A 48,957-nucleotide genomic window follows, 5' to 3' on the forward strand; every position below is an offset into this window, starting at 1 on the left:
AAAATTAAAAAATATGAGCTACACTGTTATCTAGTTTTCAAAGAACATACATTTATATATGAGAGATAGTTCTCTCAAAACTGAACAAAACGAAACACGGAAACTTATATTGATGAACAGCGTTCATCAATTCTCCATAGAAAGGAGGTGATCCAGCCGCACCTTCCGATACGGCTACCTTGTTACGACTTCACCCCAATCATCTGTCCCACCTTAGGCGGCTGGCTCCAAAAAGGTTACCCCACCGACTTCGGGTGTTACAAACTCTCGTGGTGTGACGGGCGGTGTGTACAAGGCCCGGGAACGTATTCACCGCGGCATGCTGATCCGCGATTACTAGCGATTCCAGCTTCATGTAGGCGAGTTGCAGCCTACAATCCGAACTGAGAACGGTTTTATGAGATTAGCTCCACCTCGCGGTCTTGCAGCTCTTTGTACCGTCCATTGTAGCACGTGTGTAGCCCAGGTCATAAGGGGCATGATGATTTGACGTCATCCCCACCTTCCTCCGGTTTGTCACCGGCAGTCACCTTAGAGTGCCCAACTTAATGATGGCAACTAAGATCAAGGGTTGCGCTCGTTGCGGGACTTAACCCAACATCTCACGACACGAGCTGACGACAACCATGCACCACCTGTCACTCTGCTCCCGAAGGAGAAGCCCTATCTCTAGGGTTTTCAGAGGATGTCAAGACCTGGTAAGGTTCTTCGCGTTGCTTCGAATTAAACCACATGCTCCACCGCTTGTGCGGGCCCCCGTCAATTCCTTTGAGTTTCAGCCTTGCGGCCGTACTCCCCAGGCGGAGTGCTTAATGCGTTAACTTCAGCACTAAAGGGCGGAAACCCTCTAACACTTAGCACTCATCGTTTACGGCGTGGACTACCAGGGTATCTAATCCTGTTTGCTCCCCACGCTTTCGCGCCTCAGTGTCAGTTACAGACCAGAAAGTCGCCTTCGCCACTGGTGTTCCTCCATATCTCTACGCATTTCACCGCTACACATGGAATTCCACTTTCCTCTTCTGCACTCAAGTCTCCCAGTTTCCAATGACCCTCCACGGTTGAGCCGTGGGCTTTCACATCAGACTTAAGAAACCACCTGCGCGCGCTTTACGCCCAATAATTCCGGATAACGCTTGCCACCTACGTATTACCGCGGCTGCTGGCACGTAGTTAGCCGTGGCTTTCTGGTTAGGTACCGTCAAGGTGCCAGCTTATTCAACTAGCACTTGTTCTTCCCTAACAACAGAGTTTTACGACCCGAAAGCCTTCATCACTCACGCGGCGTTGCTCCGTCAGACTTTCGTCCATTGCGGAAGATTCCCTACTGCTGCCTCCCGTAGGAGTCTGGGCCGTGTCTCAGTCCCAGTGTGGCCGATCACCCTCTCAGGTCGGCTACGCATCGTTGCCTTGGTGAGCCGTTACCTCACCAACTAGCTAATGCGACGCGGGTCCATCCATAAGTGACAGCCGAAGCCGCCTTTCAATTTCGAACCATGCGGTTCAAAATGTTATCCGGTATTAGCCCCGGTTTCCCGGAGTTATCCCAGTCTTATGGGCAGGTTACCCACGTGTTACTCACCCGTCCGCCGCTAACTTCATAAGAGCAAGCTCTTAATCCATTCGCTCGACTTGCATGTATTAGGCACGCCGCCAGCGTTCATCCTGAGCCAGGATCAAACTCTCCAATAAAGTTAGTTTTTCTAGCATCTAAAATAAAAATTGACGTTTCACGTTGTTTGTTTCGTTCAGTTTTCAAAGAACTACTTGGTCGCTCATTTGCGACTTCCTTATGTTAACATCTTCGTTTTTCGATGTCAACTAAGTTTTCCAATTTCTTTTTTGTCGTTTTCTGCGTTTCCGCATCAGCGACGGTTATTAATATATCATGGTAAAAAATGAAATGCAACACCTTTTATAAACTTTTTTTAAAACTGCCCACATTTCTTTTTTTATATCATATACTTAAACGAAATATCTCTTTCATGTATGAGCAATTCCTACATATATTTTATATAAAGTTACTCTATCAAAAGACGTTTCTTTCTATAATAAGCGTTTTATTCATATAGCATATCATACAGGGAGGAATATATATGGACTATACCGATTTATTAATCAAACTAGGTCTCTCGGCTATTTTAGGATTTGCCATTGGTTTAGAACGTGAATTAAAACGGAAACCACTTGGTTTAAAAACGTGTTTAGTTATTTCTATTATTAGTTGCCTCCTAACGATTGTTTCTATTAAAGCAGCTTATAACTTACCACATACCGATCATATGAATATGGATCCACTTCGACTTGCCGCTCAAATTGTATCAGGAATTGGTTTTTTAGGTGCTGGCGTAATTTTAAGAAGAGGCAACGATAGCATTGCAGGGCTCACGACTGCCGCTATGATCTGGGGTGCTTCTGGTATTGGTATTGCTGTTGGGGCCGGATTCTATATTGAAGCGATATTCGGAATGTGTTTCCTTATGATTAGTGTCGAACTTATACCACTCGCGATGAAATATGTAGGCCCTAGATCATTTCGTCAACGTGATATCGCTGTGAAACTTGTTGTACGAAATATGGACAATATCCCAATCGTAATTGAAGAAATAAAAGAAATGGATATAAAAGTTAAGAATATGAAGCTTAAAACATTAGAAAACGGTTCTCACTATTTACATCTTAAACTGTCCATTGATCAAAAAAGACATACTGCTGATGTTTACTATGCTCTCCAGCATCTTGAAAGTGTCCAACAAACTGAAGTGGAAAGTATGTAACGTAAAACAAACTCTCTTTAATTAGAGAGTTTTTCTTTTTTCTATAATGGCAACAATGAATGTAGTCCTACAAAGTAAGGAGGAATAGGCAATTGAAATCCCGTCCGAATTTAGTAGATACATTTCGTGATTCCATTATTTTTCGTTTAATTTGTTTTATTATTGTACTGACTGCTTTTTCCGGTTTTCTTATACATAGATTAGAACCTTTTCATTTCACTACATGGTTTGACGGAATTTGGTGGTCAATCGTTACCATTTTTACAGTTGGATATGGCGACTTTGCTCCCCATACAACGATAGGAAAACTAATAGGTATAAGTATTATTTTATTAGGAACTGGCTTTTGTTCTTATTATATGGTGCTGTTTGCTACTGAAATGATTAATAAACAATATATGAAAATTAAAGGTGAAGAAGCCGCTACTTCTAACGGTCATATGATTATCGTTGGCTGGAATGAGCGCGCAAAACATGTTGTAAAGCAAATGCACGTATTACAACCAAACCTTGATATCGTTTTAATTGATGAAACACTTTCTTTACTCCCAAAACCATTTCATCATTTAGAATTTATAAAAGGTTGTCCGCATCACGATCAAACTTTATTAAAGGCCAATATTGCAACGGCACACACCATATTAATAACAGCTGATAAAGAAAAAAACGAAAGCTTAGCGGATACACAGTCCATTTTAAATATTTTAACTGCAAAAGGGCTCAACCCAAACATTCACTGCATCGCTGAACTTCTTACTTCTGAACAAATACAAAATGCAACGAGAGCTGGCGTGTCAGAAATTATAGAAGGAAATAAATTAACGAGCTATGTATTTACCGCTTCTCTTTTATTCCCTTCCATTTCAGGTGTACTATTTTCACTTTACGACGAAATCTCTGATAATAAATTACAACTGATGGAGCTTCCATCGTCCTGCACCGGACAAACTTTTGCCAATTGTAGCTATACTCTTTTAAAGCAAAACATTCTCTTACTAGGTATAAAGCGCGACGAACAATATATGATTAATCCAGTTCATTCCTTTGTTCTCATTGAAAGCGACATACTCATTGTTATTCACCATTAGTAAAATGACGCTCTAATTCTTGCATGAGCACTTTCCCAATATTGATATATTTTCTTTTCACATCTCCATCTGGATCTTTCGGCTCAGCAAATTGATCCATTCCACTTGTTCCAGCTGTTAAAGTATTCACATTATCATCTAGTTCGTCTTGATATACGTGCGAAAGAATATACGGCGTTCCAAGACGAACTATTACGCCTGGTACATCTAGTTCTCCATCAATGGCTGTAAATGGAACTCGTAAAAATTGATACCCATCTTCTTCATCAATTTTGTAATCGAAGCATCCTTTATCATAATCCCAATTACCACCAATGCTATATCCAAGTGGTTTCATAATCTCTTCTAACTTATATAACGCATATGTACGTCCTTCTAAATTTGATTGAATCGGAATCAAGCCCATCCCTCCTAGACTTTTCCTTTAGCATACCCACTTTAGTTTGAATATACTGATGAACTTTTCGATAAAATAATAAAAAGCGACCGGAATCCGGTCGCTTTTTATTATTTTAAACGCTCTTCTAATTCTGCTTTTAATTCTTCAAATCCTGGTTTACCAAGTAAAGCAAACATGTTTTTCTTGTATGCTTCTACTCCAGGTTGGTCAAATGGATTCACGCCTAATAAGTAGCCGCTCATCGCACATGCTTTTTCGAAGAAGTATACAAGGTAACCGAATGTGTACTCATTTAATTCAGGAATATTTACGATTAAGTTTGGTACTCCCCCGTCGCTATGTGCAAGTAATGTACCTTCGTATGCTTTTGTGTTTACGAAGTCTACAGTTTCACCAGCAAGGTAGTTTAATCCGTCTAAATCGTTTTCTTCTGATTCGATTGTTAGTTCATGTGTAGATTTACCTACTTTAAGAACTGTTTCAAATAAGTCACGACGCCCTTCTTGAACGTATTGACCTAATGAGTGTAAATCAGTTGAGAAGTTTGCTGAAGATGGGAAAATACCTTTTTGATCTTTTCCTTCACTTTCACCAAATAACTGTTTCCACCACTCAGCGAAGTATTGAAGTGCTGGCTCATAGTTAACAAGCATTTCAATTGTTTTTCCTTTATTGTATAAAGCGTTACGAACTACTGCGTATTGGTAAGCTGGATTTTCTTCTAGTTCTGATGTTCCGAAGTCATCATGACCAGCAGCTGCACCTTTCATCATCTCTTCAATATTTAAGCCACTTACTGCGATTGGTAATAAACCAACTGGCGTTAATACAGAGAAACGACCTCCAACATCATCTGGAATAACAAATGTTTCGTAACCTTCGTTATCAGCTAATGTTTTTAATGCACCACGCGCTTTATCTGTAGTTGCATAAATACGTTTGCGAGCTTCTTCTTTTCCATACTTTTCTTCTAATAACTTACGGAAGATACGGAATGCTAGTGCTGGTTCTGTTGTTGTACCTGATTTGGAAATAACGTTAATAGAGAAGTCTTTACCTTCTAATACGTCCATTAAATCTTTCATGTAAGTGGAGCTAATGTTTTGTCCAACAAATAGCACTTGTGGAGTTTTACGTTGTTCTTTAGAAAGCGTATTGTAGAAAGAATGGTTTAACATTTCGATTGCTGCGCGTGCTCCTAGGTAAGAACCACCAATACCTACAACAAGTAAAATGTCAGAGTCATTTTTAATTTTTTCTGCGCATTTTTGAATGCGAGCGAATTCTTCTTTGTCATATTGAAGCGGAAGGTCTACCCACCCAAGGAAATCGTTCCCAGCTCCAGTTTTTTCGTGGATTGCGTGATGTGTTACTTTCACTGCATCACGTAAATAAGTGATTTCATGTTCACCGATGAAGGATAACGCTTTAGAATAGTCGAACGTTACATGTGTACTCATCTTTTTCCCTCCAATTATGGATATGTATTTCTGTATTCACTTTAGCGAAACTGAAGTTGTAAATCAAGCGATTCAAACATTGTAAACGTAACCAATATATATTTTTTAGAAAAAGTTCATTTTTTGCATAAAAATTCGCATTTTTCGGTATAGATGTATATACATCTTCTTTCAAACATTTTTTATGTATAAAAACAACATAACTACCCCATTCTATAAAAGAGTTAATTAACTCATCGCTTGCTCATGCTTCACAATTAAGGGGGGCTTTTTCATGAGTACTTTACAACGTATCGCATTAGTCTTTACTGTAATTGGCGCTGTGAACTGGGGACTAATCGGGTTTTTCCAGTTTGACTTAGTAGCAGCCATTTTCGGTGGACAAAATTCAGCTCTTGCACGTATTATTTACGGCATCGTTGGTATATCTGGGCTTATCAACCTTGGTTTACTGTTTAAACCATCTGAAAATCTTGGTACGCACCCAGAAACAAACGAAATTCGATAATCAGTATGTCCTTTCACCTCCGACATACGAATATGATTGCATGCAATCATATTTGCAAATATATATCATAAGATAAAGTAAAAGAGGAACGCTCATATGCGTTCCTCTTTTACTTTGTTAACTCGGACTCTTCAATCCATTCTGCCAACTTTTCTCGCAGCGTATTAAATCCGTTTTCAGATGGGTTCGGTATAAGAATCCTTCCTTGTTTTCTTTTCGCCGCTTTTAACGATAAACTCATTTTTCTGTGCTCTTCATCAATTGAAAGTACCTTTACTTCTACTGTATCGCCGACCTTTAAAAAGTCATGAATATCCTTTACATATCCATTTGTAATTTCAGATATATGCACAAGTCCTTGTGTTTCTGCATCTAACGCTACAAACGCACCGTAATCTTGAATTCCAGTCACTTTCCCTGTTACAACCACTCCTGTTGTATATTGTTCTGACATATGAAACACTCCCATACGTTTACCATTCTCTCTACAATTATAGAGAGCAAAGCAGATATATTTATTTTAAATATCCGATTGGTTAGTACACATTCTAGATAACAATATCTAGAATGCGCATACCTTATATTAGTAAATTATACCACTATGACAGAACTCATTCAAAATTCATGAAAAATTTCCCTTAAAGAAGTATAATTCTCCAATATTGGGATAGACTACTAACACATGGCTTTCTAGTATTCCCCCCTTTTATGGACAAAACGTATTACGTTTTGTCCTTTTTTTATTTTCAACAAACCGTTCCATTCTCTTCATTGCTTCCATAAGTTGTTCAAGCGACGTCGCATAAGAACAACGAATAAACCCTTCACCACTTTCGCCAAATACGCTACCAGGGACAACAGCTACTTTTTCTTCCAGCAATAACTGTTCTGCAAATTCCGCTGAAGATAATCCTGTTGAAGATATAGAAGGGAAAACATAAAATGCTCCGCCCGGCACATGACACGTTAAGCCCATTTCATTGAAAGATGTCGTCATAAAATTACGACGCTTCTTATAACTATCTCTCATCCGAATTACTTCATCATTCCCCGCACGTAACGCTTCAAGTGCTGCGAACTGAGACATCGTCGGTGCACACATCATGGAATATTGGTGAATTTTGAGCATCAATTCTGAAAACTGAACAGGAGCTGCAATCATACCGAGACGCCATCCTGTCATCGCAAATCCTTTTGAAAATCCTGAAATTAAAATCGTATGCTCGCGCATATTTTTAATACTCGCGAAACTTGTATATGCTTCGTCGTATACAAGCTCTGCATAAATTTCATCAGATAATACAATTAGATTGTACTTCTCAACAATCACTGCTATTTCTTCAAGCTCGAATTTATTTAGCATTGCACCTGTCGGGTTATTTGGTGAACAAAGTAAAATCGCCTTTGTTTTCGCTGTAATAGCTGCTTCAATTTGTTCTGGTTGTACTTTAAACTCGTTTTCTAGCTTAGTCGCCACAGGAACCGGAACTCCTCCAGCTAATGTCACAAGTGGTGCATAAGAAACGAAGCTTGGTTCAACAATGAGCACTTCATCATCAGGATTTATAATGGCACGCATCGCTACATCTAACGCCTGGCTCGCTCCAACTGTAACAATGATTTCATCACTTGGATCATAAGATACTGCAAATTGTTTTTTTAGATACTTTGCTATTTCTTGACGGAGCTCCAATAATCCTGCATTTGCTGTATATGACGTATACCCTTGTTCCAAAGAACGAATACATGCTTGCCTTACATTCCAAGGGGTAACAAAATCCGGCTCTCCTACCCCGAGGGAAATAACACCTTTCATATTTGCTGCTAAATCAAAAAATTTTCGAATACCAGATGGTTTTAAAGATTCTGCTGATCTAGATAGTTCAAATTGCTTCATGGTGTCACCACAATTCGCTTATCATCATCGTCTTTTTCATAAATAACGCCCTCATGTTTATACTTCTTCAAAATGAAATGAGTAGTTGTAGAAACGACAGATTCAATTGTTGCTAATTTCTCAGAAACAAACATCGCTACTTCCCCCATCGTTTTCCCTTCTAATGTAATAGAAAGATCATATGTCCCTGACATTAAATAAACGGATTTCACTTCTGAATAACGATAAATTTGCTCAGCAACCGCATCAAACCCAACGCCGTGCTTTGGCGTAACTTTCACATCGATCATTGCCGTTAAACCTGTATGTTCTTTCACTTTCGTCCAATCGATATGTGTTACATAATCCACAATAATCTTTTCATTTTCTAATCTCGCAACCATCTTCTTTACTTCTTCTACTTCTATATTTAACAGCTTCGCTAATGTATCTACAGATAATCGACTACTCTTTTCAAGACAAGCTAATAATTCTAATTCTTTTTCTGTCACCATATAAATCATCCTTCCTTTTCGTTTGTTTCTAAATTATACAAATACCCTTTCCAGTTTGAAAAGAAGATTTTTCTATTGAATTATGTCAAAATAAGGTGAAACTTTAATCAGCAGAATGCTTCACCCCGCTGATTATCAGCCCACACCAATCGGGCTTTTACGAGCAGTTGATCTCCCACCTCACTTCTTTGTCTCAACCGTCTTTTTAGGTTGGAGTCTTACTGCTCGTTAAAGCGGGGTAAAGTGAAACTTTAATCAGCGGAAAAATGCGTGATAAAGCGAAAGGGGATGGAACCGTGAAACCAAAAATTTATATTGCTGAACCAGTTCCGACATTTGTAGAAAACTATTTATCAGAACACTGTGATTATGAAAAATGGGATCAAAATGAGAAAGTACCTCGTGATGTTCTATTAGAGAAAATACAAGATAAAGATGGGTTATTAAATTTCGGATCTGCTATTAATGAAGAATTACTGACAGTGGCTCCTAACTTAAAAGTAGTGAGCAACATTTCTGTTGGTTACGATAATTTTGATTTACAAGCGATGAAAAATCGAAAGGTTATCGGAACGAATACACCATACGTATTAGATGATACAGTAGCTGATCTCGTTTTCGCCCTTATGCTATCAGCTGGGCGCCGCGTTTGCGAACTCGATTCTTACGTAAAAAATGGTGAATGGAACGCTGAAATCGGAAAAGAACACTTCGGACTAGATGTACACCATAGCACAATTGGTATTATCGGTATGGGCCGAATTGGAGAAGCCGTTGCAAAACGAGCAAAATTCGGATTTGATATGAATGTTCTTTACTATAACCGCCGTCGTAAAGAAGAAGCTGAACAAAAATTCGATGCTACATATTGTGATTTACAGACGCTACTGAAGCAGTCTGACTTTATTGTTCTTCTTACTCCATTAACAGATGAAACATATCACCTTATCGGAGAAAAGGAATTTTCATTAATGAAAGAAACAGCAATCTTCATTAATGCTTCTCGGGGGAAAACAGTAGATGAAGAAGCGTTAATCCATGCTTTAACAGAAAAGAAAATCTTTGCAGCAGGCATCGATACTTTTACACAAGAGCCAATCCAAAAAGATAATCCACTCTTATCATTACAAAATGTTGTGACTTTACCGCACATCGGATCTGCAACATTAAAAACTCGTCAGCAAATGGCCATGACCGCCGCTGAAAATTTAGTTGCAGGATTACAAGGAAAAACACCACCTAATATTGTGCGCGGGTAATACTGAATAAACGAAAGGCAAGATGACATCGTCATCTTGCCTTTTTTTGTTAACATATTTTCTTCTTCCTTGGAGATGATATGAACAAAAATCAATGGAGTGACAAAAAATGAATCATAAATATACTTGTCCTTATTTCACTTTTTCCACTCGCGGCACTACTGTTCATTACGAATTGTATGAACATGATAATAAAACAGAACGCCCTACTTTCGTACTCGTTCACGGCTTTTTATCTTCCTCATTCAGTTACCGCCGTCTCATTCCTTTACTAGCGAAGGAAGGAACAGTCATTGCTCTTGATTTACCACCGTTCGGAAAAAGTGATAAGTCTCATCTGTTTAAGTATTCTTATCACAATTTAGCAACGATTATTATTGATTTAATTGAACATTTATCTCTCTCAAACATTGTATTAGTTGGGCATTCTATGGGTGGGCAAATTTCTCTCTATGTAAACCGTATACGTCCTGAACTCATTTCAAAGACGATTTTACTATGTAGCTCGAGCTATTTAGCGCGCGCAACCTTACCTTTACTATACTCTTCTTATTTACCGTTCTTTCATTTATACGTAAAGAACTGGATTATACGGCGCGGCATTGTTCATAACTTAATGAATGTCGTTCATGATCACTCATTAATTGACGATGAAATGAAAAAAGGTTACTCCGCTCCTTTTTATGACAACCGTATATTTCCCGCTTTAACTCGCATGATACGAGACCGTGAAGGTGACTTATCTTCAACTGAATTACAAAAAATCGAAACACCTATCCTACTCATTTGGGGTGAAAAAGACCGCGTCGTCCCTGTACATGTAGGTCATCGTCTACACAAAGATTTACCGAATTCAAAATTTATTTCTTATGAAAATACAGGACATTTACTACCTGAAGAAAAGCCTGAACATGTTTATGAAGAAATTATCGCTTTTTCCGCGCAATAAAATGAAACTTTAATCAGCCCCCACCTAACTTCTTTGCTTCCGCTGAATTTTGAGGTCGGGGTCTTACTGCCCGGAAAATAGCGGGATAATATAAAAAAGGCTGTCGGAAATTCCGACAGCCTATAATGAACAGCTTCCACCTTCTTTTATTACAAGTAATTCCATAGCTAATTTCTCACATTTTTCAAGCGCAGGTACTTCCTCAAAAGACATAAAGTATATATGTTGAATCTTCTTTGCGATGTATTTTGGATCGTCAAACACACTTATGACGTTCACAACATCGCTCGCTTCTGTTTCATAAAACTCCGGTCCCATTTGAAACGGATCCCAATTCTTCACAACCTCTATCATCTTTTCATATGTACCCATTCGCTTCCCGCCTTTTCACTTTTTAATACTTTTCTTTATCCTATCACATCAGCTATTCTATAAGAAGAGAGAGAACTTTCATAACTTATTGGTTTTACAGAAGAAGGGAGCAAACTTATGCAACTATTTCATAAAGCAATCAATCGACGTGGAACGCATAGTATAAAATGGGATACATATAAAAACGAAGAACTTATCCATGCTTGGATTGCTGATATGGATTTTGAAGTACCAAAACCAATTCAAACTGCCTTAAAACAACGAATCGAACATCCGATTTTTGGCTATACACTTCCTCCCGAAAATATTGGGAATATTATTTGTAACTGGACAAAACAACAATACGACTGGGATATTCAAAAAGAATGGATTGTCTTTAGCGCCGGAATCGTTCCAGCTCTTAGTACGAGCATACAGGCTTTCACAAAAGAAAACGAATCCGTTCTCGTACAACCACCTATTTATCCTCCATTTTTCGAAATGGTTACAACAAACAACAGACAGTTATACGTGAGTCCATTACAGAAACAAAATGATACATATGTGATAGACTTCAAGCATTTAGAAAAGCAGTTTCAGCAAGGCATCAAACTCATGCTTCTTTGTAGCCCTCATAACCCAATCGGGCGCGTTTGGACGAAAGAGGAACTTTTGCAGCTCGGATCGTTATGTACTAAATATAACGTAATCGTTGTGGCGGATGAAATTCATTCCGATATTATTTACGCAGATCATACACATACACCGTTCGCTTCTTTATCTGAAGAATTAGCAGCTCGCACGATTACTTGTATGGCTCCAAGTAAAACATTTAATATCGCTGGATTACAAGCATCGATTATTATCATTCCAAATGAAAAACTCCGTCAAGCCTTTACATCTATCCAATATAGACAAGGCTTCCACGGATTAAATATCTTCGCTTATACAGCGATGCAAAGTGCCTATACAGAATGTAATGATTGGCTAAACGAAATTCGATTATATATAGAAGATAATGCTCAATTTGCTTGTGAATATATTAAAACTCACATACCTGCTCTTTCCGTAACGAAGCCAGAAGGTAGCTTTTTATTATGGATTGATTGTTCTCGTCTAAAGCTTTCTCAAAACGAGCGTACTGCATTACTTGAGGAAAAAGGAAAAATCATTGTTGAACCTGGTGAGAAATACGGGTTAGGTGGCGAAGAACATATTCGAATTAATATCGGCTGTCCACGATCTGTTTTAGAAGAAATTTTAAACAGACTGCGTCATACGGTTTCATAATAAGAAAGGAGTCTGTCCCCCTAATCATTCTTGGACAGACTCCTTTGTCATATTTTGTCAGCAAGTCGATATATTCCAATAATCGCCGATATAATTTGAGTTACAGTCGATATATTCCAATAATCGCTAATATATTTTCAATTACATTTCACAAAGAAAGCTACCATTCACGGTAGCTTTTACTTTTTCTTCATATCCGATGCTTTTTTTACAATTACGCCACAAGCAATTCGATCCCCTGATTTACCTGTCGGTTGAGTCATACCATCATCAGGGTTTTCTGTAATAATAATAGACGCTCCATCTTTTCTATGAATCGTCGTTTTTCCTTCTTCAAGTGTGATGTGTGGGGCATTAATTTCCGCCTTAATCTTTCCAGAACCATCTGCAACTACGTTCGGTAAATCACCGTTTTCTGCACCCTTCGGATTAAGAAGACCATGTTTTTTATCATCTGGATTAAAATGATTTCCAGCTGATTCAAAACGAGGTGCTTTACACTCTCCAATTTCGTGTACATGTAGTCCGTGCGGGCCTGGCGTGAAACCTTCCCCTTTAATCGTAATTTTCACTCCACTTGTTTGCTGAACTACTTTCGCAGTCCCTACTTCATCTCCTGAAGCATTATGTAATTTCACTTCAATTTCTTTCGGCTTTCCTTGGTCACAACCTGCCATCAGAAATAATAAACAACAACTGAAAAAAAGCCGTTTCTTCATTCTATTCCCTCCAAAATATATTCTGCCCTTAGATTGTCCGAGCATAGAGGGAAACATACAAAAATGCATTACTGTTTCTTTTCAGCTAATAGTTTTTCTTCAACTTTCTGCAATCGCTCTGCTTCTCTTTTTGATACACGAATAAACATGCGCCACGTGGCAATAGCACCGATAATAAATAGAACGCAAACAATCCCTGGAATAATATATTCTGTTTTATCTTCCGGAAAATATAAAGGCATCATATAGAACACTCCTTATTATAGGATTTATAAAACATCAGAATTTTCTGTTATATCATTTTAAATTATAGTGGAACCTATCCATATTCTCAAGGGGCGTTCTGAAAGCAAATGATTTCTTTGACTCCTTCTCCTACTTTCCTTACTATAAACTTGAGGTGAAAAATATGAGAGAAACATTTGAAATTGGCGAAATCGTTACTGGTATTTATAAAACAGGAAAATACATTGGCGAAGTTACAAATAGCCGCCCTGGCAGTTACGTCGTAAAAGTATTAGCTGTTTTAAAACATCCGGTGCAAGGTGACTTACATAACGTAAAACAGGCTGACGTACCATTTTTCCATGAAAGACGCGCTTTAGCTTTCCGTGAACAGACGAACATTCCAGAGCAAATGGTGAAAAAATATGAAGGAGAAATTCCGGATTATACCGAGTCACTAAAATTAGCATTAGAAACTCAAATGAATTCATTTTTTGAAGATGATTCACCTTTTGCAGAGCGTAGTCTAGAAACATTACAACAGTTAAAGAAAGACTACAAACTCTAAAAAACAAAACGACCAAATTACATAATGTGCAATTTGGTCGTTACTGTGTGCTCACTTTCTTTAACACTTTTGAAAAATCAACGAGTTCTCCTAATGTTGGAGGTGCTGGCTTTACTAAATACTCTTTATCTTTTTCTACTAGTTTAAAAATATTGTACGTCGTCATCGCATCATCAAGCGCACAATGATGCTTCCCTGTCCCTACTTTTCCATACGCCTCAATTGCTTTCCATAATCCTGTTTGATTTCTTTCTCCAAAAAACTTCTTATACTCAAGCGATAAATCACGACACTGTCCGAAGAATGGAAAAGCTATCCCTGCTATCTCACAATTATGCTTCAGCACTTTCATATCCATATTTCCCCACGTTACAATTGTCGGTTTACATTTCGTTTCGTATTCTGCAAGCTTCTTAACGAGTTCAGGAAATGAAATCCCTTTATCTACGACTTCTTGTTTTATTCCCAAAAACTTCTTACATCGATCCGTTAAAGAGGGAAATGTTTTCGGCCTGACATGTGATGAATACGTATCTTCTACCTTACAGCCAGCAACTGAAACGAGCCCTACCTCAATAATCTCTGGAAAAAATCCTTTCGGTTTCTTTCTATGCTGGGGCATCGTAAACTCAAAGTCTAAAAATAAAAATCGTTGTTCATCCATACGATCCCTTCCTTATCATTTTTGTCATTCCTTTCTATTTGACACTCCTACACGAACAAGCTCGAATGCTAATTCCATTTTAAATATTCAGATTGGATGTATCTTATATATATGTCAAATGCCCACAAATATTTTAAAAAATAAGAAAAAATGACCTATGCAGAAAATATGACAAAATCTCTCCTTTCATTTACATCCGCAGTTTTTCTACTTTATAATGACGTTATGTGTGTTTCATCTAGTTAATATTTGACACACTAAGAAAAATGAATGAAAGGAGATGAGATTTTTGCACGAAACAACGCAAGAACTCGCTAACTGGCAGTATTATTTTGCTATCGCAGTCTTTTTAATTACATATGCCATTATTATTTCTGAAAAAATTAATCGCGCTGTCATCGCACTTCTCGGTGCAGCATTCATGGTAATTGTGGGGGTCGTCGATTTACATAACGCCTTTACGAAACATATTGAATGGGGAACGATTACGCTACTCATCGGTATGATGATTTTGGTGAACATTACGAGTAAATCAGGTGTTTTCCAATACGTTGCTATTAAAGCAGCAAAAGGGGCACAAGGAAATCCAATTAAAATTTTAATTTCCCTTTCCCTACTTACCGCGCTTGGCTCCGCATTTTTAGATAACGTTACAACTGTACTTCTTGTTGTTCCAGTTACTTTATCTATTACGCGCATACTGCAAGTAAATCCTGTTCCTTATTTACTTTCTGAAATTATTTTTTCAAATATTGGAGGAACAGCAACATTAATTGGTGATCCACCTAACATTATGATTGGTTCTGCAAATAAGCATTTAGACTTCAATGCTTTCCTATTGAATCTAGCACCAATCGTAATTATTATTATTGCAGTTACAGCAACAATACTTTACTTTATGTACCGTAAACAATTAATTGCCGATCCTGTACAAGTTAAAAAATTAATGAGCTTAGATGAAAAACAATACATTAAAGATCCAGTATTAATGAAAAAATCTTTAACGGTACTTGGACTTACAATTGTAGGTTTCATGACTCATTCTATTTTCCATATTGATGCCGCTATTATCGCCTTAACTGGTGCTACTGTACTTATGTTAATTGGTGTGAAAGAACATGAAATTGAAGAGGTATTCGCAAGTGTAGAATGGGTAACAATCTTCTTCTTCGCAGGGCTATTCGTACTTGTTGGAGGACTTATCGATATCGGTCTTATCAAAATGTTAGCTCAAAAAGTAATTGGTATAACAGGCGGAGATATTTCTTACGCATCCATCCTTATTTTATGGGTATCTGGTATCGCCTCTGCAACAATTGATAACATCCCATTCGTTGCAACAATGATTCCACTTATTAACGATATGGCAGTTGGGCTAGGCTTATCACCATCTGACGCACAAATCGATGTATTATGGTGGGCATTAGCACTAGGTGCTTGTCTGGGCGGAAACGGAACATTAATCGGAGCTTCTGCTAACGTAATCGTTGCAGGTATCGCGAGCCGCGAAGGACATAAATTTAGTTACATGGACTTCCTAAAAGTCGGTTTCCCAATTATGATCGTTTCATTAATCATTTCTCACATTTATATTTATTTACGCTACCTTATGTAGTAAAAAAAGCGCTCTGATAATCAGGGCGCTTTTTTACTTATATCTAAAATATATCGACTTATCAACAAAAAAGAAAAATCTACTCTTTATATCTCACCGGTTCATTTCGAATGATAAATAAATGAATCGGTAAGAACACTGAAAATGTGATTACATGAATAATCGTAAATAATATAGAGTTCGTTCCGTATCTGTCTAAAATAGCGTAGATAAGATAAATGGACAATACAATCGATACAGCTGTTGCTAGTAAACTTATAATTGGTACGAAATTAAAAATAAAACATGCAACGTATATACCGAATACTTTCCACCCTGCTTCTTCTTTCAAAAAATCTGGTAATTTATCTTTCGCTAAGTCACCCCATGTCTTACTATTCAAAAACGGAATAAACGCAAGCACCCCGTCCGTTGCACCATCATTTTTCGCCATCGAATAAAGTGCAAAAGCCGTTAACAAATATGAAATAATTGCCCAAATCAATATAACAAGAATAAACGCAAAACTAAGAGCAAAGAAACCTGCTAATACGCCTTGATCCTCCATCTTATCCTCTCCTCTCTACTTTCAACATATTTCATTACATTGCAAGTTATGTTTTAAAATTTATCCAAACTCTTTGTATAATAAGAGAAGAAAGAGAATAAGAGAGGAGCAACACTTATGCATCCATTTGTAAAAGCATTACAAGAGCATTTCACAGCTCATCAAAATCCTGAAAAAGCAGAACCTATGGCTCGTTATATGAAAAATCACTTCCCATTTCTAGGTATTCAAACACCGGAAAGACGCCAATTATTAAAAGACATCATTCAAATACATACTCTCCCAGATCAAAAAGACTTCCAAATTATCATACGTGAGCTTTGGAACTTACCAGAACGTGAATTCCAAGCGGCCGCACTTGATATTATGCAAAAATATAAAAAGCATATAAACGAAACTCATATCCCCTTCTTAGAAGAACTGATTGTCACAAAATCTTGGTGGGACTCTGTCGATAGCATCGTCCCTACATTTTTAGGCGATATCTTTTTAAAACATCCAGAATTAATTTCTGCCTATATTCCAAAATGGATTGCATCAGATAACATATGGTTACAACGTGCCGCTATTTTATTCCAACTAAAATATAAACAAAAGATGGATGAAGAACTTCTTTTCTGGATTATTGGACAACTACATTCTTCAAAAGAATTTTTCATTCAAAAAGCGATTGGCTGGGTCCTTCGTGAATATGCAAAAACAAATCCGGATGTAGTTTGGGAATACGTTCAAAACAATGAGCTCGCTCCATTAAGTAAGCGTGAAGCAATTAAGCATATTAAAGAAAATTACGGAATAAATAATGAAAAAATAGGCGAGACTCTATCATAGATAGACGCGTTCCTCTATTGAGATTTAAAAAAGAACGTGTTAGAATATGTTCATTATTATTAATATAAGTAGCGATGACGGACTTATAAGTACTTGCATAAAAAGCGATTCAGGGATAGTGAAAGCCTGAAGCCGCAAGGAAACGGCAGTCCCGAGCAATACATGATAAAGTGGATGCACCTTTTGTGTATCAACTAGGGTGGAACCGCGGGCAAACGCTCGTCCCTAGGCAAATAAGCCTTGGGATGAGCGTTTTTTTATGTTCTTTTTAGCATATACTGCTCATTTCCAAAGTATCAGAGTATGTCATCGCCAATACGTTAACTTTCAAAAGGAGGATTTTCTTATGTATTCAATGGAACAAGTTGTAAACTTAGCGAAACATCGCGGTTTTGTTTTCCCTGGTTCTGAAATTTACGGTGGTCTTGCAAACACTTGGGATTACGGTCCACTTGGAATCGAATTAAAAAATAACGTTAAAAAAGCTTGGTGGAAAAAATTCATTCAAGAATCTCCACACAACGTTGGTTTAGACGCAGCTATTTTAATGAACCCTAAAACTTGGATCGCTTCTGGTCACGTTGGTAACTTCAACGATCCAATGATTGACTGTAAAAAATGTAAAGCTCGTCACCGTGCTGACAAATTAATTGAGGATGCTTTAGATGCAAAAGGCATCGAAATGGTTGTTGACGGTCTTACTTTCGACCAAATGGCTGACTTAATGAAAGAACATGAAGTAAAATGTCCTGATTGCGGTAGTGAAGAATTCACTGAAATCCGTCAGTTCAACTTAATGTTCAAAACATTCCAAGGTGTTACAGAGTCTAGCACAAACGAAATCTTCCTTCGTCCTGAAACAGCACAAGGTATTTTCGTAAACTTCAAAAACGTTCAACGCTCTATGCGTAAAAAGCTTCCATTTGGTATCGGCCAAATCGGTAAGAGTTTCCGTAACGAAATCACGCCTGGTAACTTCACATTCCGTACACGTGAATTCGAACAAATGGAACTTGAATTCTTCTGTAAGCCTGGTGAAGATTTAGAGTGGTTTGCATTCTGGCGTGAAACTTGTAAAAACTGGTTACTTTCACTTGGTATGTCTGAAGAGAGCATGCGTCTTCGTGACCACGGTGAAGAAGAGTTATCTCACTACAGTAATGCAACAACTGACATTGAATTCAAATTCCCATTCGGTTGGGGCGAACTTTGGGGCGTTGCATCTCGTACAGACTTCGACTTAAAACGTCACATGGAACATTCAAACGAAGACTTTAACTATATTGATCCACAAACGAATGAGCGTTACGTGCCATACTGCATCGAGCCATCTTTAGGCGCAGACCGCGTAACATTAGCATTCTTATGTGATGCATATGAAGAAGAGCAATTAGAAAACGATTCTCGTACAGTTCTTCGTTTCCACCCTGCTTTAGCACCATACAAAGCAGCTATCTTACCATTATCTAAGAAGCTATCTGAAGGTGCTACTGAAGTATTCGCAGAATTAGCTAAAGACTTCATGGTAGACTTTGATGAAACTGGTTCTATCGGTAAACGTTACCGTCGTCAAGACGAAATCGGTACACCATTCTGTATCACATACGACTTCGACTCAGTTGAAGACAAAGCTGTTACAGTACGTGACCGTGACACAATGGAACAAGTTCGTATGCCAATTAGCGAACTAAAAGGTTTCTTAGAGAAGAAAATCCAGTTCTAATTATAAGAAAAAGAGGCTGCTCATAAGAGCGCCTCTTTTTTACTTTTCACGTTTTTCTTTAATTGCTACTGTACATCTTGATATACATAGTAAATCATCATTTTCATCAATAATACGAACATCCCAAACCATTGTCGATTGTCCTCTATGTATCGGTGTTCCGATCGCTGTTACAATTCCATCTTTCTTTGAGCGAATGTGGTTTGCATTAATTTCTAATCCGAAACAAATACATTTTTCTTGATCAATTAAATTATATGAACCAACACTTGCCACTGTTTCCGCTAATGCAACCGATGCACCTCCATGTAAAAATCCAAACGGTTGATGCGTACGCTCATCAACAGGCATCGTAGCAACTACCTTATCTTCTGTCATCTCTAACAACTCAATTCCAAGTGAATCCATTAAAGTTTTTGCCATATCGCTTCCCCCTTCTCTTACTTTAATTAAATGTATAATTTTACCTATTTATTTTCAAACTACTTATAACACTTATATAAGGAGGCTTCACCTAAATGAAACAGAAATTTTGTATATTACTGCTTATGTTCTCCTTGCTGACTATTGTACCAAATTGTGCAATAACAGCCAAAGCATCTAACCTGACAATCGATGTTAAGACTGTAACGCAAAAAGGTAAGAAACCTTATATAGAATATCAAATAAATAGGCCTTCTTTTCACAACTTTTCTGATTCTAAATTTCAAAATAAACTCAATTTATACTACAAAAAATCCACTGACAAATTTAAAAACAAATTAGAAAAAGAAGCAAAAAAATATTATAAAGAGACCGAAGGATCTAGTATACCCTTTCATCCGTACGTAGCAAATGTTGATTATAAAGTCTCTTTAAACAAACCACCTTTTCTTAGCCTATATGTGAATTACTATCAATATACTGGCGGAGCACACGGTCTTTATACGTGGAAGGCAAATACATTCGATTTAAACGAAAAAAAGGTACTGCACTTAGACGATTTATTTCAACAAAAGGATAAATATAAAGATGTAATCCGTGCGGAGATTGTACGACAAATTAAACAAAATGAAAGCATTTATTTTCCTGATGCAACTGAAAAAGTAATGAGTATGAAAAAATTCCACTTCTTTTTAGAGCCAGACAATCTCGTCATTTATTTCCCTTTATATGAGATTGCTCCCTATTCAAGTGGAATTCCGCAATTTCGTATTCCATATACGTTGCTAAGAGACTATTTAAAGCCTTCTTATCAAAATATTTTGATTGACAACAAGTAAATATTTTCGCTACGATAATGTTAACCTAAAAACAACAGGAGGTTAACATTATGAGAAGATTTCATGTTTTAGATTTAGCATTAGCTGCCATGTTCGTTGCTCTTATGGCCATCGGTGCAAATATTGTATCTTGGGCACCTTTCTTACAAGTAGCAGGCATCCCATTATCTATGCAACCATTTTTCGCAATTTTAGCAGGTCTTCTTCTTGGAAGTAGACTTGGTGCCTTATCCATGACTGTATATATGCTCGTTGGCTTAGCCGGCGCACCAATCTTCGCTAACTTCGAAGCTGGATTTGGAGCACTTTTAGATCCTACTGGTGGTTTTATTATCGCCTTTATTATCGTTGCTTACGTATCAGGAAAACTAGTAGAACAAAAAGAAAGACCAACTTTCATTACATTTGCAATTGCCTCTTTCACTGGAATTATTTTAACTTATATAATCGGTACTACTTACATGTACGGAGCAGTCAATCTCTTTATGGGCGGTAATATGAGCTATAAAGCTGCTTGGATGATTATGATGTGGTTTGCAGTAAAAGATATTGCATTTACAATTATCGGTGCTATTATCGCACCTCGCATATACTATGCTGTGCGTCGTTCTGCTTATCAGCATTCTCATTCGACGATTTCATAATAAAAAAGAGTTATTGCAGATTGCTGCAATAACTCTTTTTTTATATTAAGACTCTTGATTCGCTTGTTCTTCTAAAATTTTCTTCATCATTGCAACCATGTCATCACGTAATTCTGGGTGTTGCAGGGCCATTTCAATTGTCGTTTGAACGAATCCTAGCTTTTCACCTACGTCGTAGCGCTTTCCTTCGAAATCGTAAGCAAATACACGTTGGATTTCATTTAAGCTTTGGATTGCATCTGTTAATTGAATTTCACCACCAGCACCGACATGTTGCTGTTCTAAGAACATAAAGATTTCAGGCGTTAAAATGTAACGGCCCATAATTGCTAAGTTTGAAGGAGCTGTACCTTGTGCTGGTTTCTCAACGAAATTGCGAACTTGGTAACGACGACCTTCTTGTTCTAATGGATCGATAATTCCATAGCGATGTGTTTCCGACTCTGGAACAGTTTGTACACCAATAACAGAAGAAAGTGTTTTTTCATACTCATCCATTAATTGACGTAAACACGGTTTCTCAGCTTGGACAATATCATCACCTAGTAACACTGCAAACGGCTCATCACCAATGAATTTACGCGCACACCAAACAGCATGTCCTAGTCCCTTCGGCTCTTTTTGACGGATATAATGAATATCTACCATTTTTGAAGAGGCTTGTACTTTTTCAAGCAACTCATATTTTTTCTTCTCTAATAAGTTTTGTTCTAGTTCAAATGCATTATCAAAATGATCTTCAATAGAACGCTTTGTTTTACCAGTAACGATAATAATATCTTCGATACCCGATTTCACTGCTTCTTCTACAATGTATTGGATCGTTGGTTTATCTACTATCGGTAACATTTCTTTCGGCATTGCTTTCGTTGCTGGTAAAAAACGTGTTCCTAATCCAGCTGCTGGGATTATCGCTTTTCTTACTTTTTTCATCACAAAATACCCTCTCTCCTGTCGGAATCAATAGCAATTATTTCCTACATAAAACAAAAGGGAGATTTCGCTCCCTTTTGTTCCTTACTACTTAAAATTACTTTGTATTATAAACGATTCATAATGTCTTCTTTAATAGTAAGTAACTTTTGTTCACTATTTTGTAAAGAACTATCTTTTACACCAAAGTAAAACTTAATCTTCGGCTCAGTTCCAGATGGACGTAGGCAGAACCATGAACCATCCTCTAATTGATATTTTAACACATTTGATTTCGGTAAGTGAATCTCTTCTTTATGTCCATCTTGTAAAGATGTAACGATGCTTGCTTTATAGTCTTCCACTGCTACGACTGTTAAGCCCGCTACTTCTTTCGGAGGATTCTCACGGAACGTTGCCATCATCTCTTGGATTTTTTCCGCTCCATCTTTTCCTTTTAACGTTAACGATACAAGGTCTTCACGGAAGAAGCCGTATTTCTCAAATACTTCTAATAGACCGTCATATAACGTTTTCCCTTGTGATTTGTAGTATGCAGCTACTTCACATGCAAATAGGACAGATTGTACTGCATCTTTATCACGGCAGAATGGGCGGATTAAATAACCATAGCTTTCCTCATAACCGAATTGGAATTCATATTGTCCGCTTTCTTCATACTGCCTAATTTTCTCACCGATAAATTTAAATCCAGTTAACGTATCAACTGTATCTAAACCGTATGCTTTCGCAATTGTACGACCAATCTCAGACGTTACGATTGTTTTTAATACGACACCGTTCTCCGGAAGCGTTCCGTTTTCTTTCTTTTGAGATAGTAAGTAATCAAGCATTAATGCACCTGTTTGGTTTCCTGTTAATACTTGGAACTCACCATTATGATTGCGCACTGCTACACCAAGGCGGTCTGCGTCAGGATCAGTTGCGATTAATACATCTGCGCCTACCTTTTCACCGTCACGAATGGCATACTCAAACGCTGCGTGCTCTTCTGGGTTCGGTGATTTTACTGTAGAGAAGTTTGGATCTGGTAACTCTTGCTCTTTTACAACTGTTACATCTGTAAATCCAACTTCTTTTAAACCACGGCGTACAGAAATATTTGATGTTCCGTGTAATGGTGTAAAGACGATTTTTAAGTCTTTACCAACCTTTTGCACCATTTCTTTATTAATGATGACATTGTTCAATTCTGCAGCATATGCATCATCTACTTCTTGTCCAATAATATGTAATAAACCGTCAGCTTTTAATTGCTCTACATTAGCGACTTCAACTGTTAATTCATCTTCTACTGCATTTACGTAGCTAATTAACTCATCTGCTTCTTTTGGAGGTAACTGTCCACCATCTTCACCGTATACTTTGTATCCGTTATATTCAGGTGGATTATGGCTTGCCGTAAGAACGATTCCACTTACTGTATGTAAATGACGAACTGCGAAAGAAAGTACTGGCGTTGGACGTAAGCTTTCAAACACATATGTTGTGATACCGCGTGCCCCAAGTGTAGCAGCAACTTCCATTGCGAACTCAGGTGATTTATGACGAGAATCATAGGCTACAACAACACCGCGTTTTTTCGCTTCCTCACCTAATTTTTCAATAAAGCTTGCTAATCCTTTTGTTGCTTTACGAACTGTATATACGTTTAAACGGTTCGTACCAGCACCAAGTTCACCACGCATACCACCTGTACCAAACTCTAGATTTTTATAAAAGCTATCCTCGATTTTCTTCTCATCTTGCTTCATATTTTCTAGCTGTTCTTTTAATTCTGCATCTAATTGTGCGTAAGAAAGCCAGCGACTAAATTCTTGTTTCCAATTCATTCTTCTCTCTCCTCTCGCTCGTCATACCTTTATTATATGAAAAAAACATGCTGTATCTCAATATTTTATAAAATCTAGTAGGATTTTACTAGGAATATTTGTATACACTATTGTTAAATACTCCACTAAAGGGAATGAGGATTATGCACGAATGGGGCTTGTCAGAAGAGCTCAAAATACAAACAAAGCAAATGATTGAAATTGCTGAAAAAGAACTATCGATTATGAGGAACGCAATCGATAAAGAAGACGAATGTATTTTATGCAAAATGGAAGATATTCATCATATGTTAGCAAATGTACAAACATTGGCAGCTACATACTATATTCAGGCATATTTATCACCTTATACGGAAAATTCATCTTTTATTACAACAGCTATCCAACATTTAAGCGCCAGAAAACATGGTGCTCTTATCGTTGTGGAAAGAAACGAGACGCTTGAAGCTCTCATTCAAACTGGAACGACATTAAACGCTCATTTAACTGCGCCATTACTCGAATCAATATTTTATCCAGGTAACCCTCTTCATGACGGTGCCGTTCTCGTAAAAAATAATCATATTGTCTCAGCTGCTAATATTCTTCCTTTAACGAAAAGTACAGAAGTTGATCCTGAGCTAGGAACACGTCACAGAGCTGCAATTGGCTTATCAGAAAAGAGTGATGCACTTATATTAGTTGTCTCTGAAGAAACGGGCCGTACTTCTTTTGCTTTAAACGGGATTTTGTATACGATTTCTTTATAAAGTGAAACTTTAATCAGCCCTCACCAATCGGGCTTTTACGACAACCCCACCTAACTGCTTTGCTTTCGCTGAATTTTTGGGTGCGAGTCTTACTACCCGGCAAATAGCGGGGTAAACAAACCTATAAAAAGAAGACTGTTCTAAAATATTGGAACAGTCTTCACTTATACTCTTATTCTTCTCCAAAACGCTCCACAAGTGTTGCAAGTGTACGTACCATTGCACCAGTTGCTCCAGCTGGACCTAAGTCGTGCGCGCCTTTTGTTTCTGATGTTCCAGCGATATCTAAGTGTACCCACGGTGTATCTTCAGCGAATTCGCCTAAGAATGTACCTGCCATAACCGCATGTCCTTCACGGCCTGGTGAGTTATTTAAATCAGCAAACTTACTGTTTCGAACGCGTTCTTTATCACGATCAAAAATCGGTAGTTGCCAAATTGGCTCATCTGTTTCCATAGAAGCCTCTAGCACTTGCTCAAATAACTCTTCATTATTTGTCATTGCGCCTGTCGTATAGTTTCCAAGTGCAACAATTACACCGCCTGTTAATGTTGCAACATCAACAAGGTAGTTTGCACCAAGTTTTTTCGCATACGTAATACCGTCAGCTAAAGCTAGACGACCTTCTGCATCCGTATTTAATACTTCAATTGTTTTTCCGCTCATAGATGTAATTACATCGTCTGGCTTAAATGCCGTACCACTTACAACGTTATCAGTTGAAGGAATAACAGCGATCACATTTTGTTCTGGGCGAAGTTCACCGATAATTTCCATCGCACCTAATACAGCAGCTGCACCACCCATATCACCTTTCATACCGACCATGCCTTCACGTGGTTTTAAAGAATAACCACCTGTATCGTATGTAATACCTTTTCCAACGAATCCAATGACATCTGTCCACTCTTCTTTTCCTTTATAAATAAGAGCAATCATTTTTGGTGGCTCTACACTACCTTGGTTTACTGCAAGCAACGCACCCATACCAAGATCTTCCATCTCTTCTTTCTCAAGAACTTTATAGTCCATATCATACTTCTCCGCTAATTCAACAGCATACTCAGCAAGCTTTGTCGCTGTTAATACGTTTGGCGGCATATTTACAAGTGTACGAGCTGAATTTGTTGCACGTCCATGTACGTAGCCAACTGTTAATGCGGCTTCAATTTCTTGTGCATCTTCCGCTGTAATAGCCGTGAACTTCTCTAACTCTACACGATCCTTTTTATCTGATTTATACGTTTGTAATTCATATGTACCAAGGCCTTGTACCTCTGCTGCAATATGAGCGACATCAATCGCCTCTAATTTCTCTGTTACGAAAGAATCAAGTAAGATTGCTGCATCTTGTACTTTTGCTACTTGCAGTGTTTTAAATGCCTTACCAAGAGCCGCACGTAACGTTTCTGTCGTGTAAGACTCTTTCTTGCCTAAACCAACAAAGTAATAACGTTTCACATTTGTTTTTCCTAAGCTATGTACTTTCGAAATGGCCTTTTTCTTCGTAGATAATTCTTTCTCTTCTAGTAAAACTTGTAATGGTCCTTCAAACGCTTTGTCCAGTTCTTGTACAAAACTACTCATTTTCTCTTCTTCAAATAAAGCGACAATTACTGCTTCGTGACCTGCTAATTCTTTTTGTACTTGAAACATGTTCAGACCCCCTAAATTTCTCTACCACCATTATAACTTTATTTTCGATAAAATGCGACAATTCTAACTACAGTTATATGACGTGTAAAATCCCCTCTATTATGAAATAAGCCAAGAAAAAAAGTCTAGCGTAATTACGACTAGACTATCTTTGTTTTAAATATTGACCACGAAACACTTGCATCGTTTCGTCTTGATTTAACATCGTTAACTCTTCTTCTGTAAACTTACCATTTCCTACTTTTACTACGTACACATTTACTTTTTTCTTACCCCATTGGCTATAAACATCTTTCACCGTATCATAATATAGATCAAGACGGTTTCCTTTTATTGCACCGCCCTTATCAGCTACTACACCATACCCATAACCTGGTACGAATAAAATTGTTCCAATTGGGAATACGCGTAAGTCCGCTGCGATTGTGGAATATAAATCCCTTTTCGCCTTAACACCTGAATGTGTAATACCATACTCCGGATGTCCCGGCCTCTTACCAGTTGACTCAATTCCCGACGTATAACCTGTTGCAGTCATTTCAATTGAACGATATTTAGACCAGTCGTTTGCCTGCTCTAAAGCATTTATCACTTCTTTACTCGGAGCAACATTTCTCTTAACTTCTGCTGCATGTACTTCTTTTGCACTCGTTCCCTCATACTTCTTTACAATCTCTAATAAAGAAACTCCTGTGAAAGCATTCCATGTTACGCATAATGCAATTGCAAGTAAACAAGTCATCATAATGCGAATACAATATCGTTTTAACATTTTTATATTCCACACTCCTTCATCGTTAATCATTCCCTATACCATGAAGGAATATGCAAAAAAATAATCTCCAACTTAATTGGAGATTAAAACATTTGATATCCGCTTTTCCGAAGTTTCTTGATTACGACTCCTGCTAAAGCAGCCCCTACTAATCCAGTAGATAGAATAAATACGTCTGCTTGTCCTAAGTGCGATACACTTGTCCCAAATGAAGAAAATGTTTCTTTCGGTTTTGAAAAATAATCCCACATACTCGCTTTATTAATAATAAGCATACAAACAATCGGATACACAATAACCATTACCCAAGTAGCTCGCAAAATCATGTTGAGTAAAAATCCAATTCCAAAGAACAAAATAAAGAATAACATCATTGAAATAAGTAGTACCGGTATACTCACTCTTTTCCCCTCTCCTTCGCACGTGCCGTAAATACGTGATAAGCTGTATAACCAAATGGTTCGCCTGGATTTAATGTTTTGTCCACTTCAAGATGTAGTTCTGATCTTCCTTCTAACAAATATTTAATAAGCACAGACGTATTCGGATCGTCTACAATCTTATCCGGATGTAAGAACGCCACTTCAGACAATTCTTTCTCCTGTATAATAATATTTTCTCCTTCAGGCTCCAAAAGAAAAATAATCATATTATCACTAATCTCATTACGAATAACACCCGATCGAACACCAATGATCCCCTTCACATGAGCGACAATGCCTGTCTCTTCTAACACTTCGCGTTTCACAGCTTCATCAACCGTCTCACCTTCATTTACAAAACCAGCCGGTAAAGACCATTTCCCTTTTAATCCACTGTATTTCTTCTTAACAAATAGCCACCTACCATCTTTTGTAGCTACTAAACCACTAACAGCCAGCCATACCTTCCCTCGTTTCTCCATGATGTAATAACCTCCTCTTTCAGAACGGACAGAATATTCTTTCTTTTTATATTATACTATATTTTTAATATGAAAAAAGCAGAAACAGCTCTTAGCCGTTTCTGCTTTTTCTAATATATATTAAAAGAACTTTAATTTACCTTTTTTAAGAACTAATAAAGGTCCACCTAATAAGAATAGGTAACGGTTATCGATTACTTTCTTCATGAAGGAAGCTTTCCAACCTGTTAACTTTTTACCCATAACAACGCCCATTGCATCGTCATGACCTAAAGAACATACAGATCCTTTATTATCAAATGCGAATTTCTTCATTTCGCCTTTACCACGAACTAATACAGTTAAGTTGTGTGCAATATTGTAACCTTGTTGAATTGCGATTTGTGCTGTTGGTGGGTATGGACGGTTAATTTCTTCATTAATGATTAACGCTGCGTCACCAACCATGAATACATCTTCGTATCCTGGAGCATGCATGTACTCATCAACTTTTACACGTCCGCGCATTGCTTCAAATCCAGACTCTTCCACAATACCATTACCACGAACACCTGCAGCCCAAACTACTGTTTCAGACTTAATTAATTCAGTGTCATCGCCATTCGCAACGATAATACCTTCTTCAGTTGCTTCTTTAATTGCTGTACCGATGCGGAATTCTACACCTTTTTTCTCAAGTTGTTTTACAGCGTATTCTACTAACGCTGGATCGAAACCTGGAAGTGCTGTTGGAGCAGCTTCTACACAGATGATACGTGCTTTTTCACGTGGTACATTGTACTCTTTGCAAAGTTCAGGAACACGGTTTGCAAGCTCACCTACGTACTCGATACCAGTAAATCCAGCACCACCAACAACGATTGTTACTAACTCATCGCGTTGTTCAGTTGCATATTTAGAGAAACTAGCTTCCATATGCTCACGAATTTCACGAGTTGCATTAATGTTAGCGATTGAGAATGCATGCTCTTTTAATCCTGTAATTCCGAATGTTTCTGATTCGAAACCAAGACCAATTACTAAGTAGTCATACTCTAACTCGCCGTCTTTTAAGATAATGCGTTTTTCAGCAGCTTTAATTTCTACTACTGTGTCTTGTACAAAGTTCACTTTATTTGTATCAATAACGTCTTGAATATCTAGACAGATTTTTTCATCTTGTAATGTACCAGCTGCGCTCTCGTGTAACCAAGTCGCTTGGTAGTGATAGCTGTTGTTGTTTACTAGCGTAATTTCAGCTTCATTTACAGATAATGCTTTTTGCAGACGAACAGTCGTAATCATCCCGCCATAACCTGCACCTAAAACTACGATTTTTGGAGTCTTCACCAAATCACAACCCTTTTCTTTATATAATAGTAATGAAAAATAATACCAAGTACTAAAAACTCTATTTGTCAAGAATGTGGAATTTATCACATTCTATATCATAACAAAACGCAGTCAAAAAATCGTACGAATTTTGTCATAGAAATTTAACATAATACTTCCCTATATTAGTCGGTTTTATTCCAGAATTCAAGCGTCTGGAGAATTATCAATATTTTAAAATAACATAGCGTTTTCAAGGGTTTTTTAGCCTTTTTTTCATGTATTTTCCTTTCTGTATATTTTATACAATAAAAAAGAACCTATGCGAAAACTTACACACAATTCAGTCGTTTTCAGAAGTATTATGAACTCAAATATGCTATCATTTATTTGAAAGTATCATCATTTGCAGGATTTTCGTGTACATATGAACAATATATGAAATCAATATCAAAATTCCATCTATAGGGGGAATGAAAGTGGCAGAAAATCAAAAAGTTTACGACATAACAATTATTGGTGGTGGTCCAACGGGACTGTTCACAGCATTTTATGGCGGTATGAGACAAGCAAGTGTAAAAATCATTGAAAGCTTACCTCAACTTGGAGGACAATTATCCGCACTCTACCCTGAAAAATACATTTATGATGTAGCTGGATTCCCAAAAGTGCGCGCACAAGAATTAGTTGATAACTTAAAAGAGCAAATGAAGAAATTTGACCCAACCGTTTGTTTAGAAGAAGCTGTCGATACGCTTGAGAAACAAGCTGACGGTATATTTAAACTTGTTACGAATAAGCAAACTCACTATTCTAAATCAGTTATTATTACTGCTGGCAATGGTGCTTTCCAACCACGCCGCTTAGAATTAGAAGGTACAGCAAAGTATGAAAAGAAAAACTTACATTATTTCGTTGATGATATGAATAAATTTGCCGGTAAGCGCGTCGTAGTATTTGGCGGCGGCGATTCAGCTGTTGATTGGACAATGATGTTAGAACCAATTGCTGAAAAAGTTACAATCGTTCATCGCCGTGATAAATTCCGTGCGCATGAACATAGCGTAGAAAGCTTAATGAATTCTCGTGCAGAAGTAAGTACACCATACGTTCCAGTAGAACTCATTGGTGATGACAAAATTGAACAAGTCGTTCTTCAACATGTAAAAACGGAAGAAAAAGTTATCATCGATGTTGATGACGTAATTGTAAACTATGGCTTCGTTTCTTCTCTTGGCCCAATTAAAAACTGGGGCTTAGATATACAAAAAAACAGCATCCTTGTAAATTCAAAAATGGAAACAAATATTCCTGGCATTTACGCTGCTGGTGACATTTGTACATATGAAGGAAAAGTAAAACTCATTGCTTGCGGCTTCGGTGAAGCACCAACAGCAGTAAACAATGCAAAAGCTTACTTCGATCCAAATGCAAAACTTCAACCAATGCATAGCTCAAGCATGTTTTAATATGTAAAAATAAAAGCTCCTTCCATACGTGGAAGGAGCTTTTATTTTATATACCACGAAAGCACACTGAATTCGATAAACTATCGAACTCAGTGTGCTTTTCGTCTAAAAAAATTATTGTTTTCTTCTTCTACCTAATACGAATAATACTCCGCCAACTAAGAATGAAATTCCAGCACCAACTGACATCATCCATGGAGACGCTGCCCCTGTTTTCGGTAATTCTCTTTCTGTTTTTACTTGCGGCTCTTTAATTAATTTTTCCAATCTTACTTCTGGTTTCACTTCTGGTTCCTTCGGTTCTTTCGGATCTTCCGGTTTCACTTCTGGCTCCTTCGGTTCTTTCGGTTCTTTCGGATCTTCCGGTTTCACTTCTGGCTCCTTCGGCTCTTTCGGATCCTCCGGTTTCACTTCTGGTTCCTTCGGTTCTTTCGGATCTTCCGGTTTCACTTCTGGCTCCTTCGGTTCTTTCGGTTCTTTCGGTTCTTTCGGATCTTCCGGTTTCACTTCTGGTTCTTTCGGATCTTCCGGTTTCACTTCTGGTTCTTCCGGTATCTTAAAATCTTCTTTTGTTTTCGGTAAAATTGTAACTGTAGGCTCAAGTGGCGGATTTATTCTATCATCCACTACCGCTCTATTTGTTATCCCTTTACTTGGTGCTTCTTTTACCTTCGCTTTAAAAATAATACTACGTTCTTTCATATCCGCAATGTCTAGATATTTCGCGATTACTTTTCCAAACTCCATTTTTAACTCTACTGGATTTGGCTCAGCACCTTCAAATCTAAGACTATCTTGCACGTATTCTAAACCGGCTGGAATTTCATCTTCTATTGTAACTACATCTAGTTTTCCGTTTTCCACCGTATTTTTGAAGCTAATTCGGTATTCTACTTCTTCTCCTAGCTTTGGCTCTTTATTACTTACTGTCTTCGCTGCTGTTAACTTACCATCTTTATATTCTGGCTTTATTTTCGCTGTCGGTTCTATAACTGGATGTTTCGGATCATCCACTTCAATAATCGCTTTATTTGTTATTTCTCCTCCAACTTTTGCTGTTTCTTTTACCTTTACTTTAAAGATGACACTTCTTTCTTTCGTATCCGTAATTTCTGGATACTTCACTGTTACTTTTCCATTCTCTACTTTAAGCTCTATTGGTGCAGGTTTATCACCTACAGCCTCCAAACTATCTGTCACATATTCTAAACCGGCTGGAATTTCATCTTCAATTTTCACATCAACTAACTTCCCGCCATCTACTGTGCCGTTAAAAGTAATTCGATATTCAATTTCTTCCCCTAGCTTTGGTTCATGATTACTTACTTCTTTTCTTGCCTCTAGTTTCCCACCTTTATATTGCGGTGTGATTGGTATAAGTGGCTCAACTGGCGGAGTCGTCGGATTATTATCATCCACAACCGCCTTGTTTACAATCTCTTTTCCTACTTGTACCGTCTCTTGTACTCTCACTTTAAAGATGATACTTCTTTTTTTCGTATCCGTAATTTCTGGATACTTTGCTGTTACTTTTCCATTCTCTACTTTAAGTTCCACCGGATGTGGCTCCGGCCCATCAGACTTTATACTATCTTGTACGTATTCTAAACCGGCTGGAATTTCATCTTCTACCTTTACCTCAGTTAGTTTTCCGTTCTCTACCATATTTTCAAAGCTAATTCGATATTCTACTTCTTCTCCTAACTTTGGTTCATGATTACTTACTGTTTTTTCTGCTTGTAATGCACCATCTTTATATTGAGGCTGAATAGAGATATTCGGTTGCTCTGGTGGATTTATTGTATCTTCCACAATCGCCTTGTTCACAATCTCTTCGCCTACTTTAGCTTTTTCTTTCACTTTCACTTTAAAGACGATACTTCTTTCTTTCATATCCGTAATTTCTGGATATTCCGCAAGGACGATTCCGTTTTTCACTTTCACATACAACGGTTTCGGATTCTCTCCCTCGGCTCTTTCACTACCTTCTACAAACTCTAAGCCAGTTGGTAATTCATCCTTAATCTTCACCTTCGCTACTTTTCCATGCTCTACTACGTTACGGAAAGTAATTCGATACTCTACTTCTTCTCCTAATTTTGGAGCTGGATTATTTACTGTTTTCTCAGCTTTTAGTTTTCCGTTCTTATACTCCGGCGTAATAATCGCTTCTGGTTTTTGCGGCGGATTCTTCGGATTGTCATCATCCACAATTGCCGTATTCATGATTTTCTTACCGACTTTTGCTACTTCCGTTACTTTCACTTTAAAGCTAATACTACGCTCAGCTGTATCAGTAATATTTTCATACTTCGCTGTAATTTTCCCAGCTTCTTCTTTTAACTCTACTGGCGCTGGCTCATTACCTTCTGATTTTAAACTATCCTTCACATACTCTAAACCAGTTGGTAATTGATCCTCAATTTTCACTTCTGCTAGTTTTCCGTTTTCTACCGTATTTTTAAAACTAATTCGGTACTCTACTTCTTCTCCTAGCTTTGGATCTTTTTTATTTACCTTTTTATTAGCTTTAAATTTACCAGCTTTATGCTGCGGGGTAATTTCTACTTCTGGTCGCTCTGGTGGATTTTTTGTATCATCAACAATTGCTTTATTTACAATTGCTTTGTCCACTTCAACAAAATCTTTCACCTTCACTTTAAAGATAATGCTTCTTTCTTTCATATCAGTGATATTTTCATACTTCGCACTAACCTTACCAGCTTCTTCTTTCAACTCTACCGGTGCTGGCTTATCACCTTCTGCTTTTAGACTATCTTTCACATATTCTAAACCAGACGGAATTTCATCCTCAATTTTCACCTCTGCCAGTTTTCCATCTTTCACCGTATTATTAAATGAAATTCGGTATTCGATTTCTTCCCCTAGCTTCGGTTTATGATTATTCACCTTTTTATGAGCAGCAATTTTACCGTCTTTATATTGCGGTGTAATTTTTGCTGTCGGATCAATTACTGGATGGTTCGGATCATCAACATGGATAATCGCTTTATTTGTAATGTCTTTACCTATTGCAACTGAATCTTTCACCTTCACTTTAAAGACGATACTTCTTTCTTTCGTATCCATAATCTCTGAATACTTTGCCATTACCTTACCATTTTCTACTTTTAACTCTACTGGATTTGGTTCAGCACCTTCAGCTCTCTCACTGCCTTGAACAAATTCTAAGTTAGCTGGAATTTCATCTTCTATTGTAACTGCATCTAGTTTTCCGTTTTCCACCGTATTTTGGAAGCTAATTTGATATTCAAATTCTTCTCCTAGCTTTGGCTTCTTATTTGTTGCTTTTTTCTTTGCAGCAATTTTACCGGCCTTATGCTGTGGTGTAATCTTCTCTTCTAGATTCTTTGGTGGATTTGTTTTATCTCTAACGGTTGCTTTATTAACAATTTCTTCACCAATTTTTGCAGTTTCTTTTACTTTTGTTTTAAAGACGATACTTCTTTCTTCCATATCCATAATTTCTGGATATTTTGCAATTACTTTTCCATTTTCAAACTTCAGCTCTACTGGCTCTGGTTTTGCACCTTCTGCTTTCAAACTATCTTTCACGTATTCAAGATTGCTTGGTAATTCATCTTCAATGGTCAATACATCTAGACGTCCATCTTTTGTCTTATTTTTAAATGTAATACGATACTCTACCTCGTCACCTAGCTTCGGTGTTTTATTAGATGCTATTTTTTTAGCTTCTATTTCTCCAGGGATCTCTTTTGGAGTCGTAACCGTAATATCTGCATCATCTGCAGTTTCATAATTTACCTCGCTACTATCTTGTCCCTTTACAACAACGATATTTTTTACTGTTGTATCTGATTGTACAGAAGCTTTCACTTTTACTTTGAATGTAATAACAGCACTTTCACCAGGCTTTAAAACACCGCCGTCTTTAGCATTTGCACCTTCACCAATACGGAAATCAATTTGATTATTTACAAACTCTGCTTCATCATCGCTTGCATTATCTGTTTTATTTCCTTTATTACTTCCAGACACATATTGAATAGATCCCGGAACATACTCTAAACGATCATCTAATTTATCAAAACCTTTTACATTAGATACAGGGGCTTGGTTATTTTTCGTATCATTTTTCACTTCAATTTGATACGTAAACTCTTCACCAGCTTTAACGTCCTTAATTTCTTTCCCAGCACTATCTAACGCCTTTTTATCAACTTGTAAGTTTGGCGCATTATGCTCTGTAACGAATGTGGCGTTATTTAATACGTAAATATCACCGCCACCACCATATGCTCTAAAACGCATTTTTGCTTCTTTTAAATCATTTTTCACTTGAGTAGGTCCTTCAAGGTGATACGTATGAATATCTGTACTGAATGAATTTGTCCAATCCGGGTTATATCCTGGGTATTTTTTCGTAACAAACTCGTTAGTACCGTCTACTTGTACTTCTGTCATAGATGAGTCATTAACATCATTATCTTTACCTTTAATATTTTTAAACTTTTGATACCCTAACCCAAAATCATACTCTCCATAATCATAGGCATACACATCATTATCAGCTGGATCACCTTGCGATGAAAAATAACTAAATTTCGCCTTAAAAGCACCTTCTTTTGGTGTGTTTATTTTATTAACACTAATATCTGTCCAAGCTGTACTTTTTTGAGTAACTAAACCTTCCCAAATCTTCATATCTTTTACTGTTTCTTTATAGTTTTCATACACTAATATAAGATTCCAGTTGCCCCAGTAGTAACCATTGCCTTTTTCAAATTTAATTTGTGGCACATTCGCAACTGTCACCGTTTGAGAAAGACCTTGCTGTGCAATTACATTTGTTACGTCAGCATATGCAACATAACCGGCACCACTACCAGAGTAATTTGAAATATACGGTAAACTAGCTGCTTTTCGTATACTAGTAGCACTTACCTCTTTATATTCTTTATTACCCATTTTCATTTTAACCGGCTGCCTTACATCTTCATCACTAACTCTATACTCTTTATTTGCATAAGTTGGCGTTCCCATAGCTGCTGTCCAAAATAAATACGCCTTTTTCACTTTACTTCCAGCAGGAATGTTAGGAAATGCGCCTGTTGACGAATTAAAAGTACTATTATCGTTATCAACGTCCACTGTCATTTTGTTCGTTTTATAACCCATACTTTGTCTGCCGTAATGGTCAGTTGTCAAACCAAGCGTCACATTACCAGTCTGTACTAAATTACCAGCAGCAATTATAGAATACAACGGGTCTCCAAACCCTTGTTTATCTCCTGTTTGGATTTGAACCTTCGAAGCATTTTCTGACGTAGCTTGTACTTCTGCAACACTCTGCTTTACTGCCTCTTTTTCTGGCTGTTTCTCAGCTTCGGTTACTGGTTGTTCTGGTAGTTCTGTTTTTGATGTAGGGTTATTTTTATCTTCTACAGATACTTTTAGCTTTTCATCAACTTTTTTAATTGTATTATTAGCTGATGGGCCAACTTCTTTCTTACTACTGTCAGCCTCCTCATCGGCATTAGCTGCTACCTTTTCTTCAGAAGGGATTCCCTCAACATCTACAGACATGTTTCCTATTTGTACTTGATCTTTTTGCACACTAATCTTTTGTTTGTATTCTTTATTAAAATGCTGCGTGCGGCTAGCCTTTATTAGCACCGTCATTTTTTCGTGTGATTTTAAATCTCGAATTTTAAGATTAGAAGAAAGAAGTTTTCCTCCCTTATCTTTTTCTTCTACATAGAAATCCGCTACTTTATTTTCAGGTAACTTCTCTCCGTTTACTTTCACAGATTGCGAGAGGAACGTAATTTGATTTTCATTACTTTGTTTAAGCACCAATTCTTGAATTGGTGTATCTCCCGTATTTTCAATCGTATATTGAAATACGTGCTCCCTCTTAGCTACTTCCCCCCTATATATTTCGGCATTTACTTGCTCTGCCTTAATTTTCACATCATTTCCTTGTAACTCATCCCAGCTTTTTTTATTTATCTCTGCAAAAGCACTGGGTGAAGGCAATATGATGGATAGGAGAAGTGTGATCATTGTTACGACATTAAAACACTTCAATACTTGTTTCATATTTTCTACCTTTCTCCTTTCTATATGCTTGCTATCCGTCTACTTAATTTCGTAGCCGTATACATAGCAATATATATCCACTCGCAACAATCCGACCTACGAAAATGTATCGTTGAAATCCCAATGTCAACAATATAAATCTCATAGAATATTACTATTTTAATTTATCAAAAATAGCATATATATATATCGGACACTTATACAAACCTACACCATTTTTTAACATAGTAAAAAATGCCCTATTGTATAGGTTTATATAACAGTTAAAGGATACATAAAAATCTTAACATACTCCCAAATCTATTTGTACACGAAATAGAAATTTTACCATTTTTTACTTATTTTTTATTTATAATTAAAATTTTCAAAAAAACTTCACATATAAAAATATGTTATATTAAAACCAGGAACGAATGTTCTTATTTTAAAGGAGGAATTTTCATGATTAACGAGCCCATTATAATGAAAAAAGAAGCTTTCCAAGCAATCGGCGTTTCAGTTACGACGACTAACGAAAGAGAGGCATCTACTAAAGGAAAAATCCCCGAGCTTTGGAACCGCTACTTCCAAGAACAAATAATGCATCACATCCCAAACCAAAAAACGAAAGCAACATTTGCTTTCTACTCAAACTACGAATCAGATGAAACTGGTACATATACATTCACAATCGGTACGCCCGTTTCTTCATTAGAAGACGTTCCTGAAAATATGACAACTTTAACAATACCTGCTGCTACATATGCGGTATTTACAACGAGAAAGGGACCAGTTGCTGAAGTCGTTTGCGAAGCTTGGGAATATATTTGGCAATGGTCGAAAGAAAATAAACGTGCCTTCACAACAGACTTCGAGCTTTACGACGAAAGAGCATTAGACCCAAATCATGCACAACTGGATATTTATATTGCGTTAGCCTAAAAAAAGATGCCCATTCGGCATCTTTTTTTGTCGTTAAATAGCTACTGGGCAAATTCATTATTATTGTCTACAATGAGAAAGTGCAGTATAGAAATATTAGAAACTGTATAAAGTGAAACTATAATCAGTGGGGGCATCTCCCATTAAGTATTAGCCCTCACCAATCGGGCGTTTACTGGTTTTTTAGTTTAAATTTGTCACATAGAAAGGAAGCAATATGGAGGAACTACAACAAAATAAAACTGCTTTAGAAGAAAGCGGAAAACCGTTATTAAAAAATACGAATTTCCTTTTTCTTTGGGCAGCTACTCTTTTTTCAAGCTTTGCTTTAGCCTTTTTTACTTTTTCACAAACGTGGTACATAGCAAAAACGTTAAACCTTGAAGCTTCACTCGGTGTTGTTTTCGTAGCCCTTAGTGTTCCAAGGCTTATTTTTATGATTGTCGGCGGCGCTGTAGCTGATAAATTCCCGAAAAAAAATATTATGTTTTACTCCAATATCATTCGAGCGATTCTTGTCGCAACCATTCTCACATGGTTTATCGTTGGTGATGTAACGCTATATACATTTGCTTTATTCGCTTTATTCTTTGGACTTGCTGATGCTTTCTTCTGGTCAGCAGATGGATCTATCTTACCGGAATTGGTAGAAAAAAGCCGGTTAACACAAGCGAATTCACTTACACAAATAACGAACCAAGCATCGGTCATCTTAGGCCCTGTACTTGGCGGAATTCTCATTAAATTTACGAACTATGAGACAATCTTTTCCATTACGATTTTATTACTGATTGTCGCTGCCATACTCGTTCAAAAAATACAATTTACGATGCCAGAACAAAAAGATACAGATAAAGGTATGTTCACTTCCATTAAAGAAGGAATCTTATATGTAAAGGAATCGCCATTCCTTTCAACTTTCCTTATTTGTAGCGCTTTTTTAAACTTATTTTTAATCGGTCCGATGCAAGTTGGTTTCCCGCTTTTTGTTAAAAACGTTCTGCATGGTGATTCGCTCCAGTTTAGTTACTTAGAGGCATCTGTAGGCGGTGGAATGGCAATCGGTGCTATCATTGTCGGTTTAAAAAATATTAATCGTAGACGCGGTCTATTTTGTATTATCATGATGCTATTGTCTGGTATATTCTTCTTAGCCATCAACTTTAGTACCGTACTTTGGCAAGCACTATTAGCTGGCATGTTTTACGGTATTACAATCGCAATGGCGATTGTACCGCTTATGGCAATGATTCAATCGACAGTCAAAGAAGAAATGATGGGACGCGTAATGAGTTTACTTATGCTATCATCAATGGGCTTTATCCCGCTCTCTTATGCATTCACATCCATTGCACTTGCAATAGGAATTCCAATCGTAACCGTTATGAAAAGTGGTGCAATAGCTGTTATCGTCTTCGTACTATTTGTAGCGATTCGTGTTCCAGTTGTAAGGAAGTTCGATTAACTAATTAGAGTCATGTATTATACACATGGCTCTTTTTTGAATGGATCAAATAGTGATATTCCCTTACTTCTCCTTAATGCTGCTCCCCATTCTAATCCAATCTCTAAAAATAAATCTCGCACTGTACTGTATAAAAGTGCCCCAATATCTTTACGAATTTCCCCATATTTATATGCTCTTACAACACTTTTCACACGCCAAATTAAATTTCCATACACTTCTTCGTCAGCTAATATTTGCTCTAGTAAAACACCTTGTTCTAGTAACCCGCTCTTTTTATATGCAAGCTCGACCTTACTCCAAAATATATTAATTTTCTTCGGATTACTCGTCATGGGCACCAGTGCGTATATAAAAGGCTTCGGTATATCATGACGGCAATACGTCTCATCAAGCTCGTACGTTCCTTTTCTTTTCTCTTTTATTTGTAGAATGTTTTTAGAAAGAATTGTTTCCCCAGCGCTTTTTTGCTCATTTTTACTACAGCCAGTTGCATTATTCTCAGTTTTACAACCGGACATTTGCATACGGTCATCCATGCGGTCAATCGCAGATGTAAGAAATACATATAAGTTCGCACTATACCCGCCGCGCTTATGTCTCTCTTTTGTTGCAACACGCTTTATAATTCCTAGTTCCTCTAACTTTGCAATTGAGCGGCGTACTGTACGAATACTCTTTCCAACATTCGTCGCAATCGTCTCCATTAACGGACAAGCAACTCCCACTGTTTTCTGTTTCTCATTCACCGCATATTTCCCTAAAAAATGAATGATGATAGCATCCGTTTTATTCAATTGAAATCGGTAGCAATTCAAAACTTGTTTTTGGTATGTATTAAACTCTTCTTTACTTCGAAATTCACTATATGGTTTCATTAAATTATATAAGCTTCCCATTTATATCACCTCATTTATAAGTAAGAGGCAGGAAGTGAAATTGGCGTGATAGTTAATATTTTTTTAATGGAGATGAAAATATGATCGTAATTAGCGCTTGTTTAGGTGGTATCGCTTGCCGTTATGACGGGAATGACAATCTTGTTTCAAAAATAGAGGAGCTTCTGCAAAAAGAAGATACAGTCCTCATTTGTCCCGAAGTATTAGGGGGATTACCAACACCTCGCCCCTCAGCTGAAATTATTGGCGGGAATGGCGACGACGTTTTAGACGGAAAAGCGAAAGTGATGACAAAAGATGGTAAAGATGTCACAGAAGCTTTCGTAAATGGTGCTTATAAAGCATTAGAACAAATTAAAGATTTACACCCAGAATATATTATTTTAAAAGAACGCAGCCCATCTTGTGGTAGTTCTACGATTTACACTGGAGAATTTAACGGTAATAAGCAAACTGGTTTCGGAGTGACAACTGCTTTATTTAAAAGACACGGATTTACAGTCATTTCAGAAGAAGAATTTGAAAACAAAAAAAGGAATTGACCCTGTTCGTCAATAAAGCTTGTTTACGTTTGTTTTAAAAACAGTAACAAACGCTTATATATCAACGGTTTGTACACTATTGGGAATTATGAATAAATCTTGAATTTTATTCATTCGTGACCAAAATGTGACCATAAAAACAAAAGAGCACAGCGCGTTAATAGAGTGTACCACCACTTTATTAACCATCCACCTGAGCTGACCAGGTAAACACTTGCTATCCTCTCATGAGTTATTTTACCTCATATAGGGTTTATTACGCAACGTTTACCCAATAATTAGGTGACGTTGCTTTTTTGTTTCCAAAAAGGAGACAAACCGTTATGAAAAAACGTATCGATGTCATCGCAACTAAAGAATCCTTCCACAACTTATCGTCATTCACTGATGTGGAAGAATTAAACAAAACTATACGTACATATAGAGACATTATCCGTATGTCTATTAAGCGTACCGACGTAAAATCTAAACTAATTGCATTACTTGAAATTTTAAAACGCTACAGCTGCAAATATGTAGGTGTTAGTTTCCTATGTAAAAATTCAATTGCTCACATGATGGAAGTTTCCTATAAAACTGTACAACGTTTAATGAAGAAACTTGTGGATCTAGACATGATTAAACAGGTAGCAATGAAACGCACAAAAGATATGCTTCAAACTTCAAATGGTATTATTATTCAACCTATTGTGGAAGAAGCGTCCGACAAGGTAGATACAAAAAGTCCTACAAAGTGTCCTACCATTAAAACAAAACCTGTTTCCTTAAAACAAAATATAAAAGATATAAACAAACGTAATAGTAATGAGAATACTACTCTACCTGAAGAAAACATTAAAAGAGCTGAATTTGTGTCTCATTGGGTTCCGAAACGTTTTTCTTCCCTAGCTTCTGCTTTTTATTCAAAAGCGAAAACCATTCAAGAATTTTGGAAGGTCGTAAAACAATGCAATCGTGTGATAAATCATACAACAGGGAAAACTGCTTTTGATAAAGAGCAAGAATTACATATTGGTTTACAGGCCATGAAAGAATTTGCGATGAAAATAAAGAGTAGGGTCCGCATTAAAAAGGGGAAGTTTGCATATTTCAACGGTATCGTGAACAACTTGATGAACAAATATTATTTTGACCCCGAATTTGGTATGGATTAATGTCGCCATTTACACTTCAGGTATAACATGTACTTTTGCATATATACCTTGTTGCACAGCGAATTGTTCTAACGTCCTTTGCCTGTATGATGTGAGAGTAAAAAAGTGAATAATAGGGACTTTCCCGTTATATTTGTTTTTATAATACACAGTGAATTCACCATACCGATTCATTTTTTCAGCGTTTATATTCATCGTCTGTTTACGATCAATTTCTACAGCGTTTAATATCCCGTCGTCATCCCGGAATTTCACATCAGAAATAATCGTTTTCTTTCGGTCATTTACTTTATAACGGATGGGTGCTTCTATTTGCCAGTCATCGGGACAAAACAAATAAAGCCATGCTTCATTTCTCATAAGACTATGCGCTAACCGACTATTGGGTATAACTTTCTCATTATCATCAAATAGCTCCCTACCATTTTTATTTAGGTAATATACATGTTCTTTTTTATACACTGTATTATTCACAAATGAGCTTAAATCCTTTAATATGCGGTTTGCATTTCTTATACCACCTAAATCATGTATAGCCATTAAATGCCTACGTGTAGCAAATTTCAGCTTTCTAATCGAGGTCAGAATCATCATTTGTCTGTTGATTTTGATATGTGTCTGGATGTTCATCTTTCTTCACCTCATATTGTTTTAGTACATCCCACATCTTTTCATTCGAAATATATGGGACTTGAACTTCAGTCAATCGATCGGTCTTGAAAATCGCGCGCCCTGGAATGCTGTGTATGGTTTCAAGCCCTGGTTCATCTATAACTACTTGTGAAGCTGTTGCTGTTGGCAACCTGAAGCCTAGCTTCGCATCTGAATTCTGTTTCACTTGGCGTGGTAACGTATCCCCAGTTGGATACTGTGTACAGAAAATTAGTCTAAACCCTAATGCTCCACCTATACGCGCTATATGAGATAGCATTTGTTGGCAAGCTCCTAATAACTTTTGTTGTTCTCTATTCATACTTTTATCAGGACAAAGTTCTGCGCCTTCATCCACGATAATAAAATAGCGTTCTTTTATATTTGTTTCTACCACATTGGTATAATGGTGTCCTTTCATAAAAAGCATTTTTTCTTCCATCCTTTTTAAAATCATACTCAATACTTGAAAGGCCTCAATTGGCTTTTCTGCAATAGATTCTACCTGTTTTACGTTCGTGTAAGGTCCAAACTCCAATCCTCCCTTTAAATCAATAATGTAAAAGTGAACATGCTCTGGATGAGCTACAGTAAGTGAAGTGAATACATTCTTTAAAAACACCGTTTTTCCCATCCTCGTTAGTCCACCTAAAGTCATGTGCGGTGTTTTATCAAAGTCATGACAAATTAACTCTTCTAAACTTTGCCCGATTGGTACACACCATTTGCGCTCTTGAATTAAATCCGTTGACCATTCCCATCTCGTAGGTATTTTTTTATGGAATACTCGAATGTGCAACTTATAATTATCATACTGGATTCGAATGGGTTTATTTAGTCCTTCAGAAACAACATCTTCTACCTTCTGAATGATTTTACTCGGCATTCCAACAGGTAAAGTATAAATATACGTTGTGCTGCGATCATCATCTTTTTGCTTTTGAAATTTTGGATAATATAGCTTATCTTCTCTTTTGATTGCGATTCCAAACACTTCAAAGAATACTTGTATCTTGCGCTTATCATCATCTTTACGTTTGAACTTATTACTTACCAAAGCATATCCAAATGAAGCAACGGGTATTAACAATAATTCAAGCATAGATGAACACTCCTTATATATCCTATAAGGATATAGTTGCATTTTTTTGGAAGATAACAGGACGAGCATTTTTGCTTGTGTGGTCTATTGTCCCTCTCTTCCACATCGTATTCCTTCATAGAAACATAACGAGAATATAACGTAGAAGATATAAGAACGAGCCCGTAAGCGTCGTGTACAAGGTTATACGTGGAAGCCAATGTGGAACACTCTTCCCCATTTTTTCAGCCACCTTCATCGCAACAACAGATAAGCCTGTTGCCGTCCAAATAATTACCACTTCCCCTACAAGTGTCATCTGAATCCCCCTTTTCTTTTTAGCTGTAGACCCTTCTTTGAATTCATTATTGGTTGATAATCGTTAATAACATCCTCCCATTCCAACACTTCGTCTCCCTCTTCATATAGAGCCTCGATAATTTCGCTTGATAAACGGTAATAGCCTTTATATTCAAGATTATTAAATACTTCATGTCTTTCCATATGGTTCACTATCGCATTCGTTTCTTTCTTACCATTAGAACCCCTATACATATTTCTCAATTCCTTCGATGGATATAGATAAGGCGTTTCGTTTAAATGTGAATATTGCCAACGCATACGCGCTCTCTCCCCTCTAGATTCCCTTGCTTCCACTTGATATTCCTCATGGTCTTAATATAGGAATATGACTTAGAAGAAGGATTATTACCCATATTAAGAAATTATTTTTCTTTAATATAGAAAATAAATTAGAATAGAGGTATTTTTTTATGTGTGTTGAAATAATTTGCAGGTGATAAAATATGGAGATAAAACTTAAAAGTAAAATTGGAGATTGGGTAGAAAAAAGTGGATATCGAAAAGATTTTATAGCGAATAAACTAGGAATAACCGTAAAACAACTCAACAACTACATAACTGGAACTTCTTTTCCAAATGTTCATCGTTTATATCAATTAGCTTGTATCTTTAATTGTAGAGTTGACGATTTATATGAAGTACAAAAAAATGACCCTGCTAATTAATTATTAACAGGGTCTAATTTGTAAACAGGATTTCTTTCATTTTGCAACACTTCTATGTACATCTCAGCAAGTTTTGGCCCATCGATTAGTTGGATATTTAATCCTTCAGCATAACGCTGGGCATTTACCGTGTAACTCCCAGTTGTTACTACGTATCCGCCCTTCGCGTCTTCTTTTACCATATTTGAATGAACTAATGCGATAGCATTAAAAGGCATGTCCGAATTATAACATTTCACTTGTCCAATATATAATTCGTCATTTAACTTATGTTCGAAATCAACACCGTAATCATTTGACCCCCTCGTTACGTAAACCGATCCTCCATAGTACCTTTCAAATACGTCTCCAACAAAATGTTCAAATGCTATTGGATCTTCCCGAATAAATACATTAGATACTTTTACTTCTTCTGTCTGTTTCATGAATCGATAATACAGCCCCATAGCTACAGTTTTTTTAAAATCTACATCATTATTTGCTAAATGTAATAAATTCAAAAAGTCATGCTCTTTTTTCCTTCGTAACAATACCCAATTAATAACAGAAATACACGTTATAAATAAGAGAACAATTGTAAAAAAAGACATTTTAACACCTCCATTTCAATAGTTTTACCCTTTTTCACAATATGTAATCCCACCAACAAAAAAGCCGTCCCCACTAAAGGAAACCGCTCTTTTCTTTACATACAATTTTAGATTAAAGAATGTAATAAAAATATACTCTATCGTCAATATTTCGTTATATCGCTCGCTTTTATTACATATACTAAAACTAACACCGAGAGAAATTTATATAAACCGGACGCTTTCCTAGAGAAAGCGTCTTTTTATTTTGTATTCATACATTATTTTCACACGCATATAGTAAGAATGTCATCGGAGAATACTCCTCATGGAAAAAGACACTTTCAACTGGGAGAAAGTGTCTTTTTTCTATTTTTAAGAAATATTAAGTACCTAGCATGCATATAGCTAAACTAATAACAGTTTTCTCCCATTAGAACCTTATACTACTCTACATAAAGTGCATTCCTTATATTGGAGTGTTCTTTTTTATTTTTTAGTAATACAATATGATTTTTTCACATATATATCTAATGGTTCAAGAGAAACCACGAAACCAGCGTACTCCTCAGTCAAGAGTGCACTGGTTTTTTATTTTTACTGTTATAATATATTGTAACTATTGCATATCATATAATAAGCTTTACAAATAACTGATATCCCCTAGAAGAGGTCTCCTTATATTAACAAGAGGAGCCTCTTTTGGTTCCCCACCTTACTCCATCTACACATAGTCATTATTTTTATTGTTCATATTCATTCCTGTCGTTACATATAATACTACTGACAAACCAAATAAGAGATGTATATCTTTATAATGTTAAAAAAGCACTCCCCTCTCACAAGGAATGCTTTTTTGTCTGCCCTATTTTACGCATATATAAAACCCTTTGGTAATTGCATACTATGCATACTCTTCAAAACCGTTCCATCCTACCCCTCAAACCGCACATACTCCCCTGATACCCATTGGTCTCCACCAACGTTGTACCAGCCATTTTGAATGCCCCATGATTGATAACGTTCTCCTTGGTACACCTTTTTCACAATGTCGTAATTCGTTCCTGGCCCCGTACGAACGCGTAATACATCCGCTGTAATGGTAACGACACCTACACCATTGTTAGACGGTTGTGTGGATGGAGCTGTATTTCCACCGCCATTATATGCGTTTTGCACCCTTTCTATGAAAGAATTCCATCGCCCTTCATCCAACATACGATGTGGACAATACTTACCGCTCCAGGATTGGTGTGTACGAACTTTACTAATTGGAATATTGAACTGTTTCATGAGTTGAGCTACAACGATAGCCGCATTATTTTCCGCCTTATAATATCTATCTCCACCACTTAAAGAGTAGCAAATCTCCACCCCGATAGATTTACGATTTCCGTTACCTCCACCATCACCACAATGCCAAGCGTTACGCTCTAAAGGAATTCCTTGTATCGCTTCCTTATCATCTACTGCGATGTGGAATGACACCTCATTATTATTTCGAATCATATACGCGATTTCATTTTCCGCTGAAGCATCGTTGTAAGTGTTATGAACCGTGATGAATTCAGGATTCATTGTATACGGACACTTTATACCATATTTACTTAGGTCAACTAATTTTTTTTGGATTTCCATTATTGAACATCTCCACTTCCTAAGATTTTTTGTTTAATTTCAGAAACATCTTTTGATAAATCCCCAAAAGCTTCTGCTTGTTTTGTGATAACGTCCTGATTCTTTTCAATGACCTTTTGATATTGTTCTTCACGCTGTTCATTCTTTTTTTGCGTCGTAAAAAGCATCCACACGAATAACGCTGCGAATGCACCTTGTTGAATCATAGAATTGAAGATTTGCTCCTCCATTGTTCTCATCCCCTCGTAGAATATAGTTTAGATCAGTATTTCTGCTTTCTAATTACCCTGATTTTTAAAAAAATAGATAACAAGATTCCTTACGGAATTTGTTTCGATATTATTGAATTTCCCAGATACAATGGATGTATGGAAAGGATCCATCGGGAATTTGCTCATTTCCCCTGTAGCTCTGTCTACGATAAAAAGTCTGTTACCCGAGCCATTGCTATCACTACCAACACACTAGCTGTTTCGATAACTGATTGGGCTTTTGGATAGTAGTTCAAAAGGTAGCCCCCAAAAGTTGTCATTGTATTCTCGTAGGCGAGGTTGTGGTTACGCAATGAGCTTCTGGGAAATCCCATAGTATCGAAGCATATTCCAAATAACCAATGAAAGGAGGTCCTTCCAAATGAACTTATTTGTCGGATTAGATGTCAGCTCTGAGAAACTAGATGTGTGCTTTTTATCAGACGATAACCAATTGACAATTCTTCTTGAAGCGAGTCTCGGAAATGACGTGAAAGGCGCTCATCAAATTAAACAAAAAATTTTAGAATTTCAAAATGTGTACTCGTTTTCTCAAATCGTCATAGGCATGGAGTCAACTTCTATGTACAGCTTTCATCCTGCTACATTTTTTAATGAGGATCGAGAATTAAAGCGTATAAATACCGTCGTTACCATCGAAAATCCTTTTCGCATCAAGCAATTCAGTCGAATATTTGATGAAGATAAAACAGATAAAAATGATGCGATGCGAATCGCTGACTTTTTAAGAATCCAAAGATTCACTACGTCTCCCATTAAAGAAGAGAAATATATGGCTCTTCAACGTTTAACTCGCACACGTTACCAATTAATTGGACAACTTGTAGAAACGAAACAACATTTTCTCGAAAATTTAACTTACAAATGCAACACGCTCACGCGTGAGTTAAAGAATAGCGAAACTCCTTCTTCTGTATTTGGAGCTACCTTAATCGCTTTAATGACAGAAGATTATGGGTTAGAAGAATTAGCTCAAATGCCTTTAACAGATTTCGCCTCTTTGCTTCAAGAAAAAGGTAACGGCCGGTTTAAAAATCCAGAAGGATTAGCGAAAACGATTCAACGAGCCATTACTATGTCTTATCGTTTAGGAGAAGTCGCTCAAGAATCCATCAATATTATCCTGAGTATTCTTGCTCGCGAAATTCGTGCACTCGAAGCCAGTATCAAAGACCTTGATAAGGCAATTGAACAGCTCGTAATGGTCCTACCAGAATACCAATGCTTGACGAGTATTCCTGGTGTTGGAAAAGTGTATGCTGCTGGATTACTAGCTGAGATCGGACAAATCCAACGATTTGAAGACCAAACGAAACTAGCTAAATATGCCGGATTAAGCTGGAAAATCAAGCAATCTGGAAATTATCAGTCTGAAAATACGCCCTTAACCAAACAAGGCAATCGTTATCTTCGCTATTACTTAGTTGAGGCTGCCAATTCAGTAAGAAGATATTTGCCTGAATATCAAGCATTTTATCAAAAGAAATACAAAGAAACACCCAAACATCAACACAAAAGAGCCATCGTCTTAACCGCAAGAAAATTTGTGCGTCTGGTGGATACGCTACTACGTAACCATCAACTCTACACGCCACCAAGGAGCGTGATAGAAAAATAACACTTTGTTATTGACGCAATCTTGGAAACGGCCCGAAAAAATTTCATTTTTGGTCGGGTCTATTTCCGTATGCTGAAAAAATCGCACCTAGAAAAAATCAGTCTTGTTTTACTCTTGACTTATTACCACTAGAC

The 48,957-nt window shown here is 37.1% G+C and carries 47 protein-coding genes and 1 rRNA gene; 20 read left to right on the forward strand and 28 right to left on the reverse strand.

Features of this window, described 5'->3' with window-relative positions; genetic code table 11:
* Positions 1-140: 140 nt before the first annotated feature.
* Positions 141-1,692 (reverse strand): 16S ribosomal RNA (locus V6946_RS26155).
* A 404-nt stretch (positions 1,693-2,096) separates the two neighbouring features.
* On the opposite strand from V6946_RS26155, the gene V6946_RS26160 reads away from it, so the two are divergent.
* Together V6946_RS26160 and V6946_RS26165 are read left to right on the forward strand one after the other, a co-directional pair.
* Complete coding sequence (locus V6946_RS26160; protein ID WP_000386676.1) at positions 2,097-2,777, forward strand: MgtC/SapB family protein; 681 nt, start codon at positions 2,097-2,099, stop codon at positions 2,775-2,777.
* 92 nt (positions 2,778-2,869) lie between these two features.
* On the forward strand, positions 2,870-3,865 hold the full coding sequence (locus V6946_RS26165) for a TrkA family potassium uptake protein (protein ID WP_000842320.1): 996 nt from the start codon (positions 2,870-2,872) through the stop codon (positions 3,863-3,865).
* On the opposite strand, the gene V6946_RS26170 is transcribed toward V6946_RS26165, so the two are convergent.
* Positions 3,852-4,265: a YugN-like family protein gene (locus V6946_RS26170; protein ID WP_000612334.1), complete on the reverse strand. Its 414-nt coding sequence runs from the start codon at positions 4,263-4,265 to the stop codon at positions 3,852-3,854. The two genes, V6946_RS26165 and V6946_RS26170, sit on opposite strands and share 14 nt — an antisense overlap.
* Positions 4,266-4,372: 107 nt before the next feature.
* A complete protein-coding gene (locus tag V6946_RS26175; protein WP_000103654.1) occupies positions 4,373-5,725 on the reverse strand; it encodes a glucose-6-phosphate isomerase in 1,353 nt (450 codons plus the stop codon).
* A 274-nt stretch (positions 5,726-5,999) separates the two neighbouring features.
* Between V6946_RS26175 and V6946_RS26180 the strand changes: the two genes are divergently transcribed.
* Entirely contained in the window at positions 6,000-6,233 is a 234-nt protein-coding gene (locus V6946_RS26180; protein ID WP_000105788.1) for a DUF378 domain-containing protein, read from the forward strand.
* A 109-nt stretch (positions 6,234-6,342) separates the two neighbouring features.
* Here the strand turns inward: V6946_RS26180 and yugI are convergent, their stop codons facing one another.
* The 3 genes from yugI to V6946_RS26195 form a co-directional block, all read right to left on the reverse strand.
* On the reverse strand, positions 6,343-6,687 hold the full coding sequence (gene yugI / locus V6946_RS26185) for a S1 domain-containing post-transcriptional regulator GSP13 (RefSeq protein WP_000003764.1): 345 nt from the start codon (positions 6,685-6,687) through the stop codon (positions 6,343-6,345).
* A gap of 252 nt (positions 6,688-6,939) precedes the next feature.
* Positions 6,940-8,130: an aminotransferase gene (locus V6946_RS26190; RefSeq protein WP_000808534.1), complete on the reverse strand. Its 1,191-nt coding sequence runs from the start codon at positions 8,128-8,130 to the stop codon at positions 6,940-6,942.
* On the reverse strand, positions 8,127-8,624 hold the full coding sequence (locus V6946_RS26195; RefSeq protein ID WP_000255696.1) for an Lrp/AsnC family transcriptional regulator: 498 nt from the start codon (positions 8,622-8,624) through the stop codon (positions 8,127-8,129). The genes V6946_RS26190 and V6946_RS26195 overlap by 4 nt, the downstream gene beginning before the upstream one ends.
* 266 nt (positions 8,625-8,890) lie before the next feature.
* On the opposite strand from V6946_RS26195, the gene V6946_RS26200 reads away from it, so the two are divergent.
* Both V6946_RS26200 and V6946_RS26205 read left to right on the forward strand, forming a co-directional pair.
* A complete protein-coding gene (locus V6946_RS26200; protein WP_002041993.1) occupies positions 8,891-9,883 on the forward strand; it encodes a D-glycerate dehydrogenase in 993 nt (330 codons plus the stop codon).
* Between the two features lie 109 nt (positions 9,884-9,992).
* On the forward strand, positions 9,993-10,832 hold the full coding sequence (locus tag V6946_RS26205) for an alpha/beta fold hydrolase (RefSeq protein ID WP_001015860.1): 840 nt from the start codon (positions 9,993-9,995) through the stop codon (positions 10,830-10,832).
* 120 nt (positions 10,833-10,952) lie between these two features.
* Here V6946_RS26205 and V6946_RS26210 read toward each other — a convergent pair whose 3' ends face one another.
* Positions 10,953-11,204, reverse strand: a complete 252-nt coding sequence (locus V6946_RS26210) for a YugE family protein (RefSeq protein ID WP_000537638.1) — start codon at positions 11,202-11,204, stop codon at positions 10,953-10,955.
* A 117-nt stretch (positions 11,205-11,321) separates the two neighbouring features.
* Between V6946_RS26210 and V6946_RS26215 the strand changes: the two genes are divergently transcribed.
* Complete coding sequence (locus V6946_RS26215) at positions 11,322-12,473, forward strand: MalY/PatB family protein (protein WP_006922349.1); 1,152 nt, start codon at positions 11,322-11,324, stop codon at positions 12,471-12,473.
* Positions 12,474-12,652: 179 nt separating this feature from the next.
* Here V6946_RS26215 and sodC read toward each other — a convergent pair whose 3' ends face one another.
* The gene (gene sodC / locus V6946_RS26220) at positions 12,653-13,192 is read right to left on the reverse strand and encodes a superoxide dismutase [Cu-Zn] (protein WP_006922350.1); all 540 of its coding nucleotides are present in this window, start codon (positions 13,190-13,192) and stop codon (positions 12,653-12,655) included.
* A gap of 68 nt (positions 13,193-13,260) precedes the next feature.
* Positions 13,261-13,437, reverse strand: coding sequence for a hypothetical protein (locus V6946_RS26225; protein ID WP_000982757.1), 177 nt, complete (start codon positions 13,435-13,437; stop codon positions 13,261-13,263).
* Positions 13,438-13,601: 164 nt separating this feature from the next.
* Here V6946_RS26225 and V6946_RS26230 point away from each other — a divergent pair, with 164 nt between their 5' ends.
* Positions 13,602-13,985 carry a kinase-associated lipoprotein B gene (locus V6946_RS26230; protein ID WP_001209342.1) on the forward strand — a complete coding sequence of 128 codons (384 nt, stop codon included), beginning with the start codon at positions 13,602-13,604 and terminating at the stop codon, positions 13,983-13,985.
* 40 nt (positions 13,986-14,025) lie between these two features.
* Here V6946_RS26230 and kapD read toward each other — a convergent pair whose 3' ends face one another.
* Positions 14,026-14,649, reverse strand: a complete 624-nt coding sequence (kapD, locus tag V6946_RS26235) for a 3'-5' exonuclease KapD (protein WP_006922351.1) — start codon at positions 14,647-14,649, stop codon at positions 14,026-14,028.
* A 289-nt stretch (positions 14,650-14,938) separates the two neighbouring features.
* Here kapD and V6946_RS26240 point away from each other — a divergent pair, with 289 nt between their 5' ends.
* Positions 14,939-16,264 (forward strand): ArsB/NhaD family transporter, encoded by a 1,326-nt coding sequence (locus tag V6946_RS26240; protein WP_000545209.1) that lies wholly within the window; start codon positions 14,939-14,941, stop codon positions 16,262-16,264.
* A gap of 79 nt (positions 16,265-16,343) precedes the next feature.
* Here V6946_RS26240 and V6946_RS26245 read toward each other — a convergent pair whose 3' ends face one another.
* On the reverse strand, positions 16,344-16,811 hold the full coding sequence (locus tag V6946_RS26245; RefSeq protein ID WP_000390061.1) for a hypothetical protein: 468 nt from the start codon (positions 16,809-16,811) through the stop codon (positions 16,344-16,346).
* A gap of 117 nt (positions 16,812-16,928) precedes the next feature.
* Between V6946_RS26245 and V6946_RS26250 the strand changes: the two genes are divergently transcribed.
* Together V6946_RS26250 and V6946_RS26255 are read left to right on the forward strand one after the other, a co-directional pair.
* Positions 16,929-17,642: a DNA alkylation repair protein gene (locus V6946_RS26250; protein WP_006922356.1), complete on the forward strand. Its 714-nt coding sequence runs from the start codon at positions 16,929-16,931 to the stop codon at positions 17,640-17,642.
* A 346-nt stretch (positions 17,643-17,988) separates the two neighbouring features.
* Complete coding sequence (locus V6946_RS26255) at positions 17,989-19,365, forward strand: glycine--tRNA ligase (RefSeq protein ID WP_000287147.1); 1,377 nt, start codon at positions 17,989-17,991, stop codon at positions 19,363-19,365.
* 39 nt (positions 19,366-19,404) lie between these two features.
* On the opposite strand, the gene V6946_RS26260 is transcribed toward V6946_RS26255, so the two are convergent.
* Positions 19,405-19,788 carry a hotdog fold thioesterase gene (locus V6946_RS26260; RefSeq protein WP_001140612.1) on the reverse strand — a complete coding sequence of 128 codons (384 nt, stop codon included), beginning with the start codon at positions 19,786-19,788 and terminating at the stop codon, positions 19,405-19,407.
* 95 nt (positions 19,789-19,883) lie between these two features.
* On the opposite strand from V6946_RS26260, the gene V6946_RS26265 reads away from it, so the two are divergent.
* Together V6946_RS26265 and V6946_RS26270 are read left to right on the forward strand one after the other, a co-directional pair.
* Positions 19,884-20,627, forward strand: coding sequence for a DUF3298 and DUF4163 domain-containing protein (locus V6946_RS26265; protein WP_366981852.1), 744 nt, complete (start codon positions 19,884-19,886; stop codon positions 20,625-20,627).
* 50 nt (positions 20,628-20,677) lie between these two features.
* The gene (locus tag V6946_RS26270; protein WP_406622146.1) at positions 20,678-21,271 is read left to right on the forward strand and encodes a biotin transporter BioY; all 594 of its coding nucleotides are present in this window, start codon (positions 20,678-20,680) and stop codon (positions 21,269-21,271) included.
* A 45-nt stretch (positions 21,272-21,316) separates the two neighbouring features.
* Here V6946_RS26270 and galU read toward each other — a convergent pair whose 3' ends face one another.
* Both galU and V6946_RS26280 read right to left on the reverse strand, forming a co-directional pair.
* On the reverse strand, positions 21,317-22,204 hold the full coding sequence (gene galU, locus V6946_RS26275) for a UTP--glucose-1-phosphate uridylyltransferase GalU (RefSeq protein WP_002097988.1): 888 nt from the start codon (positions 22,202-22,204) through the stop codon (positions 21,317-21,319).
* Positions 22,205-22,311: 107 nt separating this feature from the next.
* Positions 22,312-24,036: a phospho-sugar mutase gene (locus tag V6946_RS26280; RefSeq protein WP_001104227.1), complete on the reverse strand. Its 1,725-nt coding sequence runs from the start codon at positions 24,034-24,036 to the stop codon at positions 22,312-22,314.
* 143 nt (positions 24,037-24,179) lie between these two features.
* Between V6946_RS26280 and cdaS the strand changes: the two genes are divergently transcribed.
* The gene (gene cdaS / locus V6946_RS26285) at positions 24,180-24,785 is read left to right on the forward strand and encodes a sporulation-specific diadenylate cyclase CdaS (protein ID WP_366981851.1); all 606 of its coding nucleotides are present in this window, start codon (positions 24,180-24,182) and stop codon (positions 24,783-24,785) included.
* A gap of 172 nt (positions 24,786-24,957) precedes the next feature.
* Here the strand turns inward: cdaS and pepA are convergent, their stop codons facing one another.
* The 5 genes from pepA to V6946_RS26310 all read right to left on the reverse strand — a co-directional run bounded on the left by pepA (position 24,958) and on the right by V6946_RS26310 (position 29,450).
* Complete coding sequence (gene pepA / locus V6946_RS26290) at positions 24,958-26,442, reverse strand: cytosol aminopeptidase (RefSeq protein WP_406622147.1); 1,485 nt, start codon at positions 26,440-26,442, stop codon at positions 24,958-24,960.
* A 145-nt stretch (positions 26,443-26,587) separates the two neighbouring features.
* Positions 26,588-27,214, reverse strand: a complete 627-nt coding sequence (locus V6946_RS26295) for a 3D domain-containing protein (RefSeq protein ID WP_366981849.1) — start codon at positions 27,212-27,214, stop codon at positions 26,588-26,590.
* An 86-nt stretch (positions 27,215-27,300) separates the two neighbouring features.
* Complete coding sequence (locus V6946_RS26300; RefSeq protein ID WP_000027016.1) at positions 27,301-27,618, reverse strand: YuiB family protein; 318 nt, start codon at positions 27,616-27,618, stop codon at positions 27,301-27,303.
* Positions 27,615-28,121: an NUDIX domain-containing protein gene (locus V6946_RS26305; RefSeq protein ID WP_000415315.1), complete on the reverse strand. Its 507-nt coding sequence runs from the start codon at positions 28,119-28,121 to the stop codon at positions 27,615-27,617. The genes V6946_RS26300 and V6946_RS26305 overlap by 4 nt, the downstream gene beginning before the upstream one ends.
* Before the next feature lie 120 nt (positions 28,122-28,241).
* The gene (locus V6946_RS26310; RefSeq protein ID WP_000856612.1) at positions 28,242-29,450 is read right to left on the reverse strand and encodes an NAD(P)/FAD-dependent oxidoreductase; all 1,209 of its coding nucleotides are present in this window, start codon (positions 29,448-29,450) and stop codon (positions 28,242-28,244) included.
* Between the two features lie 461 nt (positions 29,451-29,911).
* Between V6946_RS26310 and V6946_RS26315 the strand changes: the two genes are divergently transcribed.
* Complete coding sequence (locus V6946_RS26315) at positions 29,912-30,901, forward strand: NAD(P)/FAD-dependent oxidoreductase (protein ID WP_000829789.1); 990 nt, start codon at positions 29,912-29,914, stop codon at positions 30,899-30,901.
* 114 nt (positions 30,902-31,015) lie between these two features.
* Here the strand turns inward: V6946_RS26315 and V6946_RS26320 are convergent, their stop codons facing one another.
* Positions 31,016-36,985 carry an isopeptide-forming domain-containing fimbrial protein gene (locus tag V6946_RS26320; RefSeq protein WP_406622148.1) on the reverse strand — a complete coding sequence of 1,990 codons (5,970 nt, stop codon included), beginning with the start codon at positions 36,983-36,985 and terminating at the stop codon, positions 31,016-31,018.
* A gap of 441 nt (positions 36,986-37,426) precedes the next feature.
* On the opposite strand from V6946_RS26320, the gene V6946_RS26325 reads away from it, so the two are divergent.
* Both V6946_RS26325 and V6946_RS26330 read left to right on the forward strand, forming a co-directional pair.
* Positions 37,427-37,906 (forward strand): GyrI-like domain-containing protein, encoded by a 480-nt coding sequence (locus V6946_RS26325; protein WP_006925885.1) that lies wholly within the window; start codon positions 37,427-37,429, stop codon positions 37,904-37,906.
* 217 nt (positions 37,907-38,123) lie between these two features.
* Positions 38,124-39,371, forward strand: coding sequence for an MFS transporter (locus V6946_RS26330; RefSeq protein WP_366981847.1), 1,248 nt, complete (start codon positions 38,124-38,126; stop codon positions 39,369-39,371).
* A 17-nt stretch (positions 39,372-39,388) separates the two neighbouring features.
* On the opposite strand, the gene V6946_RS26335 is transcribed toward V6946_RS26330, so the two are convergent.
* Positions 39,389-40,270, reverse strand: a complete 882-nt coding sequence (locus V6946_RS26335; RefSeq protein ID WP_006925890.1) for a helix-turn-helix domain-containing protein — start codon at positions 40,268-40,270, stop codon at positions 39,389-39,391.
* Positions 40,271-40,350: 80 nt separating this feature from the next.
* On the opposite strand from V6946_RS26335, the gene V6946_RS26340 reads away from it, so the two are divergent.
* Both V6946_RS26340 and V6946_RS26345 read left to right on the forward strand, forming a co-directional pair.
* Positions 40,351-40,812, forward strand: a complete 462-nt coding sequence (locus V6946_RS26340) for a DUF523 domain-containing protein (RefSeq protein ID WP_006925892.1) — start codon at positions 40,351-40,353, stop codon at positions 40,810-40,812.
* 323 nt (positions 40,813-41,135) lie between these two features.
* Complete coding sequence (locus V6946_RS26345; protein WP_366981846.1) at positions 41,136-41,966, forward strand: helix-turn-helix domain-containing protein; 831 nt, start codon at positions 41,136-41,138, stop codon at positions 41,964-41,966.
* A gap of 9 nt (positions 41,967-41,975) precedes the next feature.
* On the opposite strand, the gene V6946_RS26350 is transcribed toward V6946_RS26345, so the two are convergent.
* The 4 genes from V6946_RS26350 to V6946_RS26365 form a co-directional block, all read right to left on the reverse strand.
* Positions 41,976-42,596, reverse strand: coding sequence for a replication-relaxation family protein (locus V6946_RS26350; RefSeq protein WP_256425089.1), 621 nt, complete (start codon positions 42,594-42,596; stop codon positions 41,976-41,978).
* Positions 42,538-43,719 carry an FtsK/SpoIIIE domain-containing protein gene (locus V6946_RS26355; RefSeq protein WP_366981845.1) on the reverse strand — a complete coding sequence of 394 codons (1,182 nt, stop codon included), beginning with the start codon at positions 43,717-43,719 and terminating at the stop codon, positions 42,538-42,540. The genes V6946_RS26350 and V6946_RS26355 overlap by 59 nt, the downstream gene beginning before the upstream one ends.
* Before the next feature lie 115 nt (positions 43,720-43,834).
* Positions 43,835-44,017: a hypothetical protein gene (locus V6946_RS26360; RefSeq protein ID WP_256425090.1), complete on the reverse strand. Its 183-nt coding sequence runs from the start codon at positions 44,015-44,017 to the stop codon at positions 43,835-43,837.
* Positions 44,014-44,319: a hypothetical protein gene (locus V6946_RS26365; protein ID WP_366981843.1), complete on the reverse strand. Its 306-nt coding sequence runs from the start codon at positions 44,317-44,319 to the stop codon at positions 44,014-44,016. Before V6946_RS26365 ends, V6946_RS26360 begins: the two co-directional genes overlap by 4 nt.
* Positions 44,320-44,504: 185 nt before the next feature.
* Here V6946_RS26365 and V6946_RS26370 point away from each other — a divergent pair, with 185 nt between their 5' ends.
* Positions 44,505-44,726 carry a helix-turn-helix transcriptional regulator gene (locus tag V6946_RS26370; RefSeq protein ID WP_000403528.1) on the forward strand — a complete coding sequence of 74 codons (222 nt, stop codon included), beginning with the start codon at positions 44,505-44,507 and terminating at the stop codon, positions 44,724-44,726.
* Here the strand turns inward: V6946_RS26370 and V6946_RS26375 are convergent.
* The 3 genes from V6946_RS26375 to V6946_RS26385 all read right to left on the reverse strand — a co-directional run bounded on the left by V6946_RS26375 (position 44,723) and on the right by V6946_RS26385 (position 47,163).
* Positions 44,723-45,316 (reverse strand): restriction endonuclease, encoded by a 594-nt coding sequence (locus tag V6946_RS26375; protein ID WP_366981842.1) that lies wholly within the window; start codon positions 45,314-45,316, stop codon positions 44,723-44,725. The two genes, V6946_RS26370 and V6946_RS26375, sit on opposite strands and share 4 nt — an antisense overlap.
* Before the next feature lie 912 nt (positions 45,317-46,228).
* Entirely contained in the window at positions 46,229-46,933 is a 705-nt protein-coding gene (locus tag V6946_RS26380; RefSeq protein WP_366981841.1) for an N-acetylmuramoyl-L-alanine amidase, read from the reverse strand.
* Positions 46,933-47,163 (reverse strand): BhlA/UviB family holin-like peptide, encoded by a 231-nt coding sequence (locus V6946_RS26385; protein WP_000392441.1) that lies wholly within the window; start codon positions 47,161-47,163, stop codon positions 46,933-46,935. Before V6946_RS26385 ends, V6946_RS26380 begins: the two co-directional genes overlap by 1 nt.
* A 403-nt stretch (positions 47,164-47,566) precedes the next feature.
* Here V6946_RS26385 and V6946_RS26390 point away from each other — a divergent pair, with 403 nt between their 5' ends.
* Positions 47,567-48,823, forward strand: a complete 1,257-nt coding sequence (locus tag V6946_RS26390) for an IS110 family transposase (protein ID WP_256426878.1) — start codon at positions 47,567-47,569, stop codon at positions 48,821-48,823.
* The last annotated feature ends 134 nt before the right edge of the window (positions 48,824-48,957 follow it).

This window comes from Bacillus sp. PPSBB_2, from assembly GCF_045291115.1.
Taxonomy (GTDB): domain Bacteria; phylum Bacillota; class Bacilli; order Bacillales; family Bacillaceae_G; genus Bacillus_A; species Bacillus_A cereus.

What these genes read in the sequence shown, in the direction of transcription:
- sodC (WP_006922350.1), bottom strand. Translation starts at nt 13,192, where the DNA reads ATGAAGAAACGGCTTTTTTTCAGTTGTTGTTTATTATTTCTGATGGCA.
- V6946_RS26370 (WP_000403528.1), top strand. Translation starts at nt 44,505, where the DNA reads ATGGAGATAAAACTTAAAAGTAAAATTGGAGATTGGGTAGAAAAAAGT.
- kapD (WP_006922351.1), bottom strand. Translation starts at nt 14,649, where the DNA reads ATGGATGAACAACGATTTTTATTTTTAGACTTTGAGTTTACGATGCCC.
- V6946_RS26225 (WP_000982757.1), bottom strand. Translation starts at nt 13,437, where the DNA reads ATGATGCCTTTATATTTTCCGGAAGATAAAACAGAATATATTATTCCA.
- V6946_RS26195 (WP_000255696.1), bottom strand. Translation starts at nt 8,624, where the DNA reads ATGGTGACAGAAAAAGAATTAGAATTATTAGCTTGTCTTGAAAAGAGT.
- V6946_RS26355 (WP_366981845.1), bottom strand. Translation starts at nt 43,719, where the DNA reads ATGCTTGAATTATTGTTAATACCCGTTGCTTCATTTGGATATGCTTTG.
- V6946_RS26215 (WP_006922349.1), top strand. Translation starts at nt 11,322, where the DNA reads ATGCAACTATTTCATAAAGCAATCAATCGACGTGGAACGCATAGTATA.
- V6946_RS26265 (WP_366981852.1), top strand. Translation starts at nt 19,884, where the DNA reads ATGAAACAGAAATTTTGTATATTACTGCTTATGTTCTCCTTGCTGACT.
- V6946_RS26205 (WP_001015860.1), top strand. Translation starts at nt 9,993, where the DNA reads ATGAATCATAAATATACTTGTCCTTATTTCACTTTTTCCACTCGCGGC.
- V6946_RS26320 (WP_406622148.1), bottom strand. Translation starts at nt 36,985, where the DNA reads ATGAAACAAGTATTGAAGTGTTTTAATGTCGTAACAATGATCACACTT.
- V6946_RS26245 (WP_000390061.1), bottom strand. Translation starts at nt 16,811, where the DNA reads ATGGAGGATCAAGGCGTATTAGCAGGTTTCTTTGCTCTTAGTTTTGCG.
- V6946_RS26380 (WP_366981841.1), bottom strand. Translation starts at nt 46,933, where the DNA reads ATGGAAATCCAAAAAAAATTAGTTGACCTAAGTAAATATGGTATAAAG.
- V6946_RS26365 (WP_366981843.1), bottom strand. Translation starts at nt 44,319, where the DNA reads ATGCGTTGGCAATATTCACATTTAAACGAAACGCCTTATCTATATCCA.
- cdaS (WP_366981851.1), top strand. Translation starts at nt 24,180, where the DNA reads ATGCACGAATGGGGCTTGTCAGAAGAGCTCAAAATACAAACAAAGCAA.
- V6946_RS26390 (WP_256426878.1), top strand. Translation starts at nt 47,567, where the DNA reads ATGAACTTATTTGTCGGATTAGATGTCAGCTCTGAGAAACTAGATGTG.
- V6946_RS26325 (WP_006925885.1), top strand. Translation starts at nt 37,427, where the DNA reads ATGATTAACGAGCCCATTATAATGAAAAAAGAAGCTTTCCAAGCAATC.
- V6946_RS26340 (WP_006925892.1), top strand. Translation starts at nt 40,351, where the DNA reads ATGATCGTAATTAGCGCTTGTTTAGGTGGTATCGCTTGCCGTTATGAC.
- V6946_RS26270 (WP_406622146.1), top strand. Translation starts at nt 20,678, where the DNA reads ATGAGAAGATTTCATGTTTTAGATTTAGCATTAGCTGCCATGTTCGTT.
- V6946_RS26190 (WP_000808534.1), bottom strand. Translation starts at nt 8,130, where the DNA reads ATGAAGCAATTTGAACTATCTAGATCAGCAGAATCTTTAAAACCATCT.
- V6946_RS26385 (WP_000392441.1), bottom strand. Translation starts at nt 47,163, where the DNA reads ATGGAGGAGCAAATCTTCAATTCTATGATTCAACAAGGTGCATTCGCA.
- V6946_RS26230 (WP_001209342.1), top strand. Translation starts at nt 13,602, where the DNA reads ATGAGAGAAACATTTGAAATTGGCGAAATCGTTACTGGTATTTATAAA.
- V6946_RS26360 (WP_256425090.1), bottom strand. Translation starts at nt 44,017, where the DNA reads ATGACACTTGTAGGGGAAGTGGTAATTATTTGGACGGCAACAGGCTTA.
- V6946_RS26180 (WP_000105788.1), top strand. Translation starts at nt 6,000, where the DNA reads ATGAGTACTTTACAACGTATCGCATTAGTCTTTACTGTAATTGGCGCT.
- V6946_RS26345 (WP_366981846.1), top strand. Translation starts at nt 41,136, where the DNA reads ATGAAAAAACGTATCGATGTCATCGCAACTAAAGAATCCTTCCACAAC.
- V6946_RS26200 (WP_002041993.1), top strand. Translation starts at nt 8,891, where the DNA reads ATGCGTGATAAAGCGAAAGGGGATGGAACCGTGAAACCAAAAATTTAT.
- V6946_RS26160 (WP_000386676.1), top strand. Translation starts at nt 2,097, where the DNA reads ATGGACTATACCGATTTATTAATCAAACTAGGTCTCTCGGCTATTTTA.
- V6946_RS26305 (WP_000415315.1), bottom strand. Translation starts at nt 28,121, where the DNA reads ATGGAGAAACGAGGGAAGGTATGGCTGGCTGTTAGTGGTTTAGTAGCT.
- galU (WP_002097988.1), bottom strand. Translation starts at nt 22,204, where the DNA reads ATGAAAAAAGTAAGAAAAGCGATAATCCCAGCAGCTGGATTAGGAACA.
- V6946_RS26255 (WP_000287147.1), top strand. Translation starts at nt 17,989, where the DNA reads ATGTATTCAATGGAACAAGTTGTAAACTTAGCGAAACATCGCGGTTTT.
- V6946_RS26335 (WP_006925890.1), bottom strand. Translation starts at nt 40,270, where the DNA reads ATGGGAAGCTTATATAATTTAATGAAACCATATAGTGAATTTCGAAGT.
- V6946_RS26330 (WP_366981847.1), top strand. Translation starts at nt 38,124, where the DNA reads ATGGAGGAACTACAACAAAATAAAACTGCTTTAGAAGAAAGCGGAAAA.
- V6946_RS26250 (WP_006922356.1), top strand. Translation starts at nt 16,929, where the DNA reads ATGCATCCATTTGTAAAAGCATTACAAGAGCATTTCACAGCTCATCAA.
- V6946_RS26350 (WP_256425089.1), bottom strand. Translation starts at nt 42,596, where the DNA reads ATGAACATCCAGACACATATCAAAATCAACAGACAAATGATGATTCTG.
- V6946_RS26260 (WP_001140612.1), bottom strand. Translation starts at nt 19,788, where the DNA reads ATGGCAAAAACTTTAATGGATTCACTTGGAATTGAGTTGTTAGAGATG.
- yugI (WP_000003764.1), bottom strand. Translation starts at nt 6,687, where the DNA reads ATGTCAGAACAATATACAACAGGAGTGGTTGTAACAGGGAAAGTGACT.
- V6946_RS26280 (WP_001104227.1), bottom strand. Translation starts at nt 24,036, where the DNA reads ATGAATTGGAAACAAGAATTTAGTCGCTGGCTTTCTTACGCACAATTA.
- V6946_RS26375 (WP_366981842.1), bottom strand. Translation starts at nt 45,316, where the DNA reads ATGTCTTTTTTTACAATTGTTCTCTTATTTATAACGTGTATTTCTGTT.
- pepA (WP_406622147.1), bottom strand. Translation starts at nt 26,442, where the DNA reads ATGTTTCAAGTACAAAAAGAATTAGCAGGTCACGAAGCAGTAATTGTC.
- V6946_RS26175 (WP_000103654.1), bottom strand. Translation starts at nt 5,725, where the DNA reads ATGAGTACACATGTAACGTTCGACTATTCTAAAGCGTTATCCTTCATC.
- V6946_RS26295 (WP_366981849.1), bottom strand. Translation starts at nt 27,214, where the DNA reads ATGTTAAAACGATATTGTATTCGCATTATGATGACTTGTTTACTTGCA.
- V6946_RS26210 (WP_000537638.1), bottom strand. Translation starts at nt 11,204, where the DNA reads ATGGGTACATATGAAAAGATGATAGAGGTTGTGAAGAATTGGGATCCG.